The sequence below is a fragment of the Streptomyces sp. 378 genome, from assembly GCF_030124145.1.
Taxonomy (GTDB): Bacteria; Actinomycetota; Actinomycetes; order Streptomycetales; family Streptomycetaceae; genus Streptomyces.
This window is the reverse complement of record NZ_JASKMS010000002.1, coordinates 168,025-223,990: the sequence shown is the minus strand read 5'-3', so window position 1 is coordinate 223,990 and position 55,966 is coordinate 168,025. Positions and strand designations below refer to the sequence as shown.

General features: G+C 72.3%; 53 protein-coding genes and 1 pseudogene (2 of these 54 running past the window's edge). 27 read left to right on the top strand and 27 right to left on the bottom strand.

Annotation, left to right across the window (positions count from 1 at the left end):
- Nucleotides 1-262 carry the beginning of a FadR/GntR family transcriptional regulator gene (locus tag QNO09_RS03925; protein WP_283968607.1) on the bottom strand. 443 nt of this gene lie to the left of the window's left edge, so only the first 262 of its 705 coding nucleotides appear in the window; it begins with the start codon at nt 260-262; the stop codon falls past the left edge of the window.
- Between the two features lie 172 nt (nt 263-434).
- Between QNO09_RS03925 and QNO09_RS03920 the strand changes: the two genes are divergently transcribed.
- The 5 genes from QNO09_RS03920 to QNO09_RS03900 are packed head-to-tail and all read left to right on the top strand — an operon-like array spanning nt 435 to nt 4,705.
- Nucleotides 435-1,778 carry an L-fuconate dehydratase gene (locus QNO09_RS03920; protein WP_283968606.1) on the top strand — a complete coding sequence of 448 codons (1,344 nt, stop codon included), beginning with the start codon at nt 435-437 and terminating at the stop codon, nt 1,776-1,778.
- The gene (locus tag QNO09_RS03915; protein ID WP_283968605.1) at nt 1,775-2,530 is read left to right on the top strand and encodes an SDR family NAD(P)-dependent oxidoreductase; all 756 of its coding nucleotides are present in this window, start codon (nt 1,775-1,777) and stop codon (nt 2,528-2,530) included. The genes QNO09_RS03920 and QNO09_RS03915 overlap by 4 nt, the downstream gene beginning before the upstream one ends.
- Nucleotides 2,527-3,519, top strand: coding sequence for an aldo/keto reductase (locus QNO09_RS03910; protein WP_283968604.1), 993 nt, complete (start codon nt 2,527-2,529; stop codon nt 3,517-3,519). The genes QNO09_RS03915 and QNO09_RS03910 overlap by 4 nt, the downstream gene beginning before the upstream one ends.
- Nucleotides 3,519-3,875 carry an L-rhamnose mutarotase gene (locus tag QNO09_RS03905; RefSeq protein WP_283968603.1) on the top strand — a complete coding sequence of 119 codons (357 nt, stop codon included), beginning with the start codon at nt 3,519-3,521 and terminating at the stop codon, nt 3,873-3,875. The genes QNO09_RS03910 and QNO09_RS03905 overlap by 1 nt, the downstream gene beginning before the upstream one ends.
- Nucleotides 3,872-4,705 carry an amidohydrolase family protein gene (locus tag QNO09_RS03900; protein ID WP_283968602.1) on the top strand — a complete coding sequence of 278 codons (834 nt, stop codon included), beginning with the start codon at nt 3,872-3,874 and terminating at the stop codon, nt 4,703-4,705. Before QNO09_RS03905 ends, QNO09_RS03900 begins: the two co-directional genes overlap by 4 nt.
- 20 nt (nt 4,706-4,725) lie before the next feature.
- Here QNO09_RS03900 and QNO09_RS03895 read toward each other — a convergent pair whose 3' ends face one another.
- Nucleotides 4,726-6,147, bottom strand: a complete 1,422-nt coding sequence (locus QNO09_RS03895; protein WP_283968601.1) for a lipase maturation factor family protein — start codon at nt 6,145-6,147, stop codon at nt 4,726-4,728.
- Nucleotides 6,148-6,228: 81 nt separating this feature from the next.
- On the opposite strand from QNO09_RS03895, the gene QNO09_RS03890 reads away from it, so the two are divergent.
- The 3 genes from QNO09_RS03890 (at nt 6,229) to QNO09_RS03880 (ending at nt 10,479) form a co-directional block, all read left to right on the top strand.
- A complete protein-coding gene (locus QNO09_RS03890; protein ID WP_283968600.1) occupies nt 6,229-7,311 on the top strand; it encodes a DUF6777 domain-containing protein in 1,083 nt (360 codons plus the stop codon).
- Between the two features lie 194 nt (nt 7,312-7,505).
- A complete protein-coding gene (locus QNO09_RS03885) occupies nt 7,506-9,593 on the top strand; it encodes a SpoIIE family protein phosphatase (RefSeq protein WP_283968599.1) in 2,088 nt (695 codons plus the stop codon).
- Between the two features lie 22 nt (nt 9,594-9,615).
- Entirely contained in the window at nt 9,616-10,479 is an 864-nt protein-coding gene (locus QNO09_RS03880; RefSeq protein ID WP_283968598.1) for an Fpg/Nei family DNA glycosylase, read from the top strand.
- A gap of 12 nt (nt 10,480-10,491) precedes the next feature.
- Here the strand turns inward: QNO09_RS03880 and QNO09_RS03875 are convergent.
- The 4 genes and pseudogenes from QNO09_RS03875 to QNO09_RS03860 form a co-directional block, all read right to left on the bottom strand.
- Nucleotides 10,492-11,653, bottom strand: a pseudogene (locus QNO09_RS03875) (PP2C family protein-serine/threonine phosphatase); the annotation flags it as partial.
- A gap of 128 nt (nt 11,654-11,781) precedes the next feature.
- Entirely contained in the window at nt 11,782-12,435 is a 654-nt protein-coding gene (locus QNO09_RS03870; protein WP_283968597.1) for a zf-HC2 domain-containing protein, read from the bottom strand.
- Between the two features lie 151 nt (nt 12,436-12,586).
- Nucleotides 12,587-13,099 carry a hypothetical protein gene (locus QNO09_RS03865; protein ID WP_283968596.1) on the bottom strand — a complete coding sequence of 171 codons (513 nt, stop codon included), beginning with the start codon at nt 13,097-13,099 and terminating at the stop codon, nt 12,587-12,589.
- A gap of 152 nt (nt 13,100-13,251) precedes the next feature.
- Nucleotides 13,252-13,797 (bottom strand): sigma-70 family RNA polymerase sigma factor, encoded by a 546-nt coding sequence (locus QNO09_RS03860; protein ID WP_283968595.1) that lies wholly within the window; start codon nt 13,795-13,797, stop codon nt 13,252-13,254.
- Nucleotides 13,798-14,019: 222 nt separating this feature from the next.
- Between QNO09_RS03860 and QNO09_RS03855 the strand changes: the two genes are divergently transcribed.
- A complete protein-coding gene (locus QNO09_RS03855; protein ID WP_283968594.1) occupies nt 14,020-15,174 on the top strand; it encodes a CapA family protein in 1,155 nt (384 codons plus the stop codon).
- Nucleotides 15,175-15,177: 3 nt separating this feature from the next.
- On the opposite strand, the gene QNO09_RS03850 is transcribed toward QNO09_RS03855, so the two are convergent.
- Entirely contained in the window at nt 15,178-16,608 is a 1,431-nt protein-coding gene (locus tag QNO09_RS03850) for an amino acid permease (protein ID WP_283968593.1), read from the bottom strand.
- Between the two features lie 568 nt (nt 16,609-17,176).
- Here QNO09_RS03850 and QNO09_RS03840 point away from each other — a divergent pair.
- On the top strand, nt 17,177-18,022 hold the full coding sequence (locus QNO09_RS03840) for a polysaccharide deacetylase family protein (RefSeq protein ID WP_283968592.1): 846 nt from the start codon (nt 17,177-17,179) through the stop codon (nt 18,020-18,022).
- Between the two features lie 39 nt (nt 18,023-18,061).
- On the opposite strand, the gene QNO09_RS03835 is transcribed toward QNO09_RS03840, so the two are convergent.
- Complete coding sequence (locus QNO09_RS03835) at nt 18,062-18,730, bottom strand: class F sortase (RefSeq protein WP_283968591.1); 669 nt, start codon at nt 18,728-18,730, stop codon at nt 18,062-18,064.
- Nucleotides 18,731-19,081: 351 nt separating this feature from the next.
- On the opposite strand from QNO09_RS03835, the gene QNO09_RS03830 reads away from it, so the two are divergent.
- Nucleotides 19,082-19,651 (top strand): hypothetical protein, encoded by a 570-nt coding sequence (locus QNO09_RS03830; RefSeq protein WP_283968590.1) that lies wholly within the window; start codon nt 19,082-19,084, stop codon nt 19,649-19,651.
- Nucleotides 19,652-19,761: 110 nt separating this feature from the next.
- Here QNO09_RS03830 and QNO09_RS03825 read toward each other — a convergent pair whose 3' ends face one another.
- The 3 genes from QNO09_RS03825 to QNO09_RS03815 form a co-directional block, all read right to left on the bottom strand.
- Complete coding sequence (locus tag QNO09_RS03825; protein ID WP_283968589.1) at nt 19,762-20,310, bottom strand: hypothetical protein; 549 nt, start codon at nt 20,308-20,310, stop codon at nt 19,762-19,764.
- A gap of 222 nt (nt 20,311-20,532) precedes the next feature.
- Nucleotides 20,533-21,297, bottom strand: coding sequence for a bestrophin-like domain (locus QNO09_RS03820; protein WP_283968588.1), 765 nt, complete (start codon nt 21,295-21,297; stop codon nt 20,533-20,535).
- A 25-nt stretch (nt 21,298-21,322) separates the two neighbouring features.
- Nucleotides 21,323-21,454, bottom strand: a complete 132-nt coding sequence (locus QNO09_RS03815) for a hypothetical protein (protein WP_283968587.1) — start codon at nt 21,452-21,454, stop codon at nt 21,323-21,325.
- A 28-nt stretch (nt 21,455-21,482) separates the two neighbouring features.
- On the opposite strand from QNO09_RS03815, the gene QNO09_RS03810 reads away from it, so the two are divergent.
- The 4 genes from QNO09_RS03810 (at nt 21,483) to QNO09_RS03795 (ending at nt 26,507) form a co-directional block, all read left to right on the top strand.
- Nucleotides 21,483-21,941 (top strand): hypothetical protein, encoded by a 459-nt coding sequence (locus tag QNO09_RS03810; protein ID WP_283968586.1) that lies wholly within the window; start codon nt 21,483-21,485, stop codon nt 21,939-21,941.
- A 291-nt stretch (nt 21,942-22,232) separates the two neighbouring features.
- Complete coding sequence (locus QNO09_RS03805) at nt 22,233-23,222, top strand: SCO0930 family lipoprotein (RefSeq protein ID WP_283968585.1); 990 nt, start codon at nt 22,233-22,235, stop codon at nt 23,220-23,222.
- Nucleotides 23,223-23,553: 331 nt separating this feature from the next.
- On the top strand, nt 23,554-24,366 hold the full coding sequence (locus tag QNO09_RS03800; protein ID WP_283968584.1) for an SAM-dependent methyltransferase: 813 nt from the start codon (nt 23,554-23,556) through the stop codon (nt 24,364-24,366).
- Entirely contained in the window at nt 24,363-26,507 is a 2,145-nt protein-coding gene (locus QNO09_RS03795) for a putative bifunctional diguanylate cyclase/phosphodiesterase (RefSeq protein ID WP_283968583.1), read from the top strand. Before QNO09_RS03800 ends, QNO09_RS03795 begins: the two co-directional genes overlap by 4 nt.
- A gap of 101 nt (nt 26,508-26,608) precedes the next feature.
- On the opposite strand, the gene QNO09_RS03790 is transcribed toward QNO09_RS03795, so the two are convergent.
- Nucleotides 26,609-27,493, bottom strand: coding sequence for a LysR family transcriptional regulator (locus QNO09_RS03790; protein WP_283968582.1), 885 nt, complete (start codon nt 27,491-27,493; stop codon nt 26,609-26,611).
- Between the two features lie 83 nt (nt 27,494-27,576).
- Between QNO09_RS03790 and QNO09_RS03785 the strand changes: the two genes are divergently transcribed.
- From QNO09_RS03785 to QNO09_RS03765, 5 genes are all read left to right on the top strand, one after another.
- On the top strand, nt 27,577-28,281 hold the full coding sequence (locus tag QNO09_RS03785) for a succinate dehydrogenase (protein ID WP_283968581.1): 705 nt from the start codon (nt 27,577-27,579) through the stop codon (nt 28,279-28,281).
- 2 nt (nt 28,282-28,283) lie between these two features.
- Nucleotides 28,284-30,242, top strand: a complete 1,959-nt coding sequence (locus tag QNO09_RS03780; RefSeq protein ID WP_283968580.1) for a fumarate reductase/succinate dehydrogenase flavoprotein subunit — start codon at nt 28,284-28,286, stop codon at nt 30,240-30,242.
- Nucleotides 30,239-30,988, top strand: a complete 750-nt coding sequence (locus QNO09_RS03775; protein WP_283968579.1) for a succinate dehydrogenase/fumarate reductase iron-sulfur subunit — start codon at nt 30,239-30,241, stop codon at nt 30,986-30,988. Before QNO09_RS03780 ends, QNO09_RS03775 begins: the two co-directional genes overlap by 4 nt.
- A 531-nt stretch (nt 30,989-31,519) precedes the next feature.
- The gene (locus QNO09_RS03770) at nt 31,520-32,287 is read left to right on the top strand and encodes a GNAT family N-acetyltransferase (protein ID WP_283968578.1); all 768 of its coding nucleotides are present in this window, start codon (nt 31,520-31,522) and stop codon (nt 32,285-32,287) included.
- Nucleotides 32,287-33,102, top strand: a complete 816-nt coding sequence (locus QNO09_RS03765; protein WP_283968577.1) for a lysophospholipid acyltransferase family protein — start codon at nt 32,287-32,289, stop codon at nt 33,100-33,102. Before QNO09_RS03770 ends, QNO09_RS03765 begins: the two co-directional genes overlap by 1 nt.
- A 76-nt stretch (nt 33,103-33,178) precedes the next feature.
- Here QNO09_RS03765 and QNO09_RS03760 read toward each other — a convergent pair whose 3' ends face one another.
- A complete protein-coding gene (locus tag QNO09_RS03760) occupies nt 33,179-35,524 on the bottom strand; it encodes an ATP-binding cassette domain-containing protein (protein ID WP_283968576.1) in 2,346 nt (781 codons plus the stop codon).
- An 11-nt stretch (nt 35,525-35,535) separates the two neighbouring features.
- Nucleotides 35,536-36,522 (bottom strand): LLM class flavin-dependent oxidoreductase, encoded by a 987-nt coding sequence (locus tag QNO09_RS03755; RefSeq protein WP_283968575.1) that lies wholly within the window; start codon nt 36,520-36,522, stop codon nt 35,536-35,538.
- A gap of 127 nt (nt 36,523-36,649) precedes the next feature.
- On the opposite strand from QNO09_RS03755, the gene QNO09_RS03750 reads away from it, so the two are divergent.
- On the top strand, nt 36,650-37,360 hold the full coding sequence (locus QNO09_RS03750; protein WP_349636946.1) for a nucleotidyltransferase domain-containing protein: 711 nt from the start codon (nt 36,650-36,652) through the stop codon (nt 37,358-37,360).
- On the opposite strand, the gene rpmF is transcribed toward QNO09_RS03750, so the two are convergent.
- The 3 genes from rpmF to QNO09_RS03735 form a co-directional block, all read right to left on the bottom strand.
- Entirely contained in the window at nt 37,343-37,513 is a 171-nt protein-coding gene (gene rpmF, locus QNO09_RS03745) for a 50S ribosomal protein L32 (RefSeq protein ID WP_283968573.1), read from the bottom strand. The two genes, QNO09_RS03750 and rpmF, sit on opposite strands and share 18 nt — an antisense overlap.
- Nucleotides 37,514-37,640: 127 nt before the next feature.
- A complete protein-coding gene (locus QNO09_RS03740; protein WP_283968572.1) occupies nt 37,641-39,236 on the bottom strand; it encodes a solute symporter family protein in 1,596 nt (531 codons plus the stop codon).
- Complete coding sequence (locus tag QNO09_RS03735; protein ID WP_283968571.1) at nt 39,230-39,676, bottom strand: DUF485 domain-containing protein; 447 nt, start codon at nt 39,674-39,676, stop codon at nt 39,230-39,232. The genes QNO09_RS03740 and QNO09_RS03735 overlap by 7 nt, the downstream gene beginning before the upstream one ends.
- 432 nt (nt 39,677-40,108) lie before the next feature.
- Between QNO09_RS03735 and QNO09_RS03730 the strand changes: the two genes are divergently transcribed.
- Nucleotides 40,109-40,603, top strand: a complete 495-nt coding sequence (locus QNO09_RS03730; RefSeq protein WP_283968570.1) for a phosphatase domain-containing protein — start codon at nt 40,109-40,111, stop codon at nt 40,601-40,603.
- Between the two features lie 79 nt (nt 40,604-40,682).
- Here QNO09_RS03730 and QNO09_RS03725 read toward each other — a convergent pair whose 3' ends face one another.
- The 5 genes from QNO09_RS03725 to egtA form a co-directional block, all read right to left on the bottom strand.
- On the bottom strand, nt 40,683-40,898 hold the full coding sequence (locus tag QNO09_RS03725; protein ID WP_283968569.1) for a dodecin: 216 nt from the start codon (nt 40,896-40,898) through the stop codon (nt 40,683-40,685).
- A gap of 118 nt (nt 40,899-41,016) precedes the next feature.
- Nucleotides 41,017-41,979 carry an L-histidine N(alpha)-methyltransferase gene (egtD, locus tag QNO09_RS03720; RefSeq protein WP_283968568.1) on the bottom strand — a complete coding sequence of 321 codons (963 nt, stop codon included), beginning with the start codon at nt 41,977-41,979 and terminating at the stop codon, nt 41,017-41,019.
- Nucleotides 41,976-42,770 (bottom strand): ergothioneine biosynthesis protein EgtC, encoded by a 795-nt coding sequence (gene egtC, locus QNO09_RS03715; protein WP_283968567.1) that lies wholly within the window; start codon nt 42,768-42,770, stop codon nt 41,976-41,978. The genes egtD and egtC overlap by 4 nt, the downstream gene beginning before the upstream one ends.
- The gene (gene egtB, locus QNO09_RS03710; protein ID WP_283968566.1) at nt 42,770-44,107 is read right to left on the bottom strand and encodes an ergothioneine biosynthesis protein EgtB; all 1,338 of its coding nucleotides are present in this window, start codon (nt 44,105-44,107) and stop codon (nt 42,770-42,772) included. Before egtB ends, egtC begins: the two co-directional genes overlap by 1 nt.
- Complete coding sequence (egtA, locus tag QNO09_RS03705) at nt 44,104-45,405, bottom strand: ergothioneine biosynthesis glutamate--cysteine ligase EgtA (protein ID WP_283968565.1); 1,302 nt, start codon at nt 45,403-45,405, stop codon at nt 44,104-44,106. Before egtA ends, egtB begins: the two co-directional genes overlap by 4 nt.
- 292 nt (nt 45,406-45,697) lie before the next feature.
- Here egtA and QNO09_RS03700 point away from each other — a divergent pair, with 292 nt between their 5' ends.
- The gene (locus QNO09_RS03700; RefSeq protein WP_283968564.1) at nt 45,698-46,543 is read left to right on the top strand and encodes a TIGR02452 family protein; all 846 of its coding nucleotides are present in this window, start codon (nt 45,698-45,700) and stop codon (nt 46,541-46,543) included.
- On the opposite strand, the gene QNO09_RS03695 is transcribed toward QNO09_RS03700, so the two are convergent.
- From QNO09_RS03695 to QNO09_RS03685, 3 genes are read right to left on the bottom strand one after another with little or no spacing between them, the layout of a single operon-like run.
- Entirely contained in the window at nt 46,506-46,952 is a 447-nt protein-coding gene (locus tag QNO09_RS03695; protein ID WP_283968563.1) for a type II toxin-antitoxin system PemK/MazF family toxin, read from the bottom strand. The two genes, QNO09_RS03700 and QNO09_RS03695, sit on opposite strands and share 38 nt — an antisense overlap.
- A gap of 42 nt (nt 46,953-46,994) precedes the next feature.
- On the bottom strand, nt 46,995-47,174 hold the full coding sequence (locus QNO09_RS03690; RefSeq protein ID WP_283968562.1) for a hypothetical protein: 180 nt from the start codon (nt 47,172-47,174) through the stop codon (nt 46,995-46,997).
- A 19-nt stretch (nt 47,175-47,193) separates the two neighbouring features.
- Nucleotides 47,194-48,639, bottom strand: a complete 1,446-nt coding sequence (locus QNO09_RS03685; protein ID WP_283968561.1) for an amidase — start codon at nt 48,637-48,639, stop codon at nt 47,194-47,196.
- A 240-nt stretch (nt 48,640-48,879) separates the two neighbouring features.
- On the opposite strand from QNO09_RS03685, the gene QNO09_RS03680 reads away from it, so the two are divergent.
- A complete protein-coding gene (locus tag QNO09_RS03680; protein ID WP_283968560.1) occupies nt 48,880-50,268 on the top strand; it encodes a glycoside hydrolase family 43 protein in 1,389 nt (462 codons plus the stop codon).
- A gap of 57 nt (nt 50,269-50,325) precedes the next feature.
- On the opposite strand, the gene QNO09_RS03675 is transcribed toward QNO09_RS03680, so the two are convergent.
- The gene (locus QNO09_RS03675; RefSeq protein WP_283968559.1) at nt 50,326-50,775 is read right to left on the bottom strand and encodes a spore-associated protein; all 450 of its coding nucleotides are present in this window, start codon (nt 50,773-50,775) and stop codon (nt 50,326-50,328) included.
- A 344-nt stretch (nt 50,776-51,119) separates the two neighbouring features.
- Between QNO09_RS03675 and QNO09_RS03670 the strand changes: the two genes are divergently transcribed.
- The 3 genes from QNO09_RS03670 (at nt 51,120) to QNO09_RS03660 (ending at nt 54,775) form a co-directional block, all read left to right on the top strand.
- Entirely contained in the window at nt 51,120-52,055 is a 936-nt protein-coding gene (locus tag QNO09_RS03670; RefSeq protein ID WP_283968558.1) for an SCO2400 family protein, read from the top strand.
- Between the two features lie 369 nt (nt 52,056-52,424).
- Nucleotides 52,425-53,222: a serine/threonine protein kinase gene (locus QNO09_RS03665; RefSeq protein WP_283968557.1), complete on the top strand. Its 798-nt coding sequence runs from the start codon at nt 52,425-52,427 to the stop codon at nt 53,220-53,222.
- Nucleotides 53,219-54,775, top strand: coding sequence for a protein kinase domain-containing protein (locus tag QNO09_RS03660; protein WP_283968556.1), 1,557 nt, complete (start codon nt 53,219-53,221; stop codon nt 54,773-54,775). The genes QNO09_RS03665 and QNO09_RS03660 overlap by 4 nt, the downstream gene beginning before the upstream one ends.
- 63 nt (nt 54,776-54,838) lie before the next feature.
- Here the strand turns inward: QNO09_RS03660 and QNO09_RS03655 are convergent, their stop codons facing one another.
- Nucleotides 54,839-55,966, bottom strand: the 3' portion of a protein-coding gene (locus tag QNO09_RS03655; RefSeq protein WP_283968555.1) for a hypothetical protein. It continues 60 nt past the right edge of the window; only the last 1,128 of its 1,188 coding nucleotides appear in the window; its start codon lies off the right edge, out of view; the stop codon is at nt 54,839-54,841.

Below are 55,966 nucleotides of genomic sequence, written 5' to 3'. Positions count from 1 at the left end.
CGAAGGTCTCCAGCAGATCGCCGGCCTCCAGCCGGGTGACGTAGATGCCCGAGCCGTGCCGGGCCTCCAGCACGCCCAGGACCGTGAGCGCGCGGATCGCCTCCCGCATCGAGCTGCGGGACATGCCGAGCTGGGCGGCCAGATCGCGCTCGGTGGGCAGCCGCTGACCCGGTTCCAGCCGGCCCTCGCCGATCATCGCCTTGATCCGCTCGATGGCGCGCTGTGTCACGGTGCCCTTCTGCGGGGCTGTCTCGTCGTCCACGCCATTCCTCCGATCACCGTGCTCCGCCGCAGTCTAACCAGCCAGGTGGTCGGACCACTAAGGACCGAAAGCAGGGAAAACGGCCGCACGAGGGTGTTTCGGCGAGGGAGTGGTCTGATAAGTATGCGGGCATCTGCTGGAACACCTTCGCACCCGAATCGAAAGGCCCTCCGTGTCCCCGACGCCCGCCCGCATCACCGCGGTCGACACCCACGACATCCGCTTCCCCACCTCGCGCGAGCTCGACGGCTCCGACGCGATGAACCCGGACCCCGACTACTCGGCGGCCTACGTCGTCCTGCGCACGGACGGGGCCGACGGGCACGAGGGGCACGGATTCGCCTTCACCATCGGGCGGGGCAACGAGGTCCAGGTCGCCGCGATCGAGGCGTTGCGCGGACATCTGGTCGGCCGCGACCTGGACGGGCTGTGCGCCGACCCCTCCACGCTGAACCGCGACCTCATCGGCGACAGCCAGCTGCGCTGGCTCGGACCCGAGAAGGGCGTGATGCACATGGCGATCGGCGCCGTCGTCAACGCCGTGTGGGACCTTGCCGCCAAACGCGCCGGCCTGCCGCTGTGGCGGCTGCTCGCCGAGGCCGAGCCCGAGTGGATCGTGCGCCAGGTCGACTTCCGCTACCTCACCGACGCCCTCACCCCCGAGGAGGCCCTGACCCTTCTGCGCCAGGGCCGGCAGGGCGCCGAGGAGCGCACGGCCCGCCTGCTGGAGCGCGGCTATCCCGCCTACACCACCTCGCCCGGCTGGCTCGGCTACGACGACGAGAAACTCACCCGGCTCGCGGCCCGGGCCGTCGCCGACGGCTTCCGGCAGATCAAGCTCAAGGTCGGCGCCGACCTCGACGACGACATCCGCCGCTGCCGGGTGGCGCGTTCGGTCATCGGCCCGGACCTCCGCATGGCCGTCGACGCCAACCAGCGCTGGGACGTCGACGAGGCGATCCGCTGGACCAAGGCCCTCGCCGAGTTCGACCCGTACTGGATCGAGGAACCCACCAGCCCCGACGACATCCTCGGCCACGCGGCGATCCGCCGGGCCGTCGCCCCCGTGAAGGTCGCCACCGGCGAACACGTGCAGAACCGGATCGTCTTCAAACAGCTCCTCCAGGCCGGTGCGCTCGACGTCGTCCAGATCGACGCGGCCCGCGTCGGCGGTGTCCCCGAGAACCTCGCGATCCTGCTGCTGGCCGCCAAGTTCGGCGTACCCGTCTGCCCGCACGCCGGGGGCGTCGGCCTGTGCGAGCTCGTCCAGCACCTGTCGATGTTCGACTACGTGGCCCTCACCGGCACCACCGAGAACCGCGTCATCGAATATGTCGACCATCTGCACGACCACTTCCTCGACCCGGTGGTGATCCGCGAAGGTCACTACACGGCACCCACCGCGCCGGGCTTCTCGGCGGCCATGCGGCCCGAGTCGCTGGCGCGGTACAGCTACCCGGCCGGCGGGTTCTGGGCCGCCGGCCTCGACGAGACGAAGAAGGAGCAGGTCGCATGAGCGACTTCGAGGGCCTGAAGGCCCTGGTGACGGGCGGCGCCTCCGGTATCGGCCGGGCCACCGCCGAACTGCTGGCCGAGCGCGGCGCCCGCGTCGCCGTCCTCGACCTCGACCCGTCGCCGGTCGGCAAGCCGCTGCTCGGTCACCGCGCGGACGTCACCGACGACGCGTCCGTGCGCCAGGCCGTCACCGCCGCGGTCGCCGTCCTCGACGGCCTCGACATCCTGGTCAACAACGCCGGCATCGGCGCACAGGGCACCGTCGAGGACAACTCCGACGACGAATGGCACCGCGTCTACGACGTCAACGTCGTCGGCATGGTCCGCACCACCCGCGCCTGCCTGCCGCACCTGCGCGCCTCCGCACACGCCGCGATCGTCAACACCTGCTCCATCGCCGCCACCGCCGGCCTGCCGCAGCGCGCCCTGTACAGCGCCACCAAGGGCGCGGTGTACTCCCTCACCCTCGCCATGGCCGCCGACCACGTCCGCGAGGGCATCCGCGTCAACTGCGTCAACCCCGGCACCGTCGACACCCCGTGGGTCGGCCGACTCCTCGACGCCGCGCCCGACCCGGCCGCCGAACGCGCCGCCCTGGAAGCCCGCCAGCCCACGGGCCGGCTCGTCTCGGCGGCCGAGGTCGCGGGTGCCGTCGCCTACCTGGCGAGCCCGCTGTCCGGCGCCACCACCGGCACCGCGCTCGCCGTCGACGGCGGCATGCAGGGCCTGCGGCTGCGCCCGGTGGCCCGGTGAACCGGCTCGGCCGCAGCGCCGTCGAGGTCAGCGCCCTGTCCTTCGGTGCCGCCGCCATCGGCAACCTGTACACCGAGGTCGGAGAGGAACAGGCGCACGAGGCCGTGGAGGCGGCCTGGCAGCGGGGCATCCGCTACTTCGACACCGCCCCGCACTACGGTCTCGGCCTGTCCGAACGGCGCCTCGGGGCCGCCCTGCGCGACCACCCCCGGGACCGGTACACCGTCTCCACCAAGGTGGGCCGCCGCCTGGAGCCCTCGGACAGCACCGGTGACGACCTGGCGAGCGGCTTCGCCGTGCCCGCGACGCACCGCCGCGTGTGGGACTTCACCGCCGACGGCATCCGCCGCACCCTGGAGGCCAGCCTGGAACGCCTCGGCCTCGACCGGGTCGACGTCGTCTACCTCCACGACCCGGACGAGCACGCCGAAGCGGCCTTCCGGGAGGGCTACCCGGCGCTGGAGAAACTCCGTTCCGAAGGCCTGGTCGGCGCGATCGGCGCCGGCATGAACCAGGCGGGGATGCTCACCCGCTTCGTCCGCGACACCGACGTGGACGTGGTGCTGTGCGCCGGCCGCTACACCCTGCTCGACCAGAGCGCCCTCGCCGATCTGCTGCCCGCGGCCCACGAACGCGGCACATCCGTCGTCATCGGCGGCGCCTTCAACTCCGGTCTGCTGGCCAACCCCGAGCCCGGGGCACCGTACAACTACACCGTCGCCCCCTCCCAGCTGGTCGAGCGCGCCCTGCGTCTGAAGTCCGTCGCCGACCGCCACGGCACCACCCTGCGCGCCGCGGCCCTGGCCTTCTGCGCCGCCCACCCGGCCGTGGCGAGCGTCCTGGTCGGGGCCCGCTCGACCCACGAAGTCCGCGACAGCGCCCACCAGTTCGCCGCGCGCGTACCCGCCGCCTTCTGGCAGGACCTGCGCGGCAAGGGCCTGCTGCCCGCCGACGCACCCGTCCCCGCCGAGCCGCCGAGGGAGCCGTGATGAGAGTCGCCCTGCACACCAAGGTCCGCGCCGACCGCATCGACCGGTACGAGGCGGCCCACCGCGAGGTCCCCGAGGAACTCACCCACGCCATCCGCGCGGCCGGCGCCACCTCCTGGACGATCTGGCGATGGGGGTCCCCCCTGCTCGAGCGAAGCCGAGAGCTTGGGGGAGGCACCGACCTGTTCCATGTCCTGGAGTGCGAGGACTACCCCCGCCTCCTCGCCGAACTCGAGAAGCCGCCGGTCAACGTGGCCTGGCAGGCCCGCATGGCCGAACTGCTGGACGTCGTGCACGACTACTCCGGCGAAGGCGCCGACGCCGGTCTGCCCGTGGTGTGGGAGCTGCCGTCATGACCGTGGTCGACGCCCACCACCATGTGTGGGACCTGTCCGTCCGCGACCAGGACTGGATCACCGGCCCCGAACTCGCCCCGCTGCGACGCGACTTCACGATGAAGGACCTCGAACCCGAGGCGAGGAGTGCCGGGGTGGGCCGCACCGTCCTCGTCCAGACCGTCACCGTGCCCGAGGAGACCCCGGAGTTCCTGGCCCTGGCCGACCGGCACGACCTGATCGCCGGAGTCGTCGGCTGGACCGACCTCACCCGCCCCGGCGTCGCCGACGAACTCGCCCGGCTGCGCGCCCTCCCCGGCGGCCGGTACCTCAAGGGCGTCCGCCACCAGGTCCAGGGCGAACCCGACCCCGAGTGGCTGCTGCGCCCGGACGTCCGCCGCGGACTGGCCGCCGTCGCCGACGCCGGACTCGTCTACGACCTGGTGGTGCTCCCGCACCAGCTGCCCGCCTGTGTCAGGGCCGCCGAGGACCTGCCCGGCCTCACCTTCGTCCTCGACCACCTCGGCAAACCTCCCATCGCCTCCGGCGCGCTCGAACCCTGGGCGTCCGGCCTGCGCGCCCTGGCCGCCCTGCCGAACACGGTCGCCAAACTGTCCGGCCTGCTCACCGAGGCCGACCTCGCCTCGTGGACCGTCGAGGACGTGCGCCCCTACGCCGACGTGGCCCTGGAGGCGTTCGGTCCCGAGCGGCTGATGCACGGCTCGGACTGGCCGGTGTCCACCCTCGCGGTTCCCTACGGCGACACCCCGGACCTCACCCGACGGCTGACCGACCCGCGCGACCACGCGCAGATCCTGGAAACCACGGCCAGTCGCGTCTACGGCCTGTGATCCGGAGCCGCCGACCGCCTCTACGGCTTCTGATCCGGAGCCGCCAGCCGCGTCGGCGGCAGGAACTGCCGTACATGAGTCCGCTCCCAGCACGCGCCCGTCTCCCGCAGCTCGCGCCACGTCGTGTAGCGGTAGCGGAACAGCCGGGCGCGCACGTACCGCGGGGGCTCGTCCGGCGGGAACGGCGAGCGGCGCAGCAGTCTCAGGGTGTCCCGGTCGTTCTCCAGCAGCCGCTCCACCAGCGCTCCGAACCAGGGCTCGGCGTAGGCGGGGGACAGGGCCGCGAACCACATCAGCCAGTCGAGCCGCAGATGGTAGGGCGCGAACTGCCGCGGCCAGCGCCGCGGATCGCCCGGCTTGCCCTTGAACTCGTACTCCCGCCAGTCCGACTCGGCACGCGGCACGTCGTCCGCCGTGCCCTCCACCACGACCTCGTAGCGGACCCGGCTCACGCTGCCGAACGCCCCGTAGGTGTTGACGAGATGGAGCGGGTCGAAGGAGCGGTTCATGACCTGACGGCGGGAGAGCATGTTGCGGACCGGCCGGTAGCTGAGGCCGGCCAGCCCCGTCGCGACCGCCGACACCACGACGACGTACCAGAGCGGCGCGTCGGCAACCTCCGGCGGATCGGCCGGGAACCGCACCGCCGACAGCGCCAGCACAATCGTGATCCAGTTCAGCCAGGCGAAGTTGCCCGACAGCACCAGCCACAGCTGGGTGACGATCATCAGCGAGGCGGCGGCCGACGCGACGGGCTGCGGGGTGAACAGGGCGAAGGGCACCACGAGTTGGGTGAGGTGGTTCGCGGCCACCTCGACGCGGTGCAGCGGCTTCGGCAGATGGTGGAAGAACCAGCTGAGCGGGCCGGGCATGGGCTGCGTCTCGTGATGGTGGTCCAGACACGTGAGCTTCCGCCAGCACGCGTCGCCGCGCATCTTGATCAGTCCCGCGCCGAACTCCACGCGGAACAGGATCCACCGCAGCAGGAACAGCACCACGACCGGCGGCGCCACCTCGTCGTTGCCGAGGAACACGGCGAGGAAGCCGACCTCCAGCAGCAGCGACTCCCAGCCGAACGAGTACCAGGTCTGCCCGACGTTGACGATCGACAGGTACAGCACCCACGGCACCAGCCACAGCAGCATGCCGCCCCACAGCGGCAGCAGTGCGTCCAGCCCGGCCAGCAGTGCCGCCGACACGGCGACACCCGTCCAGGCGCAGAGCGCGAAGAACCGGTCCGAGTAGTGCAGCTGGAACAGGCTCGGCGCCCGCTTGAACGGCACCCGCTCGACGAACCGCGGCACCGGCAGCATGCCGCGCCGCCCGATCAGCGCGCGGAACTGGAGGGCCGCCGTCAGGAACGCCACCAGGTAGACGGCGGCCAGCGCCCGCTGGAACACCAGCCGGGTCAGCCAGTAGTCGGACGCGGTGAACCAGTCCACGGCCGTGCGTCCCTCCTCCCTGTGCGGCTCCCGACCCGGGTGTCACGTTCCGTGAGCAGCCGCTCCGGTTGCGTAACCCGAGTGAGCGAAGCAAACAATAGTGACGCACTGCCCGGAAAGGGCCGAGGCGAGCGGGAGGACGAGGTGCGGACACCTACCGGGACTCTCCTCCTGGCCTGCGTGCTCTCGGGGGCGCTCCTCCTCTCGGGCTGCGGCGGCGGCACCACCGGACACGGCGACGACGCGGGCACCCGGGAAGACCTCCTCCTGCAGCCGGCCGCCGCCCCGGGACCCGATCCCTTCACCGACTCCACGGCCCTCACAGCGGCTACCCCGTCCCCCGCCCCACGCACACCGAGCGGCACGGGCCGGACCGTGACCGCCCGCAGCGGGCCGCGCTCCCTGTCCGGTGGAACGCCCGGCCTGTACGCCGGCGCCGAGCGGACGAGCAGCTGTGACATCGGCCGCCAGATCGGCCACCTCACCCGCGACCGCGCCAGGGGTCGTGTCTTCGCCCGGATCGCGGGCGTCCCCCCGGCGTCCGTGCCCGACTACGTGCGCGCGCTCACCCCGGTCGTGCTGCGCGCAGACACCCGCGTCACCGGCCACGGCTTCCGGGCCGACCGCCTCACCCGCCACCGGTCCGTCCTCCAGGCCGGTACCGCCGTCCTGGTCGACGACCGAGGTGTACCACGCGTGCGCTGTGCCTGCGGCAACCCGCTCCGCCCGCCGACGGCACCGCGCGGCACGCCGGTGACGAGGGGCGTCCCCTGGCCCGACTACCGGCCCGGTGAGGTGATCAACGTGACGCCCGCTCCTCGGCGCGTCGCGGACTTCACGATCATCGACCTCACCGGGCGGATCTGGATCGAACGCCGTACCGGTCACGACGTCCGCCACGACCGGGCCCTGCCGCCACCGCTCCGGTCGACGGCACGCCCGGAGTCGCCCCGGGCGTCGCCACCACCGGTTCGCCGGCCCGCCGTCCCCCCGGAGCCGGAGCCGGAGCCGGAGCCGGGCACCGCTTCCTCCTGGGACGCCCCGGCCGACACGAGTCTCCACGGCACGGATCCGGACCCCGAGACGATGACGCCGCCGGCCGACGGGACCGCCCCGCCTCCCGAAGGGCCCGCCGGCCCGGAGGACTCCGGCGGCCCCGACTAGGTCGGCCCCGATGCCGTCCCGGACACCCCCGATCCGCCGGACGGAGCCGGGCTGATCCCCGACGACCGGGCCGCCGACCGCATCCCCGGAGGCCCCGCGGACATCTTCACCAACTGAGTGCCGGTCCGACGGAGCGGCCCGTAGACTCGGCACATCTGGTCGAAGAATCGGACGAATCCTGGCAAGGTGGGCCCATGGCTGATCGGGGAGCGAGCACCCTGTCCCTCCCGGACGACTGGCCCGCCCACCCGGACCCGATCCTCGCGCTCAACCGGATGGGCAGCTTCGACTGGGATCTCGACACCGGCCTGATGCAGATGGACGCCCAGGCCCACGAAGTCTTCGACGTGCGCCCCGACGAGTACGACGAGCGCCCCGAGACCCTGTCCAAGCGCGTCCCGCCCGGTGAGGCCCGCCGCCTGGACACCGTGGTCTCCCAGGCACTGAAGGACGGCAGCGAGAACTACGGCGCCTACTTCCGCATCCGCGGCCGCGACGGCACGCTGCGCTGGACCCACACCCAGGGCTACATCCGGCGCGACGACACCGGACGCCCCCGCCGCATCATCGGCATCGTCCGGGACGCCACCCAGGAACTCCGCGAGAGCGACGCCCGCCGCGACCAGGCCGCCCAGGACGAGGCCCGGCGGGAGCAGACCAGCGTCGTCGAACTGACCACGGCCGCCCTCGCGCACGCCCGCACCGTCCAGGACGTCATCGACGTCCTCAAGGACACCCACGGACTCGTGCATCTGGGAGCCACCAGCCTCGTCATGGGCCTGGTCGAGGCCGGCCGCATCCGCCTGGTCGCCGAGGGCCCCGTGGACAGCTTCGTGCCCGGCACCCGCATCACACGGATCGACGAGCCCTACCCGATGAGCGAGGCCGTACGGACCCTCGGCCCGTGCTTCATCGAGTCACCGCAGGAGTTCGCCGAGCGCTACCCGCTGCTGTGGCCGCACATCACCGACCTCGACATCACCTCGGCCGCCTATCTGCCGCTCATCGTCCAGGCCAGGCCGATCGGCGCGATCGGCCTGCTCTACAGCGACCGGTACGGCTTCACGCCCGAGGAGCGCAACATCCTCGTCGCGCTCGGCAGCAGCATCGCGCAGAGCCTGCAGCGGGCCATGTTCTTCGAGCAGGAGATGGACCTCGCGCAGGGCCTCCAACAGGCCATGCTGCCCCGCACCATCCCGAGCGTGCCCGGCGCCGACGTGGCCGTCCGCTACCGCGCCGCCAGCTTCGGCGGCCCCGTCGGCCGGGACATCGGCGGCGACTGGTACGACCTGATCCCGCTGCCCGGCGGCCGGGTCGGCGCGGTCATCGGCGACGTCCAGGGCCACGACACCCACGCGGCCGCCGTCATGGGCCAGCTGCGCATCGTGCTGCGTGCCTACGCCGCCGAGGGGCACCCCCCGGCCACCGTGATGGCCCGGGCCTCCGTCTTCCTGCACGAACTCGACACCGACCGCTCCGCGACCTGCCTCTACGCCGAGGCCGACCTGTCCACGGGCGTGCTCCAGATGGTCCGCGCCGGCCACATCGATCCGCTGGTCCGCCACACCGACGGCTCCTGCCGCCGCGTCACCGTGCCGGGCGGGCTGCCGCTCGGGCTGTCCGCCGAGTTCGGCCGCCTGGAGTACCCGGTGGGCACCATAGAGCTCGATCCCGGCGAGACGCTGCTGCTGTGCACCGACGGCCTGGTGGAGCAGCCCGGTGCCGACCTCGACGACGGCATGCGCACCCTGAGCGCGCTCGTCGACACCGGGCCCGACGACGTACGGGACCTCGCCGACCGGCTCATCGACGTGGCCGCCGAGCGCGGTGGCGACGACGACGTGGCGCTGCTCCTGCTGCGTCGGCGCGGCCCCGACCACCCGCAGTCCGGCCGCCGGCTCCAACAGCACGTCGCCCCCGGCGACCCGGCGGCCCTGACCGGGGCCCGCCACATGATCCGCACAGCGGTCGCCGCCTGGGGAGCGGAGGACCGCGCCGACGAGATCGAACTGGTCGCCGACGAGCTGATCACCAACGCCCTGATGCACACCGAGGGCTCCGCGGTCGTCACCCTGCGGGCCTTCACCGGCTCCCGGCGCCGCCTGCGCGTCGAGGTCGAGGACTCCTCCAGCGCCCTGCCGCGCCGCCGTGAGGCGGGCGAGTCGGGCGTCTCCGGACGGGGCCTGCTGCTGGTGGAGCTGCTCACCGACGTGTGGGGCGTGGAGGCCCGGGGCGGCGGCAAGGCCGTGTGGTGCGAGTTCGTGGTGCCCGACCACGACTGACCCCACGTGGCACTCTGGAGCTATGCCGGAACTCCCCGAGGTCGAGGCGCTCAAGGACTTTCTGACCGAGCACCTCGTCGGCCACGAGATCGTACGGGTGCTGCCCGTCGCGATCAGCGTCCTGAAGACGTACCAACCGCCCCTGTCCGCGCTGGAGGGCCACGAGGTCACCGCCGTACGCCGGTACGGCAAGTTCCTCGATCTGCGGACCGCCGACGGCCCGCACCTGGTGACGCACCTGGCCCGCGCGGGCTGGCTGCACTGGAAGGACCGGCTGCCCGACGGGCCGCCCCGCCCCGGCAAGGGGCCCCTCGCGCTGCGTGTGGCCCTGGAGACCGGCGCCGGGTTCGACCTCACGGAGGCCGGCACCCAGAAGCGGCTCGCGGTGTACGTCGTGGGCGACCCGCAGGAGGTCCCCGGCGTGGCCCGGCTCGGTCCGGACCCGCTCGCCGACGACTTCGACGAGCGGCGCCTGACGGAACTGCTGGCCGGTGAACGGCGGCAGCTCAAGGGCGCGCTGCGGGACCAGAGCCTGATCGCGGGCGTGGGCAACGCCTACAGCGACGAGATCCTGCACGCGGCGAAGATGTCCCCGTTCAAGCTGGCGGCGTCCCTGAGCGAGGAGGAGACCGGGCGGCTGTACGCGGCCCTGCGCGACACGCTCACCGAGGCCGTCGAACGCTCCCGTGGCGTGGCGGCCGGGCGGCTGAAGGCCGAGAAGAAGAGCGGGCTGCGTGTCCACGGCCGCACCGGCGAGCCCTGCCCGGTGTGCGGGGACACCGTGCGCGAGGTGTCCTTCAGCGACTCCTCGCTCCAGTACTGCCCGACCTGCCAGACGGGCGGCAAGCCGCTCGCCGACCGCAGGATGTCCCGCCTGCTGAAGTGACCCCGGCCCGGGTCACCGGGGCGGCGGCGTCCACTCGAACATCAGGATGGTGGCGTCGTCCCGCAGCCGGCTGGTGGGCGAGTCGAGGATGGAGTGGATGAGCCGCCGCAGCGCCTCGGGTGCCAGCTCGCCCGCCGCCATCGCCCGGATGATGTAGTCGGCGAACTGTTCGAGGCCGAACTCGCCGCCGTCACCGGCCCGGGCCTCGGTCACCCCGTCGGTGTACATCAGCACCCGGTCGCCCGGATGCAACGTGATCTCGTGGGTCTGCCGCTGTCTCCCGGCGAGCACGGGCGGCTGCCCCATCGGCGGATCCGGCTCACGCCGCAGGGCGTCGACGAGCAGCCGCCGGTCGCGGATGAGCAGCGGGGCGGGATGCCCGCAGTTGCTCCACCGCAGCACTCCGGAGGCCAGGTCGAGCTGGGCCAGGACGCCCGTGCAGAACTGGTCGGGGAGCCAGTGCGCCAGCGCGTCGTCGACGCACTCGAAGAGCTCGGGCAGATCCGCCCCGGTCCACCGGGCGTTGCGGCACGCGGCCAGGGCGACGGCCGTGGTGAGCCCCGAGGCCAGGTTGTGCCCCATGGAGTCGAGGACGGTGGCGTGCAGGGCCGACTCCGTCAGGGAGTGGTCGAAGTCGTCGCCGCCGAGCTCGTAGGCCGGTTCCAGCACGGCCGTGGACAGCGTGTGCGGTGCCGATGGTGCGGGGCGGCAGGAAGGCCCACAGCATCTCGGCGGGCAGCCGCATCGGTTCGGTGTGAGTGCGCCGGACGAACGAATCCTTGTACGACCGCTTCGAGGTGATCATCATGGCGAGGAGGGTGGCGAGGGCCCGGCCGCGGCGCAGTACGGCCGGCGTCAGCGACGGGGACAGCACCGCGAGGACACCGAGGCGCTCGGCGCCGTCCAGGAGGGGGATCCAGGCGGTCATCCCGCCGGTCTCCGACTCCTCCACCCGCAGCGACTGGGTGCGGTACGCCCAGCCGGCGAGCGAGTCGTCGATGGCCAGGGACCGGGTCACGTCGGTGAGCGGCACGAGCCGGCGCTGCTGGAGGTCGGCCAGGTACGCCACCGAGTGCTGCAACCCGAGGGCCGCGGTGCAGCGGGCGATCGCGGCGGGCAGCTCCAGCGCCAGGCTCTCCGGGTCGGCGAGGAACTCCTCGAGCCGGCCTTCCCCGGCCTCTGCCGTCGTCACCTTCTCTCCCCTCACCGCGACCGTGGACACCCGGCGATCTCCCGGGTGTGTCGTCCAGCAGTCTCACACCGGGGCGCGGGAAGCGCCCGGTGGCAGGGGCGGACGGATGGTCAGCTCGGCCGCAGTGTCCACAGGACCTCGCCGGTCACCGAACGGATCTCGTAGCGGGCGATGTCCTCCGGATGCATGGAGGAACTGGCCATCATCGTGTCGGGCTCGTCGTCGTGGCCGGGCCCGTGCCAGCTGGTGGCCGTCTCCTCGGTGCCGTCGTGGCCGACGATCACCAGGTGGCAGGGGCGCGAGGCCGAGGCGCCCTTCACCTTCAGCTCGACCTGGCTGCCCGACTCCTCGTCCTCCGTCGTGACCTGCGCCCACACCCCCGTGCGCGCGTCGGTCGCCGCGACCGTCAGGCGTTTCTCGGCGCTGCCCTCGGCCATCATCGCGATGCCGGGCACCGACGCCGCGAGGACCACCGAGGCGGCGAGGGCGAACATCAGACGCCGGCGTCCGGCCCGGCGCCGGGTCGCCACCTCGGCCAGCAGCCCGTCCAGCATGCGCGGCCCGGGCTGCGCCACCGGGTGCACGAACCGTGGCGTCGCCCGCCGGTACAGCATCAACTGCCGTGTGGTCGCGCCGAATTCCGTCACCTCTGCAGCGCACCGAGGGCACTCCATGAGGTGGTCCTCGAAGCGGAATGCCTCCGCCTCGTCCAGCACGCCGAGCGCGTAGGCCGCGACGTCGCGATGCCTCTCCAGGGACCTCATGCCGAATCCTCGTGCCGTTGGGTGCGGGTGGGGTTACTCCTTGCTCCCACCGGTACGGACCAGGCAGCGGAATCACTCAAGCCGGTGACACAATCGCAACCAAAGGATTCGGAGCCCTCCGGCCCCCGGATTGGTCCGGGACCGCGGAAATCTAAAAAAGATGGATCGCGAGGTGTCCCAGCGGCAGTCCGAGCTGCCAGGCGGGTGTCCAGACCTTCGGCCCCTCGTCCTCCCCGACCACCGGAGCGCCCCCCGGCACCGCGTTCAGATCGGGTGCGAGCAGTTCCGTCTCCTGCAGCCAGCGCCAGGCCTCCTCGGCGAGGTCCAGGTCCGGTGCGGGCCGGCCCGAGCGCGCGGCGCCGACGGTGAGCTCGGCCAGCCGCTCGCGCACCCACTCCTGCCACGGCTGGTCGTACGCGGTCAGCGACAGCCAGGTCTCCAGCTGGGTGACGACCCGGATGCCGGACAGCTCCCCGTCGGTGTCGGACAGGAAGATGGTGAGCGCCAGGGCGTCGCGCCCGGCGCGGAACTCGAAGGACGTCGGCGGCATCAGATCGCCGGTCCGCAGCAGCTCGTCGGCGATGTACTCGGCGTACAACCACGCCATGGGGACGGTCAGTTCACCGTCGGCACCGTCCGTGCTCCCCTGTTCTCTGTCCAGCATCCCTTCCTGCCTTCCTCCGGTACCTGCGCGTCGCCCGACACCGGGCCCCGGGAGCGCAGACGGCCCCCTCCGGAACACGGATGAGAACAGCCGATTACTCAACCGGGGTCATCGGCAAGGCGCTTTACGGAGGCTTGACCCACTCATTGGTTTCACCGCAGGTCGGCGGCGTATCCCGGTAGCACCCTGCGCAGGGCGCGCAGCGCGTAGTACGCGCGGGACTTCACGGTACCGGGCGGGATCCCGAGGGTCGCCGCGGCTTCCGCCACACTCGCCCCCTGGAAGTACACCAGCACCAGGACTTCACGGTGCTCCGGAGTGAGTGTCTTCACAGCCTGGCGGACGTCCAGCATCGCCGCGGCCCGCTCCGCGTGGTCGGAGATGACCCGCGCGTTCTCCAGCACCGCGTCGCCGACCTCGGCCGGACGGGCCTGACGGGCCCGCCGGGCGTCGATGGCGAGCCGCCGGGCGACGGTCATCAGCCAGGGCCGCACGGAGTCGAAGTCGTCGGCGCGCAGGGCCTCGGGATGCTGCCAGGCGCGCACCAGTGTCTCCTGCACCAGGTCCTCCGCGCGCTGTCGGTCGCCGTCGCAGAGCCTGACCAGTAGCGCGAAGAGGGGCCGGCCGTGCTCCCGCTGCAGTGCGGCGAGCTCGTGCTCGGCGGTCGTCCCGTTCATGAGTGTGGATCCGGCCGTCATGGCCGTATGCCACCGCAGGGCGCGGTCGGGGCACAGGGCACGTACCCGGCTGTGCGGCGGACGGTCGATCGCGTCGACGAACGGTTCGACGAACGGTCGGGTCGCCCGGCCATGCGGGTGCCGGACGGGCTGATGAGCGTGTCGGAGCCGCGTGGGGCGGCGTGCGCCTTCTTTCCTGTTCGTGTGTAAATACGACTACAACGCCCACAGTGGGGTGAATGCATGCTCGCACGCAGCCGACAGGTCGCCCTGGCCCTGACCGTCGTCCTCGCCGCAGGCGCCGCCTGCCAGGCCCGAGGCCACGACAAACCCGACCGCGGACGCCCGGCACCGGCCGCCGCCGGGCCCCGCGGCTTCACACTCGTCGCCTCCGGTGACGTCCTCCCGCACAGCTCGATCATCGACCGGGCCCGCTTCGACGCCGGCGGCACCGGCTACGACTTCCGGCCGATGCTCGCCGGGATCCGCTCCGTCGTCTCCCGCGCCGACGTGGCCCTCTGCCACATGGAGACGGTCTACGGCGCGAACGGCGCCTACACCGGCTACCCCACCTTCAAGTCCCCGCCCGAGGTGGCCCGGGCCCTCGCCGTCACCGGCTACGACGGCTGCTCCACCGCCTCCAACCACACCCTGGACGACGGCGCCGAAGGCATCCGCCGCACCCTCGACGCCCTCGACCGCGCGGGTGTCCGGCACAGCGGCTCCGCCCGCACCGAGGAAGAGGCGGACACGGCGACCGTCCTGCGGGCCGGCCCGGCCGAGGTCGCGCACCTCGCCTACACCTACGACACCAACGGCTTCCCGCTCCCGGACGGGCAGCCCTGGGCCGTCAACCTCATCGACGAGGCCAGGATCGTCGCCGACGCCCGGGCGGCCCGCCGGGCGGGCGCCGACGTGGTCCTGGTCTCCCTGCACTGGGGCACCGAGTGGCAGGACGCCCCCGACGACCGGCAGCTGACCCTGGCCCGGAGCCTCACCGCCGCGCGCACCGGGGACCGCCCCGACATCGACCTGATCCTCGGCACCCACGCGCACGTCCCGCAGGCCTACGAGAAGGTCAACGGCACCTGGGTGGTCTACGGCATGGGCGATCAGATCGCCGGCGAGATGACCAACCACGAGGGCGTCAAGGACCCGCGCGGCAACCAGTCCACCCTCGGCCGCTTCACCTTCGCACCACCCGCTCGGCCGGGCGGCCGCTGGGAGGTGACGAAGGCGGAGTTCGTTCCGCAGCTGTTCGACGTCGACGCCGGCCGGGTCGTGAACCTCAACCGGGCGATCGCCCAGGGCGCCGACGTCCGGGCCGTCCGCGACCGCATCCGCGACGTCGTGCTCAGCCGGGGCGCGGCCGGGGACGGCCTGGTGATGGGGGAGTAGCGCCTACCCCGCTTCCCCGGGCCCGCGCCGCGCCATCTCCGAACTGCGGTACGAGTAGGCGAAGTAGACCACCAGCCCCAGCGCGAGCCAGACGGCGAACCGCGCCCAGGTCTGCCACTGCAGGAACGTGATCAGCCAGATCGAGAAGACGACGCCCACCGCGGGCACCACCGGCATCCACGGCGCTCGGAACGTGCGCGGCAGTTCCGGCTGCCGGTAGCGCAGCACGATCACCGCCGTGCACACCACGACGAACGCCAGCAGGATGCCGATGTTGGTCAGTTCGGCCGCCTCGCCGATCGGCAGGAACCCGGCGATGGCGGCCGAGGCCACCCCGACGATCCAGGTGACCCGCGTCGGCACGTGCCGTGTCGGGTGCGTCTTCGCGAACCACTTGGGCAGCAGCCCGTCCCGGGACATCGAGAACCACACCCGGGTCACGCCCAGCATGAACGTGAACATCACCGTGAGGATGCCGATGATCGCGCCCACCGCGATGATGTCCGCCAGCCCGCTCAGCCCCACCGACTTGAACGCCGTCGAGAAGCCGCTCTCCTTGTCGATGTCCTTGTAATTCTGCATGCCCGTCAGCACCAGGCAGGCCGCCACGTACAGCACCATCGAGATGACGAGCGAGTAGATGATCGCCTTCGGCATGTGCCGCTGCGCGTCCTTGGACTCCTCGGCCGCCGTCGACATGGCGTCGTAGCCGAACACCGCGAAGAACACCGTCGCCGCGCCCGTGAACGCCCCGCCCACGCCGTACGGGAAGAAGGGGTTGTAGTTCGCCGTGTCGATGTGGAACACACCGACCCCGATCACCAGCAGCACGACCAGGACCTTCAGGATCACCACGACCGTCTCGAAACGGGCCGCGTTCTTGATGCCGAGGTTCAGCAGGTAGGCGGTGAGCAGGCACAGCAGCGCCGCGAACAGGTCGACCCGGTGGCCGTCTCCGGTGCCGGGGGCGCCCAGCATCCAGGCGGGCAGATCGGCGCCCATCTCGCCCACCAGGAAGCTGAAGTAGCCGGAGATGCCGATCGCGACCACCGCCACGATCGCCGTGTACTCCAGCAGCAGGTCCCAGCCGATGAACCAGCCCGCCAGCTCGCCGAGCACCGCGTAGCCGTACGTGTAGGCCGAACCGGCCTTCGGGATGAGCCCGGCGAACTCGGCGTACGACAGGGCGGCGGCGGCACTCGCGACGCCCGCGACGAGGAAGGAGACCAGCACGGCGGGTCCCGCCGTGCCGTTGGCGACGGTTCCCGCGAGTGTGAAGATGCCCGCGCCGATGATGCCGCCGACCCCGATCGCGGTCAGCTGCCACAGCCCCAGCGACCGTTCCAGCCGACCGTCCTCGCCGGCTTCCGTCTCCTCGATGTGCTCGATGGGTTTGCGACGGAGAATCCCCTCACCCGTCCGGAGCCCGGCCATGCGCCTCACCTCTTCACGATCGGCAAACGCTGACGGTCGATCATGACGGCCCAGGCGACCGCAGGACGGAAGACACCACGCACGGGGCGGACAGGACCCCGGCCCGGTCTACGGCACGACCGTCACGGGATCGCCGAGGGCTTCGTGTCCGTACCGTCCATGCGCGAACTCCGGGGAAGAGGGCACCCGAAGGGCGGGCAGCGGCCCGCCACCACGGAGGGGCCGCCGTCGTTGGCGGTGCTCGGCCTCGCCGGAGGGGACGGGACCGAGCCCGCCGGCCCCCTCCGGCCTGTCCGAACAGGCCCGCGTCCGGCACCACAAGCTCGACCGGCTGCGCGCCGACGGCACCCTACCCGGTGGGGCATCCCGGCCCGCACCCACACCTCGCCGAGGTCCGGCCGGGCGAGCAGGTCACCGTCGCCGGCCGGATCGTGCTCGTCCGCGATACCCCGCCCTTCCCTCTGGTGCGCCGCCGCTGACCCTTCTGCGTGGGCCGAACGGGTGAAGGTGTGCCGCCACGCCGGTGTTGCTCAGGTGCGTCGGCCATCCGCCGGGCGACTGATGACTCATGAAGAAGGATCAGTTGCCCTCCCGGCTGCTCACCCGGCGCCGGGCGTTGCTCGCCGGCGCCGGCGCCGTGGGAGCGGTCGCGACGGGTGGAGTGCTCACGGCGGTCACCGGGGACGAGCCCGTCACCCCCGCCACGGCCGCGGGCCCGCAGGCCCGCCGGCCCCCGAAGTCCTCCGCCTACCGCCTCCAGCCCATCACCGGCTACGGCCCGCCGCGTGCCGTGCCCCGTCGGACCCTGGTACGCCGTGAACCGCTGCTGCGCGTGTCCGGCCGCGGCAGGACCATGGTGCTGACCTTCGACGACGGCCCCGATCCCCGCTACACCCCCGACATCCTGGACACGCTGGCCGAGTACGACGCGCGCGCGATGTTCTTCGTGTGCGGCGAGATGGCCGTCGGCAACAAGAAGCTGCTGGCCCGGATGGCCGACGAGGGCCACGTCGTGGGGAACCACACCTGGTCCCACCCGTTGCTCACCCGGCTCACCCGCCGGCAGATCCGCTCCGAGATGGAACGCACCTGCGACGTCATCGAGGACGCCTGCGGGGAGCGCCCCGAGTGGTTCCGCGCCCCCTACGGCGCCTGGAACCGGGCCGCCTTCCAACTCGGCGCCGAACTCGGCATGGAACCGCTGGCCTGGACGGTCGACACCCTCGACTGGACCACCCCCGGGATCCGGTCCATCACGAAGCGGGTCGAACGCGGCGCCGCCCCCGGCGTCGTGGTGCTCTCGCACGACGCCGGGGGCGACCGCTCGCAGAGCGTGCGGGCCCTGCGGCGCTATCTGCCGGAACTGCTGGACTCCGGCTACCACGTCACCGTGCCCCGGCGGCACTACGCGTGAGGGACGCGTCGGGGCTCTCGCCCGTCAGGCCGGGAACGCTCAGCGCACCTCGACCAGGCGGGCGAACGCGACGACGTTCCCCGCATAGCCCTCCTGCTGGGAGAAACCGCCGCCGCAGGTGATGACCCGCAGCTCCGGGGCGCCCTTGGAACCGTAGACACGGTCACCGGGGAAGTTGTCCTTCTCGAACACCTCGACGCCGTAGATCTCGAACACGGCGGTCTTGGCGTCCTGCCGGGCCACCTCGACGCGATTGCCCTTCTTCAGGGCCCCGAGTCCGTAGAACACGGCGGGGCCCTGCTGGTTGTCGACATGGCCGACCACGACCGCGGTGCCCTTCTCGCCGGGGGTGACGGCACCGGTGAACCAGCCGGCCAGGTTGGGGTCCTCCGGCGGCGGCGCGCCGACCCAGCCGTCCGCGTCCAGGCCCACCGGGATGATCGGCGCGTCGACCTGGATCGCCGGGATCCTGACCCGGTCCGGGAGGGCGTAGGGCAAGGGGCGCACGGGCCCGGTGAAGGTGTCGCCGGGCACCCGGCTGTCCGCCGCCGCCGCGGTCGCCGGCTGCGGCGGGCCCTCGTCGAACTCCCCGGAACCGTTCCGGATGAGCGCGAGGCCGGTCAGCAGAACAAGCGCTATCACGCCCCACGGGGCGCGCTTCTTCCGCCGTGCCTCCTCTTCCGCCTCGGCCAGCTCGGACGCAGACATTCGCCATCCCCTCTCGACACGGCCGTCGCCGAGTCAATCGCGCATATCAGCACGCTAAGCGGCACGCCCGAAACCGGCGACGGGGCGGCGGCGAACGGGTGGCCCGGGGCCGGAGGATGCCGAGCGCGGAGAGGAGGTGCGCCATCCGAGTTGCCGCCCGGAGGAAATTTCTGACGGTCCGTGACCTGCGGCGATATCCGATTGTGTGGTGGTGCCGCGCCGCCTTCCCTCACCAGGACGGACCATTCCCGAAATGCGGCTTGCGGCACGGCAACTGACTGTCTTTCTGGGAGGCGCTTTCTCGCCGATCGACCGGGGACGGGTCCCGGGGCGTCTTCCGCGGAGGTTCACATGCGTAACACTCGTGCCCTGGCGGTCGTCGGCGCGGCGGTCGCCGCCCTCGGCCTCTCCGCCCCCGCGGCCATCGCGTGGGAGACGCCCAGCAACATCGTCGCGCTGCCCGGCGTGATCGCCCGTGGCGGCCAGCTGACCATCACGGTCGACGGCTGCCGCAACGGCGGCACGGCCACGTCCAACGCGTTCGCACCGACCCGGCTGTCGCCCGCCCACCACGCCGGCAAGGGCAACGAGAGCGACAGGGGCGGCGCCGGCAACGACGGCAGGGGTGGCGGCAACGACGCCGACGGGGGCGGCAACGGCAACGACACCGCGCGGGGCATCGCCACCATCAACAACAACGCCCGTCCCGGCTCGTACGACATCACGGTCACCTGCAACGGCAGGACCCTGACCAAGCCGCAGGCCTTCACCGTCATCGGCGGTGTCCGCGGCGGTATCGGCGGCAGCAGCACCACCGGCGCGTCCCCGACCGACATGGCCATCGGCGGCGGTCTGGTGGCCGCGGCGGTCGTCGGCGGCGGCGTGTTCTGGATGCGCCGCCGGACCGAGCGGCGCATCTGACGCCTCGTTCCACCGTTGCCTCGACGAGTCGTCGCCTCGCACGTGACAGGCCCTCGCCCCGGCCCCCCTCACCCGGGGAGCCGGGGCGAGGGCCTGCGGCCGGGGGCGTGTCAGCCGGCGTCCTCGTCGGTCCGGCGGCGCGAGAAGTGGTAGGCGACGCCGAGCGACCCGGCGATCAGCGCGGCGCCCAGGCCGATCTCCTTGAGGTCGAAGCCGGCGACCGTGCCGCCCTCACCGGCGTGCACACCCTTGTGCGGGTGATGCGCCTTGTGATGGGTCGGGTGGTGCGTGGGGTGGTGGGTCGGGTGATGCGTCGGACGGTCGTCCGCGATCGTCAGCAGCGCGGTGCCGCTCGACCTGTCGCACTCGAACTGCACGTCGTACACGGTGCCGGGCTTGGCGTCCCAGTCGACGACGGCAGTGGCCCAGGACTCGTGCGGCGCGATGGTGACCATGTCGAAGACCGGTGAGTTGACCGCCGCCTCACCGCGGCACGCTCGGTTGCGCTCCACCCGCAGGGTGACCTCGCCCCCCGGCGCGACGGTCGAGGGCTCGACGCCGAAGACGAAGTCGGTACGGATCGCCGCGTCGGCGGGCACACAGGAGGTGAGGGCGCCGGCGCCCAGCAGTGCGGCCGAAGCGAGGCATATCGCGCGCATGGTGGTTCCTCCGGTCCCCGAGGAGCAATCGCGGACCTGTTCCGCTCACGTCACAAATGCACCTCGATGCCCGAAACGCTAGGAAGGCGCGCACGATGGCGCGATCGCAGTAGCGCGAATGGGGCACGGGTGTGGGCCGCCCGGGGGAACGCCGTCGCGCGGCCGGGGGACCACGACGGTGTGTCGCTCACCCCCGGCCGGGATCCGTGCCGGGAAACGCCGTCAGTTCTTGACGCCCGGGAAGAGGTTCAGGAACGGGTCCGCCGACGCGGTCACGCCCCGGCTGTAGGGCGCGTCGAAGTCCCAGATGAGGAACAGCAGGAAGGCGATCAGCGCCGAGAAGAGCCCGGCGAGGACCAGTTCACGGGTCGTTCTGCGGATCTGCAGGGCGAAGATCATCCCGATGGTGACGACGGCCCCGGCGATCAGCCCGAACCACACCACGCCCGGCATGGTCTCCCCGGTCGACTCCGCCCGGGCGATCCGGGCCTGGTTCGCCGCGGTCACCTGGTCCAGCAGCGGCTGGTAGGCCTGGGCCTCGAAGTCGGACGCCGGCTCGTAGTCGGTGACGTCCTGGCGGATCCGCTCGAAGAGCTCGGTGCCGCGCTCGGTCATCTCGCCCTGGTCGGCCATGGTGTCCCACTCGGTGGTGACGACATGGCTCACATAGGTGTGGATGTCCTCCCGGATGCGGTCGCGCTCGTCGGCCGGGTAGACCCGCACCCGCTCCGAGATCTCGTGCAGCGCGGTGGCCTCGGCCTGCACGTGGTCCTGGGCGGCGCTGCGCCCCTCCCAGACACCGGCGATCGCCAGGCCCAGGACGATCGCGTAGACCACGCCGATCCACATCGTCATGTACTCGATGACGTCCGGGGTCTCACTCGGGTCTTCGTCGTCGGACGCCGTGCGGTGGCGTACGAAGGTGATGACGACCACCACGGCACAGGCGGCCAGCATCGCGAGGGTGAGAACAAGCCATTCCGGCAAGAGGTACCTCCAGGGGCTTCAGGGGTCAGCGCGCGCGCAGGGCGGCGACGGCCACCACCGCGGGCACCGTGACCAGCAGGACGAAGGTGAGCGGCGACATCGTGCCGTTCGCCCGCCGCGGCCGCGGGGGCGTGGCGCGGTACCGCGGGTAGTGCACCGGCGTCGCGGACGGACGCGGTGCCGCTGTGGCCGGCGGGGCCGGTGCCGGGGCCGGCGGAGCGGGCCGTGGCGGCACGGGCCTCGGGGCCGACCGGGGCGAGGATGGCGCCGGGCGTGGCGCGGACGGCGGGGGAGGCGGCGGCTCGGGTCTGGCCGTGGGGGCCGGTTTCGGGGGCGAGGGCCTGGGTGCGGGTGTCGGTGTCGGCTTCGGCGGAGGCGGGGGCGGGGGCGGGGGCGTCGGCTTCGGCGGGGGCGGCGGAGTCGGGGTCGGGGACGGGGTGGGTGTGGGGGTTGGCGTGGGGGGCGGGCACGGCGGCTTCGTCGGCCAGGTCTTCCTGCTTCCGGCGTACGCCACCGCCTCGGTGCCGCCCGGCCCCGTCGAGGCGTACGCGCAGGCGTCGGCCACCGCCACGCCGGCCGGTGCGCCGACGAGCGCCCAGGTGAGCGTCGCCACCGACAAGACCCGTGTGGCAAGGGCGGCTTGAGTAGCGAGGGGTCCATGCACGACGAAGATCATGAGCCCTGTGCAGCCAGGACGTGCCGGGGCGCAAGGGGATTGCCCCGAAAGAGCGATATCGGGGCGTCGCCGGTTTGATCGGCGGTAGTCCGCAGGTACTCGGCGCGCACGCGTGTGCGACGGCGCGCGGTGCCCGCCACGGGTTCCGGAAAGAAATATGACCGACGATTGAACACAAGCGCCGCCCCCATGCGTACTCATGGTCGTGCGGCGGCGCAGCAGGGCGCTGCAACACCCTTGCGAATATGGGGAGTTGACGATGAAGACCTCCTGGCGGAGCGCCTCACTCGTGGCGAGCGCCGCGGCGGTCCTGGCGCTGACGACGGCGTGCGGTCAGGACAGCCCACCGGCGGCCAGCCAGAACGTGGGCGCCACGGCCGCGCCCGGGGACTACGGAAACATCGGTGCGGGCACCGGGGTGGGCGCGAGTGGCACCGCCAGCGGCCAGCCGGCCGCGCCGAGCCCCTCCAGCCCGTCCAACCCCGCGGGCAAGTTGTCCGTCTCCACCGCCGAAGAGGTCGGCAAGGTGGTCACCGACAGCCTCGGCCTCACCCTGTACCGGTTCGACCAGGACACGGCCGAGCCGCCCAAGACGAACTGCGACGGCGACTGCGCCAAGACCTGGCCGCCGGTCCCTGCCGACGACGCCGAGGCGGGCGAGGGAATCGACAAGGCGCTGCTCGGCTCGGTCACCCGGGCCGACGGCACCAAGCAGCTGACGGTCGGCGGCTGGCCCGCCTACCGCTACGCCAAGGACGTCAACGCCGGTGACGTCAAGGGCCAGGGTGTCGGCGGCAAGTGGTACGCGCTGGCCCCCGACGGCAAGAAGGCACAGGGGGGCGGGGGCGGCGGTGCGCAGGCCGAGGAGCTGCCCGGGCTGTCCACCCGCAACGACCCCGAGCTGGGCGAGATCGTCATCGACAAGAACGGCATGACGGTCTACCGGTTCATGAAGGACTCGCAGTGGCCGATGAAGACCGCGTGCACGGGGGCCTGCCTGGACAAGTGGCCGGTCATCGCACCGGTCGACGAGAAGGACACCAAGGGGATCGACCTTCAGGGGTCCACGCCCAACCGGGGCTACGTCGTCTTCGACCGCCCTGACGGCATCAAGCAGCAGACCATCGACTGCATTCCGATCTACACCTTCGCGGGCGACAAGAAGGCCGGTGACACCAACGGTCAGGGCGTCGGCGGCACCTGGTACGCCATCCGCCCCGACGGAAAGCCGGTCGGCGCGTCGGAGTAGCTGACAAGCCTCCCCAGGGTCGATCATCGCGTCCACCCGAAGCGCAGACCCGGTCCGCCCCTCCGTGCCCCACGGAGGGGCGGACCGTTGTGCGTGCCCCACCTGAACTCATGCACCGCGTGACGGCTTTCCCCTCCGGACAGGAACGCTCCGGAACGCCCCGGACACTGATCGTCATATGTTCGGGGGGTCCGCGGAGGGGTATCAACTCGGCACGTGCCGCAGGCAGTGACCGGGAACGGATGGTCAATTTCCGTTTCGGGTCGCTCCATTGGCGGGCGATCAGTAGCCTCTGCTCGAACACCGGATCGCCTACGCCTTGGAGAGATAGATGGAGCGTCCCGCCTGGGCCCCACGGAGCATCGACATCTCGGTGCCCAGCGTCTCCCGGATGTACGACTACTACCTGGGCGGATCGCACAACTTCGAGGTCGACCGGGAGGCGGCCCGCAGGGCCATGGAGTTCATGCCGGGACTCCCCAAGATCATGCAGGCGAACCGCGCCTTCATGCGCCGCGCCGTGCGGTACGCGGCCGACCAGGGCATCTCCCAGTTCCTCGATGTCGGTTCCGGCATCCCCACCTTCGGCAATGTGCACGAGGTGGCGCATGCCGCCCGCCCCGGCGCGCGCGTGGTGTACGTCGACCACGACCCGGTGGCCGTGGCGCACAGCGAGGCGGTCCTGGAGGGCAACGAGGACGCGGGCATCGTCGCCGCGGACCTGCGCAAGCCCCAGGAGATCCTGAGCAGCCCCGAGGTGGAGCGGCTGATCGACCTGAATCAGCCAGTGGCCCTGCTCCTCGTTGCCATACTGCACTTCGTGGAAGACGAGGACGACCCGTACGGGGCCGTGGCCGAACTGGGCGAGGCGCTCGCGCCCGGCAGCCTGCTCGTACTCACCCACGCCTCCTACGAGGGGATCCCGCTGCCGCCGGAGCGGGCCGGGGGCGCGGTGGACGTGTACGAGGGCATCCGCAACCCGCTGATCATGCGCTCGCGCGAGGAGATCGCGCGGTTCTTCGAGGGGTACGACATGGTGGAACCCGGACTGGTGGCGATGCCGCGCTGGCGGCCCGACACCGCACCGGACGACGAGGATCCGTACGCGTTCTCCGGGTTCGCGGGCGTGGGGCGTACCGCGTGATCGCGGAACCGGACGGGCCGGAGGACAGACTGCGCCGGTTCGCGACGATCTGGAGCCGGGCCGTCTTCCCGGTGACCTCGACGTCGTCGACCCGCCCCGAGTTCGAGGCGCGACTGCTGCCCCTGGCCCGCCGTCTGAGCGAGGCACTGCTGGCCCGGACCTTCGACTCCGACGCGGGCCGGTCGGTCGGCGCCGCCCTCGTGGAGGTGCACTGCACCGACCCGGAGGCGCTCAGCCGCACCCTGGACTGCGTCGACGCCTATCTGGTCCTGTACTGCGGCGGCGACGGCGACCAGGAGGGCCTGCGGGCGCGGTGCGCGCGGCTCCAGCACGCGATGGCGGCCGGTTTCGCCCGGGCGCTGCGCGAGCGGACCCTGACCGAGCAGGAGGCCATCGCACAGGCCGCACTCCAGGCGCAGGGCGTGGTGGCGCAGGCCCTGCACGCGAGCGAGGCGCGTTTCCGCGCTGTCTTCGAGGGCGCGGCCATAGGCATCGGCATGGCCGACCTCGGGGGCAACATACTGCAGGTCAACGGGGCGTTGCTGCGCATGTTCGGGGTTTCCGAGCAGACGCTGCGCGGCCGCAACGTCCGGGACTGGACCCACCCCGACGACGCTCCGCAGACCTGGCGGCTCTACGACGAACTCGTGCGGGGCGAGCGGGAGCACTACCACCTGGAGAAGGCGTTCTACCGCCCGGACGGCACCGTCCTGTGGACCAACCTGACCGTCTCCCTGCTGCGGGACGCCGACGGCGAGCCGCAGTACCAGCTCGCCCTCATGGAGGACACCACCGAGCGGCGGCTGCTCAACCTGCGGCTGCGCTACGAGGCCACGCACGACGCGTTGACCGGGCTGCCGAACCGCACCTTCTTCTTCGAGCGCCTGGAGAAGGCCCTGGGCGCCGGGGAGGGCCAGCGGTTCGGGCTGTGCTACCTGGACCTCGACGGTTTCAAGACCGTCAACGACAGCCTCGGCCACGCGGCCGGCGACCGGCTGCTGGTGGAGGTCGCCGACCGGCTCCAGTCCTGCGCCACACGCCCCGGCGAGATGGTCGCGCGGCTCGGCGGTGACGAGTTCGTGGCGCTGACCACCGGGCCCGACACCCCGCGCGAGGTCGACGAACTCGCCGGGCGCATCATGAACGCGTTGCTCGCGCCGATCAGTGTCGACGGCCGGGAGCTGACCGTGCGCGGCAGCATCGGCATCGTCGAGGGCCCGGCCGGGGAACGCAGCCCGGCGGAGGTGCTGCGCAGCGCGGACATCACCATGTACCGGGCCAAGTCGGCGGGCGGCAACCGCTTCGAACTCGCCGATCCGGAGGCCGACGCCCGGGCCATCACGCGGCACGGACTGACCACGGCGCTGCCGACGGCACTGGACCGGGGCGAGTTCTTCATCGAGTACCAGCCGCTGGTGCATCTCGGGGACGGCAGCGTCCGGGGCGCCGAGGCCCTGGTGCGCTGGCTGCATCCGCAGCACGGCGTTCTCGGGCCGGACCGCTTCATCCCGCTCGCGGAGCACACCGGGTTGATCGTGCCGCTGGGGCGCTGGGTGCTGGAGCAGTCGGTGCGCCAGGCCCGTGAGTGGCGGGAACTGCACGGCGGTGTCGAGGCGTCGGGGCCGCTGCGGATCAACGTGAACCTCTCCCCGTGCCAGTTGGCGCATCCCGGCCTCGTCCAGGACACGGTCGACATCCTGGAACGGACGGGCATCGAGCCGGACGCGCTGTGCCTGGAGGTCACGGAGTCGGCGCTGATCGGTGCCGACGACGATCTGCTGAAGCCGCTGCGGCGGCTGGCGGAGATGGGGGTCGACATCGCCCTGGACGACTTCGGGACGGGCTACTCCAACCTCGCCAACCTGCGCAGGCTGCCGGTCAGCATCCTGAAGCTGGACCGGTCCTTCACCCAGAGCATGCAGCAGTTCCCGGCGGACCCGGTCGACCTGAAGATCGTCGAGGGGATCGTCTCCCTGGCGCACAGCCTGGACCTCGCGGTGACGGTGGAGGGCGTGGAGACGGGGGCGCAGGCCGAGCAACTCCGCATCCTCGGCTGCGACACGGCCCAGGGCTGGTACTACGCCAGGCCCGGTCCGCCGGAGCGCCTGCACGAACTGGCTCTGGTGGACGCGACGGGCTAGAGGGGGCGCCCTCAGGGGGGCGGGGAACCGCGCGAACCACCACGACGAGCCCGCACCTCCGCACGGCGCTCGGCACCGACGGCGCTCAGGGACTGGTCACCTCACCGCTCGAGCAGCATCCGCTGCAACTCCCGAGCGGCCCGGGGCGGAGCCACGTCACTGCGGTGCGCCAGCGCGATCGCGCGATGCAGTCCGGGCCGGGCCAGCGGGGTGACCCGCAGCCCGCGCCCGGACCTCGCCGCGACCATCCGGGGCACCACAGCCACCCCCAGCCCCGCTCGCACGAATCCCAGCACCGCGTCCATCTCCCCGCCCTCCACGGCGAAGTCGGGTTCGAAGCCCTCGGCGCGGCAGGCGGCCACGGTCAGCTCCCGCAGGTCGTACCCGTGCCGGAACATCACCAGGCGTTCGCCCTCCAGGTCGGCGACGCGTACCGTCCGCCGGCCCCGGCCGGGGCTCGGGGCATCCGGTGAGGAGACCACGACCAGGTCCTCCCGCAGCAGCTCCACCGTGGTCAGCGCGGGCGCCGGTGTCGGCAGCGGCAGCACCACCAGCGCCAGATCCAGCGCCCCGCGCGCCAGCTCCCGCACCAGGTCGTGCGAACCGCCCTCCTCGATCAGCAGCCTGATGCCGGGGTAGCGGTCGTGGAAGGCGCGCAGCACATCCGGCAGCAGACCCGTGCACAGACTCGGCGTCGCCCCCAGCCGCACGCGCCCGCTGCGCAGCTGCGCCAGTTCCCGCACCTCGTGGCGGGCCGTGTCCGCGTCCGCCAGGATGCGCCGGGCCAGGGGGAGCAGCGCCTCCCCGGCGTCCGTGAGCGTGATGTTGCCCCGGGCGCGCAGGAACAGATCCGCGCCCAGCTCCCGCTCCAGCGCCTTGATCTGCTGTGACAGCGACGGCTGCGCGACGTGGACCAGATCGGCGGCCCGGGTGAAGTGCCGGGTCTCGGCGACGGCCACGAAGTACTGGAGCTGCTGGAACTGCATCCTCCTACGATAGCTCCAGCCTATGGAATCAAGCCGGACCATGTCTTGGACCGATCGGGCGCGGGTCCGTAGCGTGCTGTTCCATGGCTCTGGCAACGCGGACGGACCGGCGGCCGTCCTTCGCACGCACCGTGTGGGACTCCACCGTCGGCAAGAAGACCGTGATGGCGGTCAGCGGTCTGATCATGCTGCTGTACCTGGTCGTCCACATGATCGGAAACCTGAAGATCTTCTTCGGGGCGGGCGAGTTCAACCACTACGCGCACTGGCTGCGCACCGTCGGCGAGCCGTTCATGCACTACGAGTGGACGCTCTGGCTCGTCCGGGTCGTGCTGGTCGTCGCCGTCGTCGCCCACGCCACCGCGGCGTACCAGCTCAGCCGGCGCGACATCAGGGCCCGCCCGACCAAGTACGTGCACAAGAAGGCGCGGACCTCCTACGCCACGCGCACCATGCGCTGGGGCGGGATCATCCTCGGTCTGTTCATCGTCTGGCACATCCTCGACCTGACGACCGGCACCGTGCACCCCGGCTTCCGGCCCGGCCACCCGTACCAGAACGTCGTCGACACCTTCTCCACCTGGTACGGCAACGTCGTCTACATCGTCGCGATGCTCGCGCTCGGCCTGCACGTCCGGCACGGCTTCTGGAGCGCGGCCCAGACCCTCGGCGTCGGCAGCCGCACCCGTGACCGTGCCCTGAAGACCGTCGCGAACGTCCTCGCGCTGCTGCTCACGGCCGGTTTCATCGCCGTGCCCGTGGCCGTCATGACCGGAGTGGTGAGCTGAAGATGACTTCCTGCAGTGAGTACACGGCCTACGCGACCGGTGAGCCGGTCGCCGACACCAGGGCCCCGTCCGGGCCGATCAACGAGCGCTGGGACAGGCGTCGCTTCGAGGCCAAGCTGGTCAACCCCGCCAACCGGCGCAAGCACACCGTGATCGTCGTCGGCACCGGCCTGGCCGGCGGGTCCGCCGGGGCCACCCTCGCCGAACAGGGCTACCACGTCGTGCAGTTCTGCTACCAGGACTCGCCCCGCCGCGCCCACTCCATCGCCGCGCAGGGAGGCATCAACGCGGCGAAGAACTACCGCAACGACGGCGACTCCGTCCACCGGCTGTTCTACGACACCGTCAAGGGCGGCGACTTCCGGGCCCGCGAGTCCAACGTGCACCGGCTCGCGCAGATCTCCGTCGAGATCATCGACCAGTGCGTGGCGCAGGGCGTGCCCTTCGCCCGTGAGTACGGCGGGCTCCTCGACACCCGGTCCTTCGGCGGCGTGCAGGTCTCGCGCACCTTCTACGCCCGGGGCCAGACGGGTCAGCAGCTTCTCCTGGGCGCCTACCAGGCCCTCAGCCGGCAGATCGCCGCCGGGAACATCGAGATGCACCCGCGCACCGAGATGCTCGACCTGATCGTCGTCGACGGGCGGGCGCGCGGCATCGTGGCGCGGGACCTGATCACCGGCCGGATCGACACGTACTTCGCGGACGCCGTGGTGCTCGCCTCCGGCGGCTACGGCAACGTCTTCTACCTGTCGACGAACGCCATGAACTCCAACGCCACCGCCATCTGGCGGGCCCACCGGCGCGGCGCCTGGTTCGCCAACCCCTGCTTCACCCAGATCCACCCCACCTGTATCCCGCGCACCGGCGACCACCAGTCCAAGCTGACGCTGATGAGCGAGTCGCTGCGCAACGACGGGCGCATCTGGGTGCCGAAGGCGAAGGGAGACCGCAGGCCCCCCGGCGAGATCCCCGAGGACGAGCGCGACTACTACCTGGAGCGCGTCTACCCGTCCTTCGGCAACCTCGTACCCCGGGACATCGCCTCCCGTGCCGCGAAGAACGTCTGTGACGAGGGCAGGGGAGTGGGCCCCGGCGGGCAGGGCGTCTACCTCGACTTCGCCGACGCCATCAAGCGCATGGGCCGCAAGGCCGTCGAGGCCAAGTACGGCAACCTCTTCGACATGTACCAGCGGATCACCGACGAGGACCCGTACGAGGTGCCGATGCGGATCTACCCCGCCGTGCACTACACGATGGGAGGACTGTGGGTCGACTACGACCTCCAGACCACGATCCCCGGGCTGTTCGCGATCGGCGAGGCCAACTTCTCCGACCACGGCGCCAACCGGCTCGGCGCCTCCGCGCTGATGCAGGGACTCGCGGACGGCTACTTCGTCCTCCCCTCGACCATCAGCGACTACCTCGCCCGCAACCCGCACCACCAGACGGTGACCGACGAACACCCCGCCGTCCAGGAGGTGTTGGCCGACACCCAGGACCGGCTCAACCTGCTGCTGTCCGTCGGCGGCGACCGCACTCCCGACTCCTTCCACCGCGAGGTCGGCGAACTCATGTGGGAGTTCTGCGGCATGGCCCGCACCGACTCGGGGCTGCGCAAGGCGCTGGAGCGCATCCCGCAGATCCGCGAGGAGTTCTGGCGGCGCGTCAAGGTGCCCGGCACCGGTGAGGAGTTCAACCAGTCGCTGGAGAAGGCCAACCGCGTCGTCGACTACCTGGAACTCGCCGAGCTGATGTGCCTCGACGCGCTGCACCGCGAGGAGTCCTGCGGCGGCCACTTCCGCGAGGAGTCCCAGACACCCGACGGCGAGGCCGCCCGCAAGGACGAGGAGTTCGGGTACGCGGCCGCCTGGGAGTTCACCGGCACCGGCGCGGCTCCCGTCCTGCACAGGGAAGACCTGGTCTTCGAGTACGTCCACCCCACCCAGCGGAGCTACGCATGAAGCTCACCCTGCGCGTCTGGCGGCAGCGGAACGCCGACGCCGACGGCACCATGTCCACGTACGAGGTGGACGGGATCTCGCCCGACATGTCCTTCCTGGAGATGCTCGACACGCTCAACGAGGAACTCATCGTCAAGGGTGAGGACCCCGTCGCCTTCGACCACGACTGCCGCGAGGGTATCTGCGGGGCGTGTTCGCTCGTCATCAACGGCGACGCGCACGGGCCCGAGCGCACCACCACCTGCCAGCTGCACATGCGGTCGTTCCAGGACGGCGACACGATCGACGTCGAGCCGTGGCGGGCATCGGCGTTCCCGGTGATCAAAGACCTGGTCGTGGACCGGTCGGCGTTCGACCGGATCATCCAGGCCGGCGGCTACATCACCGCGCCGACCGGAGCGGCTCCCGAGGCGCACGCCACGCCGGTGCCGAAGCCGGATGCCGACTTCGCCTTCGAACATGCCGAGTGCATCGGCTGCGGGGCGTGCGTGGCGGCCTGTCCCAACGGGGCGGCGATGCTGTTCACGTCCGCCAAGATCAACCATCTGAACGTGCTGCCGCAGGGGGCGCCCGAGCGGGAGACGCGGGTGCTGGACATGGTGGAGCAGATGGACGAGGAGGGGTTCGGGGGCTGCACCCTCGCCGGTGAGTGCGCCACCGCCTGTCCCAAGGGGATTCCGCTCATGTCCATCACCGGCATGAACAAGGAGTGGCTGCGGGCGACCCGCAAGGCCGCCAAGCGCTGACCCCGTGAGGGGAAGGACGTTCGCCGACACGTGCGGACGAGCGGGACCGGGAGTGGTGCTCCTCCCGGTCCCGTCCGGTACCCCCGTGTCACGGGCCGTGAGCGGCGAGGTGCGGGCCCAGCGGGCCGAGGCCCAGGTCGCCGCGCCGTGCCGCTCGGGCCTGCCGAACCCGCGCCCCTCCAGCGCGCCCCGTAGCCGCCGGACGCCGATGCCGTCCAGGACGCCCGCGCCCCGCACGTCGACGTGCCGGGAAGACCAGGCGTGGGGACCCGGTCGCTGACCGACGCCGGGGCGTCGAGCGGCCTGTCCGGCGTCAGCGCCTGCCCGGCGTCGAGCGGCCTCGTCGGCGCTCGGTGGATGAAACCGGGCCACGTCGTCGCTCGTGGGCGCGAGCCGTTCAGCAATCTCACACCCGTTCTCTCTGCACATGACACGCGAAGGTCAGTCGGCATCGGCAGAACAGAGGCGAAGGATCGCACGACACCGCTCAGCGCCCCGCCTCACCGACCGGCCCGTGACCAGGAGAGAGCCATGACCGGCGTACTGACCGTCGACCGCCCCGCGCAGCCCGCGGCCCCCACCCGCTACACCGTCACCCTCGCCCGGAACGAGGAGGACGTGCGTGCCGCGCAGCGGCTGCGGCACGACGTCTTCGCCGGGGAGATGGGGGCACTGCTCTCCGGCTCGCAGCCGGGCCTCGACGTCGACCCGTTCGACGCGTACTGCGACCACCTGCTCGTCCGGGAGGAGACGACCGGCCAGGTCGTCGGCACCTACCGGCTGCTGCCGCCGGAGCGCGCGGCGGTCGCCGGGCGACTGTACTCCGAGGGCGAGTTCGACCTGGCCTCGCTCGACGGGATCCGGCCGCAGCTCGTCGAGGTCGGCCGCTCCTGCGTGCACCCCGGCCACCGCGACGGCGCGGTCATCAGCCTCATCTGGGCCGGTATCGCCCGCTACATGGTCGAGCGCGGCCACGAGTGGCTCGCCGGCTGCTGCTCCGTCCCGCTCGCCGACGGCGGCACCCTCGCGTCCGCCACCTGGGACCGGGTGAGCGCCAAGCACCTGTCGCCGGAGGAGTTCCGGGTACGGCCGCTGCTTCCGTGGACGCCGGGCCCCGCGCCCGACTCCCGCGTCGAACTGCCCGCCCTGCTGCGCGGCTACCTGCGTCTGGGTGCATGGGTGTGCGGCGAACCGGCCCACGACCCGGACTTCGGCGTCGCCGACCTGTACGTGCTGCTGCCGATGAGCCGCGTCAACGGACGCTACCTGCGGCACTTCCTCTCCCTCGTACCGGCCTGATGAGCGCCTGGCTGCCCACCGCGCCGTGCACCCCGCAGGCCTGTGTCGAGATGCCCGCGGCCGTGCGGGCACGGGCCGTGCCGCGTGCCGTGCTGCGGCTCACCGCGGTCCTCCTGCTCCTGCTCGGCGGGATCGCGCTGACGCCCATCGGGGCCCGGATACCGGCGTCCCTGGTCCGGCAGTGGTGCCGATGGATCGTGCGGGCCGCGGGGGTCCGGGTCCGCATCACCGGTGCCGCCGCGCCCACCGGCGGACTGCTGCTGGTCGCCAACCACATCTCCTGGCTGGACATCCCGCTGCTCGCCGCCGTTCGTCCCGCCCGGATGCTGGCCAAGACCGAGGTACGGCGCTGGCCCGTCGCCGGTGCGCTGGCCGCGCGCGGCGGGACCCTGTTCATCGACCGGGATCGGCTGCGGGCCCTCCCGGACACGGTCGCCCGGATCGCCGGGGCCCTGCGCGAGGGCGCCGCGGTGGGGGCGTTCCCCGAGGGCAGCACCTGGTGCGGCCGGGCCCAGGGCACCTTCCGCCGGGCCGTCTTCCAGGCCGCCCTGGACGCCGGGGTGCCGGTCCAGCCGGTGCGCATCGGCTACCGGCTCAGCGGCGGAACGGCCACCACGGCCCCCGCGTACGTCGGCGAGGACACGCTGCTGGCGTCCCTGTGGCGGGTGGCGACGGCCCGCGGCCTCATCGCCGAGGTCGAGGTCCTGACCCTCCTTCCCCCGGGCAGCAGTCCCGACCGCCGCTCCCTCGCCCACTCGGCACAGCCGCCGGAGACGGCCGCGCCGGCCTGGACGCACACGGTGCTGGTGGCGTAGGGGCCCGGGCCTCGCGGGACGCGGTGTGGGTGTTCGCGGAGGGCCTCGGCGAAACCCGGCTGTCCGCTCCGGAACCTCAACGGCCCCCGGACAGCGTGCGCGCCAGATACGGCGCCGTCCGGCTCTCCGCCGAGCGCGCGACGTCCCGGGGCGGTCCCGACGCGACGATCCGGCCGCCCGCGTCGCCACCGCCCGGGCCCAGGTCGATCACCCAGTCCGCCCGCGCGACGACGGACATGTCGTGCTCGACGACGATCACGGTGTGCCCGGCGTCGACGAGACCGTGCAGCTGACGCATCAGAACGTCCACGTCGGCCGGGTGGAGGCCGGTCGTGGGCTCGTCGAGGAGGTAGAGCGTGTGGCCGCGCCGGCCGCGCTGCAGCTCGCTCGCCAGCTTGATGCGCTGTGCCTCCCCGCCGGAGAGCTCCGTGGCGGGCTGCCCCAGACGGAGATAGCCCAGACCCACGTCGAGCAGGGCGCCGAGGCTGCGCGCCACGGCCGGGGTGTCCGCGAAGAACTCCGCCGCGCTCTCCACCGTCAGATCCAGCACCTGCGCGATGTTCCGCCCGCGGTACGTCACTTCCAGCGTCCGCGGGTTGTAGCGGGCCCCGCCGCAGTCCGGGCAGGGCGCGTACGTGCTGGGCAGGAACAGCAGCTCCACGCTGACGAACCCCTCGCCCTGGCAGGTCTCGCAGCGCCCTCCCGCCACGTTGAAGGAGAACCGCCCGACACCGAAGCCGCGGGCGCGAGCCCCGTCGGTCGCCGCGAACACCCTGCGCACGACGTCGAAGAGGCCCGTGTAGGTGGCGAGGTTGGAGCGCGGTGTGCGGCCGATCGGCTTCTGGTCGACCGAGACCAGCCGGCCCACCCCGGCGGTGTCCTGTGTGATCTCGCCGATGAGCGTGGACTTGCCGGAGCCGGAGACGCCGGTGACCGCGGTGAACACGCCGAGCGGGAACTCCGCCGTCACGCCGCGCAGGTTGTGCCGGGTGACCGGGCCGGTCCTCAGCCACCCGGTCGCCTCGCGCACGTCCCGGGCCGCGGCGGGGGAGCCGTCGAACAGGTAGCGGGCCGTCGCCGACTCCTCGACACCGGCCAGCTCGGCCACCGGCCCGCTGTGCAGCACCCGCCCGCCGTGCTCGCCCGCGTCCGGACCCACGTCCACCAGCCAGTCGGCGCCGCGCACCACGTCCAGGTGGTGCTCCACCACGAACACCGAGTTCCCGGACGCCTTCAGCCGCTCCAGCACCGTGAGCAGCGCCTCGGTGTCCGCCGGGTGCAGTCCGGCCGACGGCTCGTCGAGGACGTAGACGACACCGAACAGGCCGGAGCGCAGCTGGGTGGCCAGGCGCAGGCGCTGGAGTTCCCCCGCGGAGAGGGTGGGAGTGAGGCGGTCGAGGCTGAGATAGCCGAGCCCGAGCTCGACGACCGGCGCGATACGCGACCTCAGGTCGCCGGTGAGGACCCGGGCGGCCTGCGAGTCCCCGTCGAGACCGGCGGCCAGGTCCACCAGCGGCATGGCCGCCAGCTCGGCGATGGTCCGGCCGCCGAAGGTCACCGCCAGGGCCTCGGGGCGCAGCCGGCTGCCGCCGCACGCCGGGCAGGGCGCGCTGGTGAGGAACCGCTCGGCCTTCGCCCGCAGGGCCGGGCTCTTGGAGTCCGCGAACGTCTTCATCACATACCGGTGGGCGCTCGTGTAGGTGCCCTGGTACGGCCGCTGGATGCGGTCGGCGTCCCGGACCGGGTGCACGGTGACCACCGGCTGCTCGTCCGTGAACAGGATCCACTCCCGCTGCCCGGCGGGCAGCTCCCGCCACGGCCGGTCCACGTCGTAGCCGAGTGCGTCGAGGATGTCGCGCAGGTTCTTGCCCTGCCAGGCGCCGGGCCACGCCGCGATCGCGCCCTCGCGGATCGACAGCGACGGATCGGGGACCAGCAGTTCCTCGCTCGTACGGTGCACCTGCCCGAGCCCGTGGCACTCCGGGCAGGCTCCCACCGCCGTGTTGGGCGAGAAGGAGTCGGAGTCGAGCCGCTCGGCGCCGGGCGGGTAGGTGCCGGCCCGGGAGAACAGCATGCGCAGGGAGTTGGAGAGGTTGGTGACGGTGCCGACGGAGGAGCGCGAGGTGGGCGCCGCGCGGCGCTGCTGGAGCGAGACGGCCGGGGGCAGACCGGTGATCTCCCCGACCTTCGGGGCGCCGACCTGGTGGATCAGCCGGCGCGCGTAGGGCGCGACCGATTCGAAGTAGCGGCGCTGCGCCTCCGCGTAGATCGTGCCGAACGCCAGCGACGACTTCCCCGAGCCGGACACGCCGGTGAACACGGCCAGCACGTCCCGGGGGATGTCGACGTCGATGCCCTGGAGGTTGTGCTCGCGGGCGCCGCGGACACGGACGAACGGGTCATGGGGGTCGCGGTCGTGCATGGGAGACGACTCTAACCGGAGGTGATCGCGGCCAGCCGCCGGTAGGAGTCCAGCAGGGCGTCACGGTCGTAGGTGCTGGTCGTGACGAGTACCTCCTGCGCGCCCGTCTCCTTGAGCACCGTCTCCAGCTCGTGCGCGACCTGCTCCTCGGTACCGGCGATGTGCCCGCTCAGGCCGGACTCGTAGTGGTCGCGCTCCTTGCCGGTCATCGTGAGGGCCTCCACGCGCTCGGCGGGCGGCAGGGGCGGGAAGGTGCCGTGGGTGCGGGAGTACGCCATGGACCAGGCCTCGGGGATCAGCAGCCTCCGGGCCTCGTCGGGGGTGCCGGCCACGGCGATGGTGCCGGAGATGACGACGTAGGGCTTCGCGGCCCAGGGGGAGGGGCGGAACCGGTCGCGGTAGAGGTCGATGCCGCGCCGCATCTTCTCCCGGTTCCTGAGGTCGCCGATGACCAGGGGCAGGCCCGCACGGGCGGCGATGCCGGCGCCCTCACCCATCGCCAGGACGAACGGCGGCACGCTCAGGCTCTCCGCGGGCCGGGCGTGGACCCCGGTGGGGGAGGTGCCCCGGAACCAGCCGAGCAGTTCGGTGAGCTGGGCCTCGAAGTCCTCGGCGTCGCCCTTGTCGCGGCCCAGCGCCCTGCGCACCCCGTCGGTGAAGCCGACGGACCGGCCGAGGCCCATGTCGATCCGCCCGGGGAACAGCGATTCCAGCACCCCGAACTGCTCGGCCACGACCAGCGGCCGGTGGTTGGGCAGCATCACCCCGCCGGTGCCGACCCGGATCGTGCGGGTCGCGCCCGCCACCGCGGCGGCCAGGACGGTCGGCGCGGAACCGGCGACCCCGGGCACGCCGTGGTGCTCCGAGACCCACAGCCGGTGGTAGCCCAGCCGCTCCAGCTCCCGCGCCAGCCGCACGGTGTCGCGCAGCGCCTCGGGGTGGGTGTGCCCCTCGCGGGTGCGGGAGCGGTCGAGGACGGACAGGCGCACGGGTTCCATACCGGGTTCTACGCCGGGCGGGGCCGTCGGTATTCCGCCCCGGTGGGGCATCCCCGGAAAACCGGGTGACCGCGTCCGGGCACGTCAGGACAATGTCACCGTACTCGGAAGCGAAAGGCGGCCGACCGTGACCGTCCCCAACGTCCTGCTCTCCGGCATCGTCGGATCGACCGCCTACGGCCTCGCCCGCCCGGGCTCGGACATCGACCGCCTCGGCCTCTTCGCCGCGCCCACCGAGGAGCTCCACGGTCTGCGCCGGCCGAAGGAGTCGCACGTCAGCACGGCACCGGACCGCACCCTGCACGAGGCGGCCAAATGGTGCCGGCTGGCCCTGGGCGGCAACCCGACCGCGATGGAGCTGGTGTGGCTCCCGGACGACCTGTACGAGGTGCGCACCCCGCTCGGCGACGAACTCATCGCCATCCGCACGGCGTTCCTGAGCGCCAAGCGGGTCAGGGACGCCTACCTGGGCTATGCCACCCAGCAGTTTCGGCGGCTGGAGGCACGCGGTGACGGTTCCTTCCGCGCGGACACCCGCAAGCGCACCGCGAAGCACGCCCGGCACCTGAAGCGGCTGTGCGGGCAGGGCCTGGAGCTGTACACCACGGGCCGGTTGACGATCCGGGTGGAGAACCCGGAGGAGTACCACGCCTTCGGCGAGCGGGTCGCCGCCGAGCCGTCGGCCGCACTGCCCCTGCTCAGGCACTACGAGGCCGCCTTCGACGCGGGCCCGACGGCGCTGCCGGACGAGCCCGCCGAGGCGCCGGTCGAGGCGTGGCTGCGCCGGGTCCGCGCGCACTTCTGCACGGAGGCGGTGTGCTCAGCCGTCGGGGCGTAGCAGCCTGCGCTCGTAGGCCTTGACCAGGTTCTGCGGTACGAGGTGACGGACGCCGTCGACGGTGACCGGCACCAGCGTCGGCGTGGCCGCCTTCCACTGGGCGCGGCGGTGACGGGTGTTGCTGCGGGACATCTTCCGCTTCGGGACAGCCATGGGACTCCTCCTCGGTGGGCCGGGCACCGAGGACGCTACATGAAAATGGAACCCATTAACAATGTGTGTCCCGGTGCCCGGCCGCCATCCGGCCGCCATCCGGCCGCCGTTGTCCCGGAGGGACGTGTCAGTCGTCCGCGCCCACGAGCATCCGCACCTCGAACCGCTCGTGCGCGGCGGCCTCTTCGGCCGGGCCCTTGTCCAGCACCGTGCCGAGCCAGCCCAGCAGGAAGCCCACCGGGATGGAGACGATGCCGGGGTTCTGGAGCGGGAACCAGGCGAAGTCGGCCTCCGGGTAGAACGAGCCCGGGACGGAGGAGACCACGGGGGAGAAGACCGCCAGCAGTACCGAACACAGCAGCCCGCCGTAGAGGCTGAGCAGGGCGCCCCTCGCGCTGAAGCGCCGCCAGAACAGGGTGTAGATGATCGTCGGGAGGATCGCGGACGCCGCGATGGCGAAGGCCAGGAAGGCCAGCGTCGCGGTGTTCGCCCCCCAGGCGACGAGGGCCAGCAGGATGCCGAGAACGCCGATGACCACCCCGGACAGCCGGGCGACGGTCAGCTCCTCCGTCTCGCTCGCCCGGCCCTTGCGGATCACCTCGCTGTACAGGTCGTGCGCCAGGGAGGACGCCGCGGCCAGCGTGAGACCGACCGCCACGGCGAGCAGCGTCAGATACGCCAGACAGGTCAGCAGGGCGGTGAGGACACTGCCGCCCAGCTCGTGGGCGAGCAGCAGGACGGAGGCGTTGCCGGTGCGGTCCGTGCTCTCGATGGTGTCCCGGCCGAGCAGCGCGGTGGCGCCCAGGCCCAGGATGCCGGCCCCCAGACAGACCGCGCCGACCAGACCGACGGCCCACAGCACGGAGGAGCGCAGCACACCGCTGTTGCGCGGGGTGAGCAGCCGCATCAGCACGTGCGGCAGGGCGGCGAGGCCGAGGACGATGGCCAGTTCGAGGCTGAGGAAGTCCAGCTTGTTGCTGACGGTGCCGCCGTAGCGCAGCCCGGGTTCCAGGAAGCTCAGGCCCGAACCGCTGCGCTCGGACGCCCTCTCCAGCAGCGCGTTGGGATTCCAGTCGAAGTGGTGCAGCACCCAGCCCGCGGTGAACAGCACGCACACCAGCAGCATCACGGCCTTGATGATCTGGATGACCGTCGCACCGGGCATGCCGCCGAGCGAGGCGTACAGGATCACGAAGGTGCCGATCACGACCACGCACAGGGTGCGGGTGGTGCCGCTGGGCACACCGGTGAACTGGGTCAGCAGGGCCACGCTGCCGACGAGTTGGGCCACGAGATAGAGCGTGGCGATGGCGAGGACGCAGACCGCCAGCGCGACCCGCACCGGCCGCTGCCGCCGCGGCAGGCGCAGCGCCACCGTGTCGCCGAGCGTGAACCTGCCCGTGCGGTGCAGGGGTTCGGCGATCAGCAGCAGCACCATCATCCAGGCCACGGTGGTGCCGCCGAGGTACATCAGCCCGTCGTAGCCGGTGAGCGCCACGAGACCGGTGCTGCCGAGCAGGGTGGCGGCGGACAGGTAGTCGCCGCACATGGCCAGACCGTTGCGCAGCGGCGACAGGGCGCGGTTGCCGAGGTAGAACTCGCTGATCTCGTCGCGCTGGGGAGCCGTCAGCAGGGCCATGAAGAGGGTGATCACGACCACGGTGAGGAACAGGACGAACGTCAGCTGCAGGCTGCGGTCGTCGATGGCGGCGGCGGTCACCACGTGCGGAACCCCCTCGTTCCGTGCTGGAGCGGCTGTCCGGCCCCCGGTGAGGACGCCGCCGACCGGGCGCGGCGGCTCTCCGTCTCGTGCAGCCGGGATCTCAGGCCGCGGGCGAGCGGATCGACCCGGGTCCGCATGTGCCGGGCATAGTGCCAGGCTGTCACGCCCATGATGACGAACTGCCCGAGACCGAGGGTGAGTCCGATCGTGAGGCGGCCGAACAGCGGCTGGTTCATCACCCCGGGCACAAAACTCGACAGCACCACATACAGCAGGAATCCGCCGACGGACAGGATCGTCGCCCGCAGGCCGAACCGGCGCTGCGCACGACGCAGGGAGTGAAATTCGGGATGGTCGGATATGCGGGACGGCGGAGTACGTTCGATGTGCGGAAGCGGGAATGTGGGAGTGTCATCCCGCCGCGGTGAGAATTCGGGCACAGGCGCACCTTCTTCGCTGCATCGTGCCCCGCACTCGACGCCGTCGGGTCGGTGTCCGCGTCCGGTTTTCGGGCAGGGGGGAGCAATGCCGGACGCGCGATGGGGTGCGGGCTCGTGGGGGATTCGTGAATCCGAAGAACTCGCTGTTCGGATTCATGCGGACGGCCTCGGGGATTCGGTGTGGAGTCCCCTGACAGCCCCGGCCACGGGTGATGGCGAGGCTGAAAGCGGAGTATGTCAGTGCTGTGCTTGAGCCATCAACTGCGTGGATGAAATGCCCTCGGTTCGTGGCTCGTTCACGCCCCCATGGCGGGTTGCCCCTCCTGCGACAGCCTGCGTGAAAAAGACCGGTCGCCGAACGGTACGGACCATGCCCCGGCCCGGCCTGTCCCGAATGCGCTCAGCGCGCGCGGACCCCTTACGCTGGGCAGCGTGAGCGACGACCGCAGCAAGGCCCCGCTGGCCGTGTTCGACCTGGACAACACCCTCGCCGACGCCTCGCACCGGCAGAGCTTCCTGGAGCGCAGGCCGAAGGACTGGGACGGGTTCTTCTCGGCGGCGCCGCAGGACCCGCCGGTCCCGGAGGGCATCGCGCTGGTCGAGGAGAACGCGCGGGAGTGCGAGATCGTCTACCTCACCGGGCGGCCCGAGCGCTGCCGGCGCGACACGCTGGACTGGCTCGCCGCCCAGGGGCTGCCCGAGGGGCGCTTGTACATGCGGGGGGACACCGACCGGCGGCCCGCCCGGGTCACCAAGCGGGAGGTCCTGCGGCGCCTCGCCCGAACCCGCGAGATCCGTGTGCTGGTCGACGACGACGAGCTGGTCTGCGCGGACGCCCGGCGTGCAGGCTTCACCGTCGTGCGGGCCGACTGGGTGACCCGGTCCGCCGAGATGAAGGCGGCGCAGGAGAGCGAAGGGCGGACCTGAGGCCGGGAGCCGGCCCGGCCTCGGCGAGAGCGTCACCGCCGCGGACGGTCCCGAGACCGCCCGCCCCGGGACTGCTCGCCTACTCGGACTCGTCGAGGCGGAAGCCCACCTTGAGGCCCACCTGCCAGTGCGCGATCTGCCCGTCCTCCAGCTGGCCGCGCACCTGCGTCACCTCGAACCAGTCCAGATTGCGCAGCGTCTGCGAGGCCCGGCCGATGCCGTTGCGGATGGCCGCGTCGACGCCGTCGGGGGAGGTGCCGACGATCTCCGTGACCCGGTAGGTGTGGTTCGACATGCCGCTGCTCCTCTTCCAGTGACGGGTATGACACGCCCTCACTCCACGGTGCCCCAAGCGGCGGCGAAGCGCGAGACGTCGTCTCCCGCCGTCGCCGCCGCACCAGGAGTCACCGGTGTCAGCGCGCCACGCTCAGCGACAGCGCGAACCGCCCCTCACCGTCGGTCCACCAGTGGGTGAGGTCCAGCTGTGCCGCGGACAGTTCGGCGCGTACGCCCTCCTGCCGGAACTTCGCCGACACCTCGGTCCGCATCTCCTCGCCCGCCGCGAAGTCCACGGCGAGGTCGAGCGCCGGCACCTTCACCGTCTGCGCCGAACGGGAACGCAGCCGCATCTCGATCCACTCGTGCCCGGTGTCCCACACCGCCACGTGGTCGAACGCGGCGGGCTCGAAGTCGGCGCCCAGCTCGCGGTTGATCACGGTCAGGACGTTCTTGTTGAACGCGGCCGTCACCCCGGCCCCGTCGTCGTACGCCCGGACCAGCACCTCCTCGTCCTTGACCAGGTCCGTGCCCAGCAGCAGGGCGTCACCCGGGGCGAGCAGGGCGCGTACGGACGCCAGGAACGCGGCGCGTTCGGCCGGCAGCAGGTTGCCGACCGTGCCGCCGAGGAACGCCACCAGGCGGGGTCCCGGCGTGTCCGGCAGGGTCAGTTCCGCCGTGAAGTCGGCGATCAGCGCGTGCACGTCGAGCCCCGGCCGCTCGGCGGCGAGCGCCTGCCCGGCCTGGGTGAGGGCGCTCCCGCTGACGTCGACCGGAACGTAGGTGTGCAGGTCTGTCAGGGCGTCGAGCAGGTGCCTCGTCTTCTCCGAGGAGCCGGAGCCGAGCTCGACCAGGGTCCGGGCCCCGGTCGCCGCGGCGATGTCGCCGGAGCGTGCGAGGAGGATCTCCCGCTCGGCGCGGGTGGGGTAGTACTCGGGCAGTTCCGTGATCTTCTCGAACAGGTCGCTGCCGTGCGCGTCGTAGAACCACTTCGGCGGCAGGGTCTTGGGGCGGCCGGTCAGACCCCGGTGGACGTCGGCGCGCAGCGCGGCGTCCGTGGCGTCCTCCGCCAGGGTGCGGGTGAGGTGGAACGGGCTCACGTACGGGGCTCCTTCGGCGAGGGGGAGGGCACGGCGACGTCGGCCGGCTCCTTCAGGGGCGTGAGCAGCACGTCGGTGCGGCTCGCCGCCAGCAGGGTGCGGTCGGGAACCTCCCGCCAGTGCGGATCGTCGTCGTAGGGCTCGGAGGCCACGACGGTGCCGCCGCCGGGCCGGGTGAGGTACCACAGGGCGTCGCCCCAGGCGGTCGCGGTGACGGTGTCGCCGTTGGTGAGCAGGAGGTTGAGCCGGGAACCGGGGGCCGCGGCGGCGACCTCCAGGACCGTGTCGGCCATCGCCTGGCCCTCCTCGTCACCGCTGCGCAGCCGCGCCAGGACCAGCGCCCACACGAGCGCAGAGTCGTTGCGGGCCTCCAGCGACAGCAGGTCCTCGTGCGGCAGCGTCCGGGACACCGCGGCCAGCGAGCCGGGCCAGCCCTTCACCGCACCGTTGTGGCTGAACAGCCAGGTCCCCGCGGCGAACGGGGCCGCCGCGGCCTCCGCGTCCGCGCCCGACAGGGTCGCGTCCCGCACCGCGGCGAGCAGCGCGGTGGACCGGACGACCCGGGCGAGATCGGCGAACGACAGGTCGGCCCAGATGGGCCCGGCCCGGCGGTAGCGGGCCGGCGCCGGGTCGCCCGGCGCGTACCAGCCGACACCGAAGCCGTCGGCGTTGACCGTCCCGTACCGCTGGTGCCGGGGAGCCCACGACTGCCGGTACAGCCCGTGCGGGGGGTGCACGAGGAGACTGCCCAGCAGCTCCTCGGGTCCCACGTACGCCACGTGACGGCACATCAGACGCCCTCCGACCGTGCCGTGCGGAATCCGGAGAAGATCTGCCGGCGGATCGGGTGGTCCCAGTTGCGGAAGGTGCCCCGGCAGGCCACCGCGTCCACCGCGAACGAACCGCCGCGCAGCACCTTGTACTCGGGCCCGAAGAAGACCTCCGAGTACTCCTTGTACGGGAACGCCCGGAATCCCGGGTACGGCAGGAAGTCGCTGGCCGTCCACTCCCACACGTCGCCGATCAACTGCCGTACGCCGAGCGGCGACTCACCGGCCGGGTAGCTCCCGGCGGGCGCCGGACGCAGGTGCCGCTGGCCGAGATTGGCGTGCTCGGGTCCCGGGTCGGCGTCACCCCACGGGTAGCGCATCGAGCGGTCGGCTGCCGGGTCGTGCCGGGCCGCCTTCTCCCACTCAACCTCCGTGGGCAGCCGGCGTCCCGCCCAGCGGGCGTAGGCGTCGGCCTCGTACCAGCACACGTGGAGCACCGGCTCGTCGGGCGGGACGACCTCGGTGACGCCGAAGCGGCGCCTGAGGAACTGCTTCCCGTCGCGCCGCCAGAACAGCGGGGCGTGGATGCCGTGCTGCTGGATGTGCGCCCAGCCGTCGGCCGTCCACCACCGAGGGTCGCGGTAGCCGCCGTCCTCGATGAACGCCCGGTAGGCGCCGTTGGTGACCGGGGTCGTGTCGATGTGGAAGGGCGCCACCTCGCGCCGGTGCGCGGGGCGTTCGTTGTCCAGGGCCCACGGTTCGCCGGAGGTGCCCATCGTGAACGGACCGCCGGGCACGAGGACTTCGGACGGCCCGGTGAACAGCGGCACCGGATCCGGGTCGGGTGCCGTCAGGACCTGCGGGCCCGTGCGCAGCTGATGGGTGATCAGCATCGTCTCGTCGTGCTGCTGTTCGTGCTGCGCGATCATCCCGAAGGCGAACCCGGCCTCCGTCAGCCGCGTCCCGTGGAACGCGGTCCGCTCCAGCACGTCCAGCGCCCGGCCGCGCACCTCGGCCGCGTACGTCCGCGCCTCGGCCGGTGACAGCAGCGGCAGCTTCGGCCGCTCGGCGCGCGGGTGCTCGAAGGCGTTGTAGAGGCCGTCGATCTCCGGGCGTATCGCCTCGTGCCCGGCGACCGTCCGCAGGAGCCACTGCTCCTCCTGGTTGCCGATGTGCGCGAGGTCCCAGACCAGCGGCGACATCAGCGGCGAGTGCTGGGCGGTCAGGTCGGGATCCTCCACGCAACTCGTCAGCAGGGTGGTGCGGTCGCGGGCCACGACGAGTGAGGCGACCGCCCGCTCACGGAGCACCTCGGGGTCGAGGGTTCCGGCGTCGACAGCGGGATCGGTGTCGGTCATGGGCGGAAGTCCTTCCCGTGGGCGCGACCGTCCGTGCCGCGCTGTCGGTCGAGCAGGTCGTCGGCGGGGCAGCGGCCCAGGACGACATAGCGGTCCAGATAGGCCGTGACGGCCTCGACGACCTCGGGTGCGGCGCCGAGCCGGGGCAGGGCGTCCAGCGCTGTCGTGAAGCAGGTGACGGCCACCTCGCGCAGTTCCGCGTCGGCCAGGCCGGTGCGGGCCGCGTCGAGCCACAGCGGGTTGTGCGGCGCGGGCAGCCCCAGCGTCCGCTCGGCCAGCGGCTTCACGGCCCGGTAGACGGTCTCGGTGGCCTCCGGGTCGTCGAAGAGCGCCGCCGTCACGGCGAGCGGCACGATCCAGCCGTCGTCGCCGGGCTGTGCGTCGATCATGCGCAGTTCGAGGTGGCCGCGCGGGCGGACCGGCGGGAACAGCGTCGTGACGTGGTAGTCGAGATCCTCCCGGGTGGGCGGCCGGGGCGCGCCCGTGCGGATCCAGTCCCGGAAGGTGAGCCCCTCGGGGACGTCCCAGGGCCCGCTGTCCTGCCGTACGCACATCACGGGGGCGTCCAGCACATGCCGGGCCCAGGCGCCGCGCGGATCGGTGTCCAGCCGCGGTCCGCCCGCCCGGCCGGCGCCGATCCGGGTCCACGCGAGCTGCCGGGTGGACCGCCAGCCGGTCGGCCGGTGCCCGGCGAGCGGGGAGTTGGCGAACGCGGCGACCAGGACGGCGCCCAGATGGTGAGCCAGCCACCAGCGGCGCACCAGGCCCTGCGGGCCGGGCTCCTCGTGACCGGCGTCCAGGCACACCTGCACGGAGGCGGAGGCGCACATCATGGCGCGGCCGGCGGGACCCGTGCGGTCCAGGGAGGTCTCCATGGCGTCGTAGCGCGGTTCGCGCAGGAACCGGCGGGGTTCGTGCCAGGGGTCGTGGCCGAGGCCGACGAGCGTGAGGCCGTCCTGGCGCAGGACCGCGCGGACGGCGTCGAGGTCGGCGGAGACGGTGCTGACGACTTCCGTCAGCGAGGCGGCGGGGGGCGAGCTCAGCTCCAGCTGGCCGCCGGGTTCCACGGTGAGCGCCGACCGCAGGGACAGCGGTCGCAGTGCCGCGTAGGCCGCTTCGAGTCGTTCGGGTGTGACGGGGAGCCGCGGTTCGCGCAGCTCGTGGACGAGCCATTCCACCTCGACACCGAGGCGGCGTGGCGGGCCGGTCTTGAAGCAGATGCCGCGGACCAGAGCCTCGACCTCGGCTTCGGACAGTGAGGTGCGTGGCCGGGTACAGCCACGTGTCGAATCGGACATTGCGGGATCCTCCTGAGATTCCACCATGCCATCGGTCCGGGCTCTTCCGCGGCCCGGATCGGGATCACTCGTCCCACCCAAGACGCTCACGGCGCTCGGCACAAGGGGGCGAAGTGGGGCGTTCCCGGGCGGTCATACGCTCCGGCCCGGCGTTTCCCGGCGCTTCCCCCCGCGTTTGGGCGACGGCGAAAACTCCGTTGCGCCGGAGATCCCGCATCGCCCACCATGCCTGCGTGAGCACGACAAGAATGGCCGCGCGGCGCGTGGTCACGGCGCGTACGGGGGTCACGCCGTGAGCGCGCGCCTGCGCGGTATCGCGCGGCAGACCGAACAGATCGTCGCGGCCGGGGCCTACCGCGCGCCGGACGGGCGCGAGGTCTCCATCGCGGCCGAGCTGTCGGCGGCGCGCGAGGGCACGCGCCTGTACGGGCCGGAACCCGTGCCCGTGCCCGCCGATCGGGTGACGGGGACGCTGAGGACGCTGGTGGAGGTCACGGGCGAGAGCAGCCTGGAGGCCGCCCGTCGGCTCGGCGGACAGGTGGCGGTGCTGAACTTCGCCTCGGCCCGCAATCCCGGCGGCGGCTACCTGAACGGTGCCCAGGCCCAGGAGGAGGCCCTGTGCCGGGCCTCCGCGCTCCACACCTGCCTCCTCGAGGCCCGCGCCTTCTACGACCACCACCGCGCCCACCGCGACCCGTTCTACACGGACCGTGTCATCCACTCACCGGGCGTGCCCGTGTTCCGCGACGACCGCGGCGACCTGCTGGCCGAGCCGTACACCGCCGGCTTCCTGACCTCTCCCGCGCCCAACGCGGGGGTGGTGAAGCGCACGGCGCCCGAACGGGCCGCCGAACTGCCGCGGGCCCTCGCGGCGCGCGCCGAACGCGTCCTGGAGACGGCCGCGGCCCACGGCTACCGACGGCTCGTGCTGGGCGCCTGGGGCTGCGGGGTGTTCGGCAACGACCCCACGCAGGTGGCACAGGCGTTCCGGGCGCTGCTGGTGCCCGGCTCCCGGTTCGCACGGACCTTCGAGCACCTGGTGTTCGGGGTCCTGGACCGGACGCGGGACCGTGCGGTCCTGGGAGCCTTCGAGCAGGCGTTCAGCTCCACCCGTGGCGCTCCTGCAGGCGGCGCCTGACCAGGTTGAAGCGCATGCGGTCCAGGGCGCATGCCTCCCGGCGCATACCGTCCTCGTGCAGACGCAGCACCCGGTCCACATCGACCCACGAGTCCCGGCCCGTCCGGTCCCAGGGCCCACCGCCGATCGGCACCCACTCCCGGTCGCCGTCGTGCCGCTTGCTCGACAACTGCACCGCCAGGAAGGTGCCGCCCGGCTCGCGGGCGACCACGAGCACCGGGCGGTCCTTGCCGCGGCCGTCGTTCTCTTCGTAGGGCACCCACGTCCAGACGATCTCCCCGGGGTCCGGGTCGCCGTCGTGCGCGGGGGAGTACTCCGTCCGCACCCGGCCCACCTGGCGCGGGTCGGCCTGGACGGTGGCGGAGGGGCCGTGACGGCCCGGGACGTTCTCATCGGTGTACGCGGTCACGGGGGCACCCTAGAGGCAGCCCCCGTGCTCACGCCCGACGGGTCACCTGTCGTCCCCCGGGAGCTTCTGGGCCTGCCCGTTGAGGGTGGAGGTGTCCTGCGGTGCCCGCTGTTCGCGCCGGTGTGCCTCCGGCTCGGCCACCCGCGTCTCCTCACCGACCGAGCCGGCTCCGATCGTTCCGGTGACCCGACCCATGAGCCCGGCCGTCGACGCGTCCGTCATGAGGACGGCCCACGGTCGCTCAGGCGGCTGCGGAGCGCGCCGTGACCGGCGGTGACGGCCACTTCTCGGCCCAGCGCAGCTCCGCTTCCAGTTGCGCGGCCACCTGCACGAGCAGGGGCTCGCTGTTGGCCGGGCCCAGCAACTGGGCGCCGACCGGCAGGCCGTCCGGCGTGAACCCGGCGGGCACGTTGACGCCGGGCCAGCCCAGCACGTTCCACGGCCAGGCGTACGGGCAGGCCGCGATCATCGCCCGATCGGTGGCGAACCCGCTGAGTTCGAGCAGGGCACCGATCCGGGGCGGGGGAGCGGCGGTCGTGGGCGCGAGGACCACGTCGTACGAGGTGAAGAAGGCGCCGATCCGCCGGTGCAGCACGGTCTCCGCACGCCGGGCCACCCGCAGCGGGGCCCCGCCGAGCAGCCGGCCCAGCCGCGCCGCGTCCCGGGTGCGCCGGTCCAGCAGCGCCGGGAAGGGCGCCTCGCCCACGCGCTCGGCGATCCCGGCCGTGGCCCGCGGCACGAAGGTCAGCCCGATCTGCCCGTACGGCGGGTCCGCCTCCTCGACGCAGTGGCCCAGCGCGGCCAGCCGCTCAGCCAGTTCGACCACCCGGGTGCGCACCTCGGGCAGGAGCCGGGCGGGCACCGCGGTGAAGGGCGGTTTGAGGGAGAGCGCGATGCGCAGCCGCCCGGGGTCGCGGCCGACGGCCCGGGACACGTCCAGGGCCGGGGGCCGGTGCGGGTCCCGCGCGTGGTTGCCGCTCGCCGCGTCCAGCAGCAGAGCCGCGTCGGCGACCGAGCGGGCGAGGGTGCCGTTGACGGTGATGCCCTGGAAGGACTCGCCGCGGGGCCAGGTCGAGACACGGCCGCGCTGAGGCTTGATGCCGACCAGGTGGGTCCAGGCGGCCGGGATCCGCACGGAGCCGGCACCGTCCGAGCCGAGTGCGGCGGGCACGAGCCCGGCGGCGACCGCGGCGGCCGAGCCGCCCGAGGAACCGCCGGGTGTGTGGTCCGTGCTCCACGGGTTGCGGGTGGCGCCGAAGGCCGGCCCCTCGGTGAAGGGCCACTGCCCGAACTCGCAGGTGTTGGTCTTGCCGACGATCACGGCTCCGGCCGCGCGCAGCCGCCGGACCGCCTCGCCGTCCTCGGCCACCGGCGGGAACTCCCCGCAGCAGCCGAACGCGGTCGGTTCGCCGGCCACGTCCATGTCGTCCTTCACCGCGACGGGGACTCCGAGCAGCGGCCGGTGCGCGCTGTGCGAGGCCGCCTCCCGGTCCGCGGCCAGTTCCCGGTCGGCGGCGTCGGCCTCGGCGAGCGCGGCCTCGGTCCGGACGATCCTGAAGGCGTTGAGGTCGGACTGGGTCGCCTCGATCCGCGCCAGCGTCCGCTCGACCAGCGCCCGCGACGTCACTTCCCCGGCGGCCAGCGCACGGGCGGTCTCCGCCAGGCCTTCGCAACGGTCGAGCGTCATCGGACACCTCCGGAAGCGGCTTGTCTACCGAACGGTAACGTCCGGTGGCCGGTGGTGGAATCCCGACGACAGGGGTGGAAGTTCACCCACCGGCCACATCTTCCTCACTGGGCACATCGTCCCCTGTTCAAACCATTGACGCCCCTTCGCTTCGCCCTTACGTTCTGAGCCCCCCCTTCTGATCGATTCGCCGAACTCTGTTCGGTATATCGAACCACGGTGTCCTAGGGAGAGCCGCCCGTGACTCCACACCCCGCTGCCCCGTCCCGCCGCACGCTGCTGCGTGCCCTGGCCGCCCTGCCCGCCTCGGCGCTCCTGCTCGGCGAAACCCCCGGGCTGCTCGGCAGCGCCCTGGCCGCCGCACCCCCGAGCGGCTCGGCCACCCGCTACACGATCCTGCCGTTCCTCAACAGCGACGACGGCACGGTCAACGTCTACCAGTCGGACGACGCCACCGACTTCCGGCTGGTGCGCTCCTCCGCGTACACTCCGCCCGCGAACCGGATCCGTGACGCGAGCGTCATCAGACACACCGACGGCTTCTACTACGTCACCTACACCACGCACACCTGGCAGGACCCCAGCACCACCATCGGCTTCGCCCGCAGCTCCGACCGCGTCAACTGGACGTTCCTGTACGACTACACCGTCCCCGTCGCCGGCCTCTCCCGCGCCTGGGCGCCCGAGTGGTTCGTCGACAGCGACGGCAGCGTGAGCGTCATCGTGTCCTGCTCCACCACGAACGACGAGTGGATCTTCACGCCGTACCTGCTGAGGGCCACCAACTCGGCGCTCACGGCGTGGAGTTCCCCGGTCGCCCTCGCCGGCATCGGCGCCAACCACATCGACACGTTCATCGTGAAGATCGGCTCCACGTACCACGCCTTCCCGAAGAACGAGACGACGAAGTACATCGAGTACGCCACCGCCTCGAACCTCACCGGCCCGTACACGATCCGCCGGACCGGCGACTGGGCGGGCTGGGGCAGCTACCGCGAGGGTCCGGCGCTGGTGCGGCTCGACAACGGCGGCTGGCGGATCTTCTTCGACGGTTACGGCGACGGGAACTACTACTACAGCGACAGCCACGACACCTTCGCCACCTGGTCGGCCCCGGTCGCACTGCCCGCGATCTCCGGTACGGCGCGGCACTTCACGGTCGTCAAGGAGACGGTCGCGGGCGGCCCGGCCCTGGCCCGGAACACCACCCGTTCCTTCCGCTCGGCTAACTACTCGACCCGCTACTGGGAGCAGCAGTCCTCCCTGCTCAACCTCCCCGTGGTCAGCGCCTCCAGCAGCACCGCCGAGAAGCAGGCCGCCACCTTCACGGTGGTCGCCGGCCTCGCCGACAGCGGCGGCTACTCCTTCCGGGACGCGGCCGGCGACTACCTGCGCCACTGGGACTTCCGCGCCCGGTTCGACCCGAACGACGGCACGAGCATCTTCGCCCGGGACGCCACGTTCATCCTCCGCGCCGGCGCGTCCTCGGGCTCGGTCCGCTTCGAGTCGTACAACTACCCGGGGTACTACCTGCGCCACTACGCCTACCAGCTGCGCGTGGAGCGCTCCGACGGAACGAATCTGTTCCGGCAGGACAGCTCGTTCGTGCCGGTGACGGCCTGGGCGTAGGGGCGGCACGGCAGAGCCGGGCCCCACGGTCTGCCGTGGGGCCCGGCCGGAGAGGGATCAGCGGGTGAAGGTGACCCGGTGCTCCTTCAGTGCGCCGCAGTTCGAGCCGTACACCTGCACGTACGTGTTGGCGATGCTGCCGCCCCAGTCCACGCAGTGACCCTTGCCGTAGACGTAGGTCGGTCCGGCGTACGACGTGAAGACGCCCTCGTCGTAGTGGTTTTCCCCGGTGTCCGGAACGGAGATCCAGGCGGACATGGTCACAGCCTTGCCCGGGTTGTTGCGGATGGTCGTCACGCAGTTCTGGCCGTTGGAGGCGTTGTAGGTCAGGTAGACGGTCCCCAGCGAGCCGACGGCCGCCGAGTTGACCGTCTTGTAGCCACTTCCGCAGACCTTCTGCGGGGTGGTGTTGGGCGCGGCCGAGGCCGGCGACGCCAGGACGGTCATGGTCCCGGCGGACAGGGCCGCCACGGCGGACGCGGCCAGGATGGAACGGGTGAATCGCATATTTCCCCCATGCAACTCTTCGAGGTGGTTGCTCCTGCATGGTGTGACCCGCGGGGTGCCCAAAGGGTTGTGCGCCATGTCGCGCGAAACTCAAGGGAGTTGAGGGAGAGGCAAGCGGAGGGGGTGCCCCGTGACGCGCTGCCCGAGCTTTCCCGGACGCCGCCCCGTTCACGCGCGAGTCACCGATGGCACACGCGAGATCCAGAGGATCTGTGCAGGGGTGTCACACAGGCTGCACACCACCCTTTCAAAGTCTCGTTAGCGTTACGGCTCGATCCCACGTGTGAATGTGACCAGGCCGCGGCCGGCGAGCCGCCGGAACAGCCAGATCGGGAAAACCACACATGCACTACTGCTCCTCGTGCCGTCGGCACCTCAACGGCGCCCTGGTCTGCCCGGGGTGCGGCGCCTACGCCCCCGACATCGACCCCTCCGCCGCGGGCGGCCGTTCGGAGCCGGCCCCCCTGCCCGCCATGACTTCCGGCGGACCGGCCGCCCGGGAGTACCCGCCCGCCACCGGCACCTGGCACGACGGGACCGTGTGGGACGAGACGCCCGCACGTCCGCAGGAGAGCACCGGCTCCGGCTCCCCGGAGGGGTACGACCCCCCGGAGACCGACACGGCCGAAGGCTATGAAGCCCGGCCGGAGGGGCGGGCGGCCCGGCGTCGTCAGCTGGCCCGCTGGAAGAAGAACCAGCGACGGGCCGTGGTGGCGACGGCGGTCGCACTCGTGGGAGGCGGTCTGACCGTCGCCGCGATGAAGGGGAACGCCAAGCCCGGCGTGCAGGCGGCCACGACGCCGCAGGACACGACCATGGGCGGCGCCGCCGGGGAGGCACCCACGTACACCGAACCGACGTCGTCCCGGCACGACACCCCGCGCTCCTCGCCCGCCACCGCGCCGCGCACCGACCGCGCCTCGCGCCACCAGGACTCCCGGCCCGCCGACCCCCGCGTCACCCCGTCGGACACCCGCACGGACACGGCCGCCGCGCCCCGTGAACTTCCGCTGACCACATCGCCGCAGCGCAGGACCGTCCCGGACACCGTCGACACCGTCACCGGGGGCGCGGGCTCCTCCGGCTCCTCCGGCTCCTCCGGTTCGTCCGGTGCGACGGTCACCGAGCCGGCGGCCCCGCCGGCCGCCGGGGCCGATCAGGACGCCCAGCAGCCGACGTCCCCCTCGACACCCCCGCCCGCGACGAACACCCAGCCCGAGACGCCTCCCTCCGACTCCACGTCCAAGGAGCTCTGCCTGCTCGTCATCTGCCTCGGCTGACGAAGTGCGGCCACCGAGAAGCGGTGGCCGCCCGCAGCCGCCCTCCGTGCCTGCGGGCGCGTGACCGACGAGCGGACCGCTGGTGACGTTCCGGTGGAACCCATGGGTGCGCCGCGGACGGGCGGACTCTGCCGTCGGTCTCGACCCCGTGCTTTCGCGAGCGGCGGGACGTCGAGACGGCACTCGTCGCAGGGCTGTGTGGTGCAGGGCGTACGGGACGCACCGGACCGACCGGCCGGGAACGCGTGTTCGTCGCACGATGCCCGGAACACAGCCCGCGGAGGCGGCACCGCCGGCTCCGCGGGAAGCGGAAGCCGACCGTACAATCCTCGCGACCAAATCGGGGGCGACAGCAGCGGGGGAGTCCGCGTGGAAACGATCATCGTGCAATTGCCCGGAACCGCCCAGTGGGGTGGGGACGAGACGGGCAGTCCCGAACTGATCCACCTGGGGCCGGGGGACATCGCGGACTTCGGACGCGGCCGAACGGGGGTCCGCATCGTCCTGCCCGACCCGGGCGTCTCCCGCCGGGCCGGGCAACTGGAAGCGGCCGGGGACTACTGGCGGCTGTCCAACTTCAGCCGCAGCGTCTCGTACGTGGTGGAGAACCTGGAGGGGGCCGGCGAGTACCTCACCGTCGCGCCGGGGCGGCTCGGGGCACCCGTGCCCTTCGAGTTCTCCCGCGTGGTGCTGCCCGCCCTGTCCGGCACCGCCACGTTCAAGGTGTTCGCGCCCCAGCACGCCTATCTCGGCGAGCAGGCCATGCCGGGCGGCGGCGAACAGACCGTCCACCCCTTCGCCCTGGACCCGACCTCGAAGTACTTCCTCGTCCTGGTGGCCCTGTGCGAACCCCGGCTGCGTGACCCCTCCGACTCGGCACTGCCCGGCGTCGGGCAGATCGTCGAGCGGCTGCGGCCGCTGGAGTCCTGCCGGGACCTCACCCGATCCGCGGTCAACTACCACATCGACTACCTCGCCTTCGCCAAACTGCGCCTGGACCCCGGCGAGGAGGCCACGGCCGCCGCCGACGGCGGTCGCACCGGCGCCAAGCGCACCCGGCTCGCCTCCGTCGCCCTGCGCTTCGGCCTGGTCCGCGAGGAGCACCTCGGCCTGCTGCCGCCCCGCGGCGCCGCCCGCCTCGCCGACCCGCAGGAGGCAGGCGCATGACGACGCCCGACGAACGGGACGACGAACTGGAAGCATCCCGCCCACCCGGTCTGCCGGAGGGGTTCCGCATGGACGGATGGGAACTGGGCCCGGTCATCGGTTCCGGCGGCTGGGGCACCGTCTACGAGGCCCGCAAGGTCGACGACGGCACGCCCGCGGCGGTGAAGGTGCTGCCGACCGGCGCCCTGGGCCCCGGACAACGCGCCGCACTCGGGGAACTCGTGGCCCGCGAGGTCCGCTTCAGCGCCGAGGCCGACCACCCCCACCTCGTCCGCACCCACGCCGTGTGCACCGTCGAGGCACCTGAACTGCCCGCCCTGGACGGCGCGATCGCGCTGGTCATGGACCGGGCCGAGGCCAGCCTCAAGGACGTACTGGACGCCGCGGAGACGGGCGGGCCGATCGCGGACGCCGACCGCGTCCTGCGCGGTGTCGCCGCCGGACTCGCCCACATGCACGACGCCGGCTGGGTGCACGGCGACCTCAAGCCCGCCAACGTCCTGCTGGGCCCCGGCGGTCGGGTGTGGCTGGCCGACTTCGGTCTCACCACCGAACTCGACGGCACCCACGCCCACTTGCCGCCGCTGGGCACCCTCGACCATCTGCCCCCCGAGTGGTGGTCGCAGCGCACCGGCGCCCAGGGCGCCGTCGTCCGGCCCACCGCCGACATCTGGGCCTTCGGCGTCCTCGCCCACCAGGTGCTCACCGGCGGACTCCACCCCTTCCCCGGCGCGACGGCCCGGGCCCGCTCGCTGGCCGCCCAGACCTACGCCCGCGGCACCGCGCCCCTGCGCCTCGACGCGGGCCTCGACGAGGACATGCGCCGGCTGATCGCCGACTGCCTCGCCCCGGACCACGCCGCCCGCCTCCCGCACACGGCCGCCGGTGTCGCCGCCCGGGTCCAGGCCCTCACCGGCGGCCCGCACCGCCGCCGAAGACGCCTGGTGCCCGCGGCCGCGGCCGGACTCGTCGTCCTGACCGCCGCCGCGGTCGCCGGGGCGGCCCTGCTCGGGGGCGGCGGAGGCGGCACCCGGGACGAAGACCGCGACACCCCCGCCGCCACCGGTACGCCCACGTCCGGCCCGCCGGCCGGCGAGATCCCCGAGGACTCCGACGTGCCCGAGGAACTGCGCCCCGTCATCGCCCGTGCGGCGCACCGCTGCACCGACGAGGAGATCACCCCCGCCCTGCTCGCCGCGCTGGTCAAGGCGGAGAGCGACTTCGACCCGAACGCCTCCCGCCCGGAGAGCGAGGAGTACGGCATCGCCATGTGGACACCGTCGGTGTTCCGCGCCTGGGCCGTGGACGGGGACGGCGACGGCGACAAGGACCACATGTCGCCGCCGGACGCGATCTCCACCATGAGCCTGTACGTGTGCTGGCTCGACCAGCGCTTCAAACAGGCCGGGCTGCCGAAGAAGGACCTGCCCGCGCTCGTCGCGGCCGGCTACCGCACCAGTGACCGCACGGTCATCGAGGAGCGCGGCGTGCCGGAGCGGGTACGGCCGCACGTGGACAAGGTGATGCGCTACCTCGCCGAGTACCAGCGCTGAGCCGCACGAACGCGAGCGGTGGACGGGGCCCAGGCCCCGCCCACCGCTCGTCCCCCGTTCCCGTCACCGCGGCGGCAGGCCGCACTCCGGGACGTTCGGCAGCCGGTTGTCCGGCGAGCTGATGTAGATGTTGGAGATGTAGCCCCCGTACTGGGGCAGATAGGCCCACCACTCGTTGGTGTACGGCGGCACATCGACCACCTCGCCCCGGGCCTGGCAGCCCACCAGGACCTCCACACCGGCCGGGAGCTTCGTCAGCGGGTCACCGTCGGTGGACGGCCCCTTGCGGACGTTCACGGACTCGCCCCAGGTGCCGAACCAGGTTCCGGCGGGCTGCTTCGCCCCCGGCACCTTCAGCGAACGGGTCAGCCGGCCGAGGTCGGTGTACGCCTTGCCGTACGACGTGCCGTCCTGGTGCAGCGACAGCACGGCCACGATGGCACGGTCGGTGGCACCCACCGTGCCGGTGGTGTGCAGGGCGGGGCGCGTGAGGTCCACGGCCGCGGCGGCGCGGGGAGCGGGGGCGGCTTCCTTCCGCGCTCCCGAGGTCGCCGCCCGGGAGCCGCACGTGCCCGTCCCGAACGCCCCGGACCAGCCCTGTTTCACCGCCCAGGGCCGGTCGAACGCCCCCGCGATGCCGAAGTGCTGGTCGAAGTGGTCGGCGGTCGAGCAGCGGGTGGAGCGGCGCAGGTTGTCCATGATGAAGGTGCGCACGGGTGCGGGCGCCTTGTCCAGGATGTACCGGTAGCTCGCCACCGTGTCCCGGGCGGAAAGGGCGGTGTAGCCCCAGAAGCCCGCGTACCCGGTGGGCGGTGGCGCCGTGTCGCGCAGACCGAGCGACGGCCGGTCGAGCATCCGCTCGATGATCGCCGGGCCGCCGTACGTCGACCAGTAGTGGTTCGCGGCGTCGTCGTCGCTGCCGCGCAGCATCGGCTCCAGCCGGGCGCGGTCGGCCGGGGGGATGGTGTGGTCGGGCCCGCGGTCCCACAGGAAGTCCAGGGCCAGCAGCAGCTTGACGACCGAGGCGGAACGGAACTGCGCGCTCTCGTTGATCTGTTCGGTGAACGTGCCGGTCTCGCGGTCGAAGACGGCCACGCCGGCGGTGACACCGGGTGGGACCTGGGCGGTCGCGGAGGTCTGGGAAGTACCGGCGGGCTTGCCCGTCCGGGGTTGCGCCGCCGCACCGCTCGT

What these genes read in the sequence shown, in the direction of transcription:
- QNO09_RS03915 (WP_283968605.1), top strand. Translation starts at nt 1,775, where the DNA reads ATGAGCGACTTCGAGGGCCTGAAGGCCCTGGTGACGGGCGGCGCCTCC.
- QNO09_RS03905 (WP_283968603.1), top strand. Translation starts at nt 3,519, where the DNA reads ATGAGAGTCGCCCTGCACACCAAGGTCCGCGCCGACCGCATCGACCGG.
- QNO09_RS03900 (WP_283968602.1), top strand. Translation starts at nt 3,872, where the DNA reads ATGACCGTGGTCGACGCCCACCACCATGTGTGGGACCTGTCCGTCCGC.
- QNO09_RS03885 (WP_283968599.1), top strand. Translation starts at nt 7,506, where the DNA reads ATGGCTGATCGGGGAGCGAGCACCCTGTCCCTCCCGGACGACTGGCCC.
- QNO09_RS03880 (WP_283968598.1), top strand. Translation starts at nt 9,616, where the DNA reads ATGCCGGAACTCCCCGAGGTCGAGGCGCTCAAGGACTTTCTGACCGAG.
- QNO09_RS03870 (WP_283968597.1), bottom strand. Translation starts at nt 12,435, where the DNA reads ATGAGGTCCCTGGAGAGGCATCGCGACGTCGCGGCCTACGCGCTCGGC.
- QNO09_RS03865 (WP_283968596.1), bottom strand. Translation starts at nt 13,099, where the DNA reads ATGCTGGACAGAGAACAGGGGAGCACGGACGGTGCCGACGGTGAACTG.
- QNO09_RS03860 (WP_283968595.1), bottom strand. Translation starts at nt 13,797, where the DNA reads ATGACGGCCGGATCCACACTCATGAACGGGACGACCGCCGAGCACGAG.
- QNO09_RS03855 (WP_283968594.1), top strand. Translation starts at nt 14,020, where the DNA reads ATGCTCGCACGCAGCCGACAGGTCGCCCTGGCCCTGACCGTCGTCCTC.
- QNO09_RS03850 (WP_283968593.1), bottom strand. Translation starts at nt 16,608, where the DNA reads ATGGCCGGGCTCCGGACGGGTGAGGGGATTCTCCGTCGCAAACCCATC.
- QNO09_RS03840 (WP_283968592.1), top strand. Translation starts at nt 17,177, where the DNA reads ATGAAGAAGGATCAGTTGCCCTCCCGGCTGCTCACCCGGCGCCGGGCG.
- QNO09_RS03835 (WP_283968591.1), bottom strand. Translation starts at nt 18,730, where the DNA reads ATGTCTGCGTCCGAGCTGGCCGAGGCGGAAGAGGAGGCACGGCGGAAG.
- QNO09_RS03830 (WP_283968590.1), top strand. Translation starts at nt 19,082, where the DNA reads ATGCGTAACACTCGTGCCCTGGCGGTCGTCGGCGCGGCGGTCGCCGCC.
- QNO09_RS03825 (WP_283968589.1), bottom strand. Translation starts at nt 20,310, where the DNA reads ATGCGCGCGATATGCCTCGCTTCGGCCGCACTGCTGGGCGCCGGCGCC.
- QNO09_RS03805 (WP_283968585.1), top strand. Translation starts at nt 22,233, where the DNA reads ATGAAGACCTCCTGGCGGAGCGCCTCACTCGTGGCGAGCGCCGCGGCG.
- QNO09_RS03800 (WP_283968584.1), top strand. Translation starts at nt 23,554, where the DNA reads ATGGAGCGTCCCGCCTGGGCCCCACGGAGCATCGACATCTCGGTGCCC.
- QNO09_RS03790 (WP_283968582.1), bottom strand. Translation starts at nt 27,493, where the DNA reads ATGCAGTTCCAGCAGCTCCAGTACTTCGTGGCCGTCGCCGAGACCCGG.
- QNO09_RS03785 (WP_283968581.1), top strand. Translation starts at nt 27,577, where the DNA reads ATGGCTCTGGCAACGCGGACGGACCGGCGGCCGTCCTTCGCACGCACC.
- QNO09_RS03780 (WP_283968580.1), top strand. Translation starts at nt 28,284, where the DNA reads ATGACTTCCTGCAGTGAGTACACGGCCTACGCGACCGGTGAGCCGGTC.
- QNO09_RS03775 (WP_283968579.1), top strand. Translation starts at nt 30,239, where the DNA reads ATGAAGCTCACCCTGCGCGTCTGGCGGCAGCGGAACGCCGACGCCGAC.
- QNO09_RS03770 (WP_283968578.1), top strand. Translation starts at nt 31,520, where the DNA reads ATGACCGGCGTACTGACCGTCGACCGCCCCGCGCAGCCCGCGGCCCCC.
- QNO09_RS03765 (WP_283968577.1), top strand. Translation starts at nt 32,287, where the DNA reads ATGAGCGCCTGGCTGCCCACCGCGCCGTGCACCCCGCAGGCCTGTGTC.
- QNO09_RS03760 (WP_283968576.1), bottom strand. Translation starts at nt 35,524, where the DNA reads ATGCACGACCGCGACCCCCATGACCCGTTCGTCCGTGTCCGCGGCGCC.
- QNO09_RS03755 (WP_283968575.1), bottom strand. Translation starts at nt 36,522, where the DNA reads ATGGAACCCGTGCGCCTGTCCGTCCTCGACCGCTCCCGCACCCGCGAG.
- rpmF (WP_283968573.1), bottom strand. Translation starts at nt 37,513, where the DNA reads ATGGCTGTCCCGAAGCGGAAGATGTCCCGCAGCAACACCCGTCACCGC.
- QNO09_RS03725 (WP_283968569.1), bottom strand. Translation starts at nt 40,898, where the DNA reads ATGTCGAACCACACCTACCGGGTCACGGAGATCGTCGGCACCTCCCCC.
- egtC (WP_283968567.1), bottom strand. Translation starts at nt 42,770, where the DNA reads ATGTGCCGTCACGTGGCGTACGTGGGACCCGAGGAGCTGCTGGGCAGT.
- egtB (WP_283968566.1), bottom strand. Translation starts at nt 44,107, where the DNA reads ATGACCGACACCGATCCCGCTGTCGACGCCGGAACCCTCGACCCCGAG.
- egtA (WP_283968565.1), bottom strand. Translation starts at nt 45,405, where the DNA reads ATGTCCGATTCGACACGTGGCTGTACCCGGCCACGCACCTCACTGTCC.
- QNO09_RS03690 (WP_283968562.1), bottom strand. Translation starts at nt 47,174, where the DNA reads ATGACGGACGCGTCGACGGCCGGGCTCATGGGTCGGGTCACCGGAACG.
- QNO09_RS03685 (WP_283968561.1), bottom strand. Translation starts at nt 48,639, where the DNA reads ATGACGCTCGACCGTTGCGAAGGCCTGGCGGAGACCGCCCGTGCGCTG.
- QNO09_RS03675 (WP_283968559.1), bottom strand. Translation starts at nt 50,775, where the DNA reads ATGCGATTCACCCGTTCCATCCTGGCCGCGTCCGCCGTGGCGGCCCTG.
- QNO09_RS03670 (WP_283968558.1), top strand. Translation starts at nt 51,120, where the DNA reads ATGCACTACTGCTCCTCGTGCCGTCGGCACCTCAACGGCGCCCTGGTC.
- QNO09_RS03660 (WP_283968556.1), top strand. Translation starts at nt 53,219, where the DNA reads ATGACGACGCCCGACGAACGGGACGACGAACTGGAAGCATCCCGCCCA.